Source organism: Alcaligenes sp. YSL9 (genome assembly GCF_030515105.1).
Classification (GTDB): Bacteria; Pseudomonadota; Gammaproteobacteria; order Burkholderiales; family Burkholderiaceae_B; genus Alcaligenes; species Alcaligenes phenolicus.
The window spans coordinates 57,356-113,744 of sequence record NZ_JALXJU010000003.1; the positions used below are offsets into that span (position 1 = coordinate 57,356).

The following is a 56,389-nucleotide window of genomic DNA, read 5'->3' on the forward strand; positions in this document are numbered from 1 at the left end:
CCTGGAAGGGATACAGGAGCGCTTTGAGCAATCACATCAAGTGCGTTTCTGGATTCGCACCTTGTTTGCGCCGCCTGTGCATTTGTACGATGTGGTGATGCAGCCCATGCATGTGTTCATGGACGATCTGGAACGCATCATCCATCAAGCCTTGGCACAGTCCGCTTTGGCCAAATCGGAAACAGGTTTGAGCGTGGAGACCCTGGCCATGACGTACATGGCCTTGATCGACAGTCTGCAAAGCGAGCTTCTGTTTGGTGGTGCGCACAAATACCAGCGGCGTCTGGCATCGGTCTGGAGGGTATTTGAGGCGGCCTTGAGAGCAGGCCGCCCGGCCTGATCAGGTTTTCTCGCCGTTCTGGGCGTCCTGATAGGCTTTGGCTGCATTGTGCACGTGTTGGGTGGCCAGCAGGTTGGCCAGATCACCATTACCGGCCACAACCGCATTGAGGATCTGGGAGTGATCTTCCCAGTTTTGGCGGATGCGCTGCAAATTGCTGGGCGCAAATAACAGGGCGGTGCGGTCACGCAGGGAGCGCATGAGCTCGGTCAGAACAATATTGCCCGACATGGTGGCCAGGGTTTCATGAAACTGGCGGTTCAGGGATTTGAGCAAATCCAGATTGCCGGCATCCATGGCTTCATGGCCCTGGCTCAGAATGGTTTGCAGCTTTTCGATATTGGCTGGGTCCCGGCGTTGGGCGGCCAGTTTTGCATTCAATCCTTCGAGCGTGGCGCGCACTTCAGCCATGTTGTAGGCAATCTCGGTCGACAGGATAGCCACTGAGGCCCCACGTCGTGGTTCGATCGTGACCAGACCTTCGGAGGCCAGCTCGCGCAGGGCTTCCCGTACCGGAATACGCGAGACGCCCAGTTCGCTAGCCAATTTACCTTCTACAAGGCGATCCCCCGGATGAAATTCTCCGCTCAAGATGCGCTCGCGCAATTGGTCACGGATAACCGCAAACAATGACGCATGTTGATCGCCCAAGCGACGGCTTTCCGCGCCGGAAAGGGTGTTGGGAAGGCTGAAACTGGGGATATTCATGGTGCGACCTGTGCAATTGGGCAAAAGGGCCAGCCACGATTATACGGTGTGAGCGCATTTTTCTGAATATGGTATACAGTTTGTGGCCTAAGCATCCTCATCACACGCTGCGGGCGATCAAGACCACGGCGCTTAGCGAACAAATCCCCAATAGCAGTCTACGCATTAGCGGCATGCTGACTTTATGACGCCATCGTCCTGATAAGGCGAAGCCCAGCAGCATGAAGGGGTAGAGCACAATGCTGAGCATTGCCTGTTGCCAGGAGAACAGGCCAGCCACCATAAGCAGGATCAAGGACAGGCTTGCCCCTAAAAACAGAATAAGACCCAATGAGGCGCGTAGCTGTGCAGGAGCCAGATTTTGCATGGCAATTGCCAGAGCGGGAGCGCCTACCGAGGTCAGGGTTCCCATGATGCCCGAGGCAATGCCCGCCAGGATCATGTTTCGTTTGGAAGGCAGGATGCGCAAGCCCCAGGCACTCAGTGCGACTGCGGCCAGAATGGCCAGGGCAAAACCCAGATTCACCGCCTCTATGGGTAGTTGTGTCATGGCCAGTATGGCAATGATCGATCCGGTGGCACGGCCACCCAGTGCACAGACAACCACATCGGGCACGATATGTTGACGCTCTCGCAAGGCCGCCAGCAAAGAGACGCTGCCACCCAAGGCCAGTAGAGGGCCTGGAACCAACTGCGGAAATATCAAGGCGGCAATCGGCGCGACCAGCATTGCAAACCCAACTCCGCCAACGCCTTGCAAAAAGGCGGCCAACACAACCAGCAAGGCCATGAGCAGCCAGGAGAGCGGGTCCACCAGATCAATCAAAGCCGCCATAGTTTCCTCTTCATTTGTATAAGGTATTCAATCTAAGTGTTTCAAACATAAAACTCTTAGAGTTTTCCCCAGTTTTTGATAGTTTTTTCTGATTCGAAATCACAATTGAAGATAGTATACCGTTTCAGATGTGCTCGATATTCAGAAAAAAGAGAAGGAAGGGGGATACATGCAAAGCGACGTGGTGCTCAGTGCGGCGCACTGGGCTTATTTGATCAGCGTTCTGGTCATCATTATTACGATGATTTTCCGGGCCAATGTGGTGGTGCCATCGGTTATTGGCACCTTGGCGGTCGTCACCGCCATGACTGGCAGCCCTATCCAAGGCTTCATCAGTATTTTTTCAGCCAGCTTTGTGGCGGCCCAGGAACTGTTCAATATTTTCCTGGTAATCACGTTCATGACTGCCCTGCTGAACTCGTTAAAGAGGCTGGAGGCCGATGTGAAGATGGTGGCTCCCTTCCGCAAGGTCATGGTCAATAGTGCCTCGTCCTTTCTGATGATTGCGGCGGCTACCTACTTTATTTCCCTGTTCTTCTGGCCCACACCCGCTGTACCTCTGGTGTCGGCCATTTTGCTGCCGGCGGCGATTGCGGCTGGCTTGCCTCCCCTGGTCGGGGCGATGGCTATCGCCATCTGTGGGCAGGGCATGGCGCTGTCGTCCGACTACATCATTGGCGTTGCTCCTGGCATCAGCGCCAAGGCAGCCGGCGTCGGAGCCGATGTTGCCGTGCTGGCGGATCGTGCGCTGGTGCTTTCCTGGATTACCGGTGGCGTTGCGTTGACGTTGACATTTTTGCTGATGCGCCGCTATTTCAAACCGGCAGATAGCCGTTTGCTGGATGCCTGGATGCGCCAGGCGCCGGATAGCACCCTGGATGAAGTGGAATCCCAAGGCACGTATGACAAGGCCGAGATTGCTCGTGGCACGGCGGGTAATGAGCACACGGTGCATCCCGGCCTGAGCCCCAAGGAAGAGCGCTATTCGCGCATTCTGGCCTGGATTACGCCACTGGCGTTTCTGGCGGTGATTGGCATCATGCTGTTGCCCCGCTTTATCCCGTCCTTGCCTGTCCTGCGGGGTGGCGACGCCGCCGGTTTGGTAGGGGGCGTGGCCTTTGTGTTGATGATGATTGCCACCTGTATGGCAGAAGGGCCGCGCCGCATGCTGGACACCTGCCCGGATCATATGACCGATGGTTTTGTATTCGCCTTTCGTGCCATGGGTTCGGTGCTGCCCATTGCCGGTTTCTTCTTCCTGGGCGCCAGTGAAGCAACGTCTGCCATTTTGGGCACCCCACTGGAACAAACACCCAGTCTGCTGTTCGAGCTGATCTCGGCGGGGCAGCATCTGATTCCGGACAATCATTTTCTGGTGGCTTTTGGTGTTCTGTTGGTGGGCATGATCTCGGGCATTGATGGCTCGGGCTTCTCGGGCCTGCCATTGACAGGGACCCTGGCCTCGGCCTTGAGCCCGGTATCCGGGCTGGAGGTTGAAACTCTGGCTGCGGTAGGACAGATCGGTGCTATCTGGACTGGCGGTGGCACTTTGATTGCCTGGTCTTCATTGATTGCCGTGGCGGGCTTTGCCCGAGTGCATGTGCTGGATCTGGTGCGAGCCCTGACGGTTCCTGTGCTGGCGGGGATGGCCCTGTCAACAATTTGCGCTGTGCTGGTGTTCGGATGAGCGATATGAGTACGACAGCCTATTGCGCCGGTGAAAAACAGGGCTTGGGGAAACATTGGGCCGTTGCTGCCGGGCACCCCTTGGCGGTTCGGGCCGCGCAGGCCATGCTGGAACTCAAGGGTAGTGCAGTGGATGCGGCTATTGCTGCCGATGCTGTCATGGGGGTTGTCGAACCTATGGCGACAGGCATTGGTGGCGATCTGTTGGCCATGATTGCATCGCCCGACAGTATGCCAGTGGCTTATAACGGCAGCGGAGCGGCGCCCCTGCTGTTGAAGGCTGAGCATGTTCAGGCTTTGCCTGGGGGACGGATTCCGGAGCGTCATGTGTTGTCCATTACCACGCCTGGCCTGGTGCGAGGGTGGTGGGATATGCACCAGCGCTATGGCCGTCTGGACTGGGCCTGCTTGTTTCAGCCTGCCATTCAGGCAGCGCGGAAAGGGTTTGCGGTAGCGCCGGTGGCGGCGCGTGAATGGCAGATCTTTGATTTTGTACTGCACCGCGATCCCGTGTGTGCCGCCCTTTATAGGGCGGGCAAGCCGCCCAAAGCAGGGGAGCAGTACCGGAATCCTGAGCTGGCGGCTGTCTTGCAGGACATCGCCACGCAAGGCCCCGATGCCTTCTATCTGGGGCGTCCCGCGCAGCAGGCAGAGCAGGCAATGGAGCAGGTACAGGGGCTGTTGAGGGCTGAGGACTTTCGCCGCCATAACGGGTTTTTTTGCGAGCCTGTCAGCGCATCGCTGGGAGAGTTCAGTCTTTATGAATGTCCCCCCAACACGCATGGGGTGGCAGTCCTGGACGCCGTGCAACGCGCCTGGAAACGCCCTGTTGACCAGGATGCGGCGGAGCTGGAACTGGTCAAGGCGACCGAAGCGGCGATGGTTCAGGCTTCACGGGTCGTGTGTGATCCGGCAGGCAATACGGTCTGCACGGTTGTGGTCGATGCAGACGGGTTGGCGGTTACGTTCATGTCCAGCATTTTTAAACGATTCGGCTCTGCGTATGCCGTACCCGGCTGTGGATTTGTGCTGCAAAACCGGGGTTTCGGTTTCTCCGAGCCTGGGCATGTGAATGGCCCTGGGCCGGGAAAACGCCCTTATCACACGGTTGTTCCGTCTTTGGCCTTGAAGTCGGGTCAGTTCCATATGGGGTTGGGTGTGGTGGGTGGTTTGATGCAACCCCAAGGCCAGATACAGATATGGACTCGTGTTCTGCGTGATGGCTGGCCTTTGGAGAAAGCCTTGTTTGCACCGCGTTGGCGTTTGGAGGGGGCGGGGCGGTTGGCCCTGGAAGACGGCTTTGATGCAAGTCGGGCGGCCTTCCTGCGTGAATACGGGTATGTGTCACCCGATAAAGGCGTAGGCGAACTGGCTGGCCGCAGCGACTTTGGCGGGGCTCAGGCGGTTGAGCGCTTGGCAGACGGCCGTTTGCAGGCTGTTTCTGACCCTCGTAAGGATGGTTGCGTGGCGCTGGCCTGATAATCGGGCAGGGTTATTCCCTACTTTCTAAAATAGTAGACGGTATACAATATACTTAAATAGTCCAAACCTCATCTTTCGTCGGCTGCTGTCAGGGCGACGTCTTTCAACAAGGAAACAGTCATGGAAAAACTGCTGAATCGCGATGAATTTCGCACCGCATTGGAAACCGCCATTAAAGGGAAAAGTGCCAATACTTCCCCTTTCAGCATTGCCTGGGCCAGCGGCAAATTAAGCCGTGAGCATCTGGCTCGCTGGGCTGAAAACCACTACCACTATGTCGGCCCTTTTGCTGATTACCTGGGCTATCTGTATGCCCGCACCCCCGCCGAATACGTAGAAGCCAAAGACTTCTTGCTGGCCAATATGTATGAAGAGGAAATTGGGGGCGACCGTCACACAGACCTGCTGATCCGCTTTGGCGAAGCGTGTGGCACGACACGGGCTCGGATCGAAGATCCTGACAATATGAATGCCACCACCCGCGCCTTGCAGGCCTGGTGTTACGCCATTGCCATGCGTGAAGACCCCGTTGTTGCCGTTGCAGGGCTAGTCGTGGGTCTGGAGTCTCAGGTGCCCTCCATTTACCGCAAGCAGACACCGACCCTGCGTGAAAAATACGGCTTCACCGATGAAGAAGTGGAGTTTTTCGATCTGCATATCGTGTCCGACGAGATTCATGGCGAGCGCGGCTACCAGATCGTTCTTGAGCACGCCAATACCGTAGAGCTGCAACAGCGTTGCCTGCGCATCTGCGAAATTGGTGCCGAGATGCGCCTACTGTATACCACCGCCCTGTACAACGATTACGTCAAAGACGAAATCAGCCTGCAAGAACTGCAGCTGGAAGCAGCCTGAGCCAGACAGCCGAGCGGGCAGATGGGCTGCCCGCCGACCTAGAAACAAGGAAGTACAGCGGTGGACAATCTCAAGGACGTCGTTTTCGACAATTACATTGATGGGCAGTGGCTGCCCAGCCAGAGCGGGCGTACGCAGCCCAATCTGAATCCGGCCGATCGTGACGATGTAGTGGGGGCTTTCCCACTGTCCACGGCTGAGGACGCAAAGGCAGCCGTTGCTGCTGCTCAGGCTGCCTTTGCAGGATGGCGAGCCACGCCCATCTCCGCTCGAGCTCGTGTGCTGAATGCGGCGGCAGCCTGGCTTGATGCCAATGTGGACCGTATCGCTCAGGGCCTGACGCGGGAAGAGGGCAAAACGCTGGCGCAAAGCAAGATGGAAGTCGGGCGCTCGGCCCAGACCTTGCGTTTTTATGCGGTTGAAGGCCAGACCTATACCGGCGAGACCTTCCCCCAGGATGATGCGCAGCAACTGGTGTACACCCAGCGTGAACCATTGGGCGTGGTGTCCGTGATTGCGCCCTGGAATTTCCCTATCTCCATCCCGGCACGCAAAATTGCCCCCGCCTTGATCACCGGTAATACCGTCGTGTTCAAGCCTTCATCCGACACACCTTTGACGGGCTATTACCTGTGCGAAGCCTTTGCGCAAGCCGGGATTCCGGCGGGTGTGCTGAATCTGGTGCATGGCAGGGCCAGTGAAGTGGGGCCCACGCTGGTGCAATCTCCTCAGGTACGCGCTATTTCGTTTACTGGCTCGACCCAGGCGGGTGAAGACATTTGTCGTCAGGCCCGCATGAGTACCCGGACCCAGATGGAACTGGGTGGCAAAAATCCCTTGATTGTCATGGAAGACGCCGACCTGGATCTGGCCGTCAAACTGGTGGTTCAAGGCGGATTCTCCTTGAGCGGCCAGGCCTGCACGGGAACCAGCCGTGTGCTGGTGCATCGTCAGGTCAAAGAAGAATTCACGCGGCGCCTGGTAGAGAAAGTCAGCGCTTTGAGCGTGGGTAATGGTTTGAATGGCAACCCCGATCTGGGCCCGATTGCCACCGAAAGTCAGTTGGAAAGCATTCTGGAATATGTGGCCATCGGCAAGCAGGAAGCCACCCATTTACTGGGCGGCGAACGCTTGACTGACGGTGACTACGCACGGGGCCTGTTCATGCGCCCGGCTTTGTTTACGGACGTGACCCAGCAGATGCGTATTGCCCGCGAAGAGATTTTTGGTCCGGTGATTGCCTTGCTGGAAATCAATTCCTACGAGCAGGCACTGGCCATGGCCAATGACACCGAATACGGCTTGTCTGCCGCCATTGTGACGCGCAGTGCTGAATATGCGCATCGCTTCGCCAATGACATTGAGGCCGGGACGGTCAAGATCAATCGCACCACAACCGGCAACTTGATCAATGCTCCCTTTGGTGGACTGAAACAGTCCAGCACCTCCACCTTCCGCGAGTCGGGCCGGGCGGGCCTGGAGTTCTATACCCAGATCAAGACCGTGTATCGCGGTATCTGAATTTTATTAACCCGAAATACTGAGAAGACATATGAAAAAGATCCTACGTCTCGAACAGCGCGAAGCGCGCTTGATGGTGGACGCGGCGATTGCCAAATCCAAGGAGATTGGCGTGCTGGAGACCGTTTGCGTGGTTGACGAAGGGGGCTACCCCATCGTGATGGAGCGCATGGATGGGGCACGTATTACCGGCGCCCAGATTGCCTGGAACAAGGCGTTTACCGCTGCAGGCCACAAGCGCTCCACCCATTTGTTCACCACGCCGCCTAATGGCCCCGCCTTGCCGGGTAACGAAGCCTTCGGGATTCAGTTGAGCTTTGAAGGTCGCTTTGCTGCTTTTGTAGGCGGCTACCCCATCGTGGTCAACGGCGAAGTCATTGGTGGCATAGGCCTGAGCGGTGGTAACGGCGAGCAGGACACGGCAGCCGGTGTTGCTGGCTTGCAGGCCTTGGCCGAGGCTTTGAAGGCAGAGGGTCTGGACGTGCTGGTTCAGGCGGACATCAAGAAATAGTGGCATCAGGAGGACGGGTCATGGCCCATCGTGTCGATATCAAGGAAACCGGCGAGCAGTTTTGGGTAGAACCGCAAGAGACCATCTTGCAGGCCGCCCAGCGCCAAGGCGTGCGCATTTATAGCGACTGCGAGTTTGGTGGCTGCGGGACCTGCCGCATTCAGGTCACCCGTGGGAAGGTTTGTTATGAGGATGACTGCCTGCCCATGAGCATTGCTGATGAAGAACACGAGCAGGGCCATGCCGCCGCCTGCCAGGCACGGCTCGATGCCGATATTGAAATCAGTCTGGCTGCGCATCGAGATGACTTGCCTGAAACCCGGCAAGTCCGGGCGCAGGTTCACAGCGTGGAAAGGGCATGTCAGGGGATCTGGCGTCTGATTTTACAGTTGCCGCAGGACGTGCAAGTGCCGTTCCGTCCAGGTCAGTATCTGAACATCTTGTTTGAGGACGGGCGTGCACGCAGTTTTTCTATGGCCAATGCCGATGCCGCACAGGGGCGCATTGAATTGCATGTGCGGGAAGTGGAGGGTGGGCGTTTCACCCAGGTATGTTTGCCGACCCTGAAAGTGGGCGACGAGCTGCTGCTGGAACTGCCCTTGGGCGTGTTCTATTGGCGTGAGCGCGACTGGCGACCCATGGTCATGGTGGCAACCGGAACTGGCATTGCCCCCATCAAGGCGATTCTGGAGTCCTTGCTGGACAAGGATGATTGCCCGCCTGTCAGCCTGTATTGGGGAATGAATCGGCCCGAAGACCTGTATCTGGCCCAGGAGATTGAATCTTGGGCTGAGCGCTTGTGCGAGTTCCGTTTTGTCCCTGTGCTCTCCCATGCTGACGAGAGTTGGCAAGGCGCGCGCGGCTATGTGCAGCAACAGGTGTGCCGGGATGAACCTGACCTGTCAGAGCATGCCATTTACTTGTGTGGCTCGCCCGTGATGATTGAGCAGGCCCGTGGTTTGTTCAAGGAGCATGGCGCCAATGAGCAGTTCATGTATGCCGACGCCTTCAACTTTCAGTCTGATCCCAGCTCGGCAGAGCCTTCTCTTGTCTAGGCTCGGTGGGGGAGTTGGTCCTGACCGGCTTCGGGGACGCGCTTCTTGCGGCCGCCAAACAGTTCAGTTAATGAGGGCAGGTTGATGAGCGGGATACGACGGCGCAGATGCTTGCGCTTTGCCAAGTGTGGCAGCAACTGCTCGCCGACGGGACGCTGCAGATAGCGAAGTTCGACGGGGGTTTTCATGATGATCTCGCTGATGGGTTTGAATTGAATTAAGTATACCGCAATAGGGGTTTCTACTCAAATTGACGGATATTTGTGTCTAAAAACAAGAAAAACTGTTGCTTGATGGTTGCGGTTTTTATCTTGGTATACCGTTCTTGGTTTTTTCAGGCGGTCAGGGCTCGCAATCCGGTCGCATTATTGGCAGCCAGCAGGAGGTTTCATGCCAACCATTACTTTTCATAAAAACGGCCAGACGCATGTGGGTGAGGTGCAGGAGAACACCAATCTGGTGGTCCGGGCGGGTATCAAGCAATTTCCCTTTCCGCATCTGACCTACGGTTGTGGCATGGGCAAGTGCGCTAAGTGTGCCTGCCGTGTTCTGGAGGGGGGCGAGCATTTGCCAGCGGCCAACTGGAAAGAGAAAAAACAATTGGGCGAGCGACTCGATCAGGGCTGGCGGCTGGCCTGTCAGCTATGGATTAATCAGGACATCGTTCTGGAGCAAGCTGAAACACAGGAGGTGCAGTGATGTATGTGGTGCTGACCAGCAAGCCAGGGGAATACCGCACGGAACCGGGCGTGGGCGTGGAGATGGTGGCGGCCTATGAATACCATTTTCAGGGTCGTTTCAAGGCGGTGTTTGCCATTGCGCGTATTCAGGAAGGCTCGCGCGTTCGCATTGTGGAAGAGACGCCAAATGGCACGGTCAATGACATCCCTACCCGGCAAATGGAAAAGTTTGCAACAGTCGAACAGGCTTATGAAGAACTGGCCGGATTGACGCACTTTGGCAGCATACAAGCCGAATTGCGTCAGTGTGAGCTTGACGGTCACCAGGCAGGGGCACAGACCCCGGCACAGCAGCAATCCTGAGGTAGCAGAATATGGTTCAGATTACATTTGCGTCGAATAATGATTTGGTGGTGTCTGCCGCCGAGAACAGTAACTTGCTGCGGGTTTCCATCCGCGAGCGCGGTGGCATCCCGTTCAAATGCGGGGGCGGGATCTGCGGCACCTGCAAGTGCCGAATTACGGAAGGGCTGAGCAATACGGATGAGGTCAAGGCCAAGGAACACAAGCATTTGTCCGAGCAGGATCTGGCAGAGGGTTTTCGTATGGCGTGCCAGACCTTTGTTCGTGGTGACGTTACGGTGAGCTGGTAAAAGGAGCGGCCATGCTGCATTTGACCGATCAGCAATTACACGAGCTGCTTGATGCGCCTGCGGTACAAGAGGTGCTGGAGCAGGCTTTCATCGAGTTTGGACAGGGTCAGGCAGCCCAGCAGCGTCGTGTGCGCACGCAGGTGGGCGATACCCGCTTGTCGACCTTGGGTGCGGTCATTCCAGGCCAGCAAGTGGCGGGTGCCAAGATTTATACGACCGTGCATGGCGCATTCAATTTTGTCATTGTGCTGTTTGATGCACTGAGCGGACAGGCTTTGGCCACCTTGGATGCTGGCGCGATCACGCAATGGCGTACTGCAGCCTGCTCGGTACTGGCAGCACAGCGTGGCGCCAATCCCCATTCGCAAACCTTGGGAGTGCTGGGTCTGGGTGCCCAGGGGATGGCGCATGCCCTGCAGTTTTGCCAGACCTTTGATTTGCAGCGTGTGCTGGTGTGGAGCCCGAATGTCGATGAGAAGCGCTGCCACCAGCTGGAGCTGGAGTGTGGTGTGCCTGTGCGAGCCGCCCGAGCGGAAGAGATCGCCGCACAGGCGGATATTCTGGTCACGGCCAGCCGCAGTCGCGATCCCCTGTTCGATGGACGCAGCCTGAAGCCCGGCTGCTTTGTCGCGGCCGTTGGCTCCAGTTTGCCAACAGCGCGGGAATTGGATGATGCCTGCCTGCAGCGGGCAGGCAAGATTGTGGTGGAGTGGGGTGAGCAGACTCTCGCGGAGGCGGGGGACCTGATTCTGGCCGCGTCCGATTGCGGCGTTTCGGACAAGTTGTGCGAGTTAAGCGATTGGTTGCAATTAGACCGGGGACAAGGCTACGACGCACAGGGAATTTGCGTGTATAAATCAGTGGGTGTGGCGATTGAAGATATTGCCGTCGCTGGATTGGCGTATCGCCGTCATCAGCTTGGCAAGGCAGCGCAGGAGGCGCTTGCCGCACACTGAAAAACGACAATAATTCAAGCATGTTGGGGGTAGGCAATGGGGATGGCAGGCTTTTCTTCTTTAGGCGAATTCAAGCAGGCACTGACCCGGGACTACAACCGCATCAACAGCAGTATTTTTGCATCAGGTGTCGTGACGCTGAAGATTGATGTGCTGGAGGATCGGATCAGCATGTTGGCGGTTCATAAACGCCAGCCTGCCTTGCAGACGTTGAGCCGTGAAAATGCACATATTGCTGATCTGGCGGATCTGTATCTGATCAAGGCCTTCAAAAAGGAGATGAAGCAGGTTTTGGTGGACGAATATGGGCTGGATGTGGTGGCCATATTCAAGGACTACGACGCCGCGGCGCAATTGTCTTCCACCATGGTGTTGTTGCAAAAAGGAGTGTGAATGCAGTGGCATTGGTGAGAACCGTTGCCCTGAATTCCGAACCGATAAAAAGAAGCTGACTGGTAGACAGTCTTGTTGTCCTTCCGTCCGCAGTGGATTGCCTGATGTGCAATTTGCTCTGGAGCCAAGCCCAGGCCCTGACAGGTCCGCTTGGGGAAGTTGCCGACAGGAAGTGCTCGCATACCGCCGGCCTCGGACTCTGGGATACCCCAGGGTTCGAGGCCGGCTTTTTATTTGGAGACAAAATCATGGCCTATGTAGCCGATTTGCTGGATGCATTGAACGTAATCACGGGGGGACGCATGGTGTCCTGTATGGATGAGGTCAAATGCGGCCACCATCCCTTCGTGATCTGGAAGTCCTCTGGAATTTACGGCAAGGAAGTACTGGAAATCCCAGGCTTGATTCATGGGGACCCTAACAAGGAAGTGCGCAAGGTGGCGGTGTGCATGACCATGTCCGAATTGAGCATTGAGCTGGCGGGCGCAACCGGGGTGGACGCCATTGTTGCGCATCATCCGATCGCCGATGCCGCCAGTTGCGGGGGCGTGACCCTGAAGGATTACCTGGACCTGTATGGGGTGGCTGCCCTGGAGTGTCATGAGGCGTTTCATGGTTTGCATCCGGGCATCGCGTATCTGCATGGCCACAAAGTCGCTAAAAGCGATATTGCCTATGGAGGCATTCATGGCAATGTGATGTTCGTGGGCGAACCATTGGATGGGGTGAGCACCTTGGGCGACATGCTGGATCGGCTTGACAGCTTCATGGGGCTGGATCTGGAGGATCAGGTCTTGCAGGCCGAACGCCGCATCAAGGGCAATGAAAACATTCTGGAGACCAGCACCTTGACGCGTGGTGCGATTCGGCTAGGGGAGCGCAACAGTCGCGTCGGGCGTATTTTGCACATTTTTCCGCATACGGGATTCAGCCCCGACCATCTGCGTCAGGCGGTGGCCGAGAACCCGGGCGTTGACACGGTGCTGGCCTCTATCAGCCGGGTCTACGACGGTCATGCGCTTATCGAATGTGCTCGTGAATTGGGTCTGAATTTCCTGGTGGGCAATAGCCACGTGCTGGAGATCCTGGAGAATGGCCTGCCCTTGGCCTATGCCTTGAGTGCCTTGCTCGATGGCGTCGAGGTGGTCATGTTCCGTGATCGGGTGACGTCTACGCCTGTGCACCAGGTGGGGGGTGCCCGCCTGCGTGAATACGCCCAGCATTTTTCGACCGCCCACCTGATGGGCAAGAACGTGTTGAGCTTCCAGTAGGTCCAGCTTCCTGAACGGAGAGAGACATGGATAACAAAACAATAGAAATAGACAAAGTAGTGCATGTAGCGCCTGCGGGCCGTCGGCCCATGGAGCGTATCGAGGCGGTGGGCCTGGGCTTGCTGCTGCTCGCCATGCTGACGCTGTTTTTCTTTCCCGCTACCTTGTCGGGCGCGTTTGATACGGTGCTCAACAAGGTCAAGCCCGTGGTGGTGGATGTATTTTTGACCGGGCAGGTTGGGGTGGCTGTCATTATCAGCGTCATCATTGGACGCTTGCTGGAGCGTTTGGGTTTTACCGATGCCATGATGCGAGTGTTCATGCCGGCGATGCGGGCCATTGGAATCAATCCGGCCGTCATTATTCCCAGCGTGTACAACATTTTTGGCGATATCAACGCCGCTGGTCGTATTTCGGGGCCTTTGTTGCGGCAGGCTGGTGCAACAAAGGACGAGCAAAAGATTGCGGTAGCCACGATGGTGCAGTCTCAGCAGTCGTTCTCCACGTTCATGCTGGGCATGATGGCTTTGACCTTTGCCGGGGTGAATGTCTTTGCCGTGGTGCTGATTGCGATCTTCGGCCCCTTGTTGCTCTCCCCCTTATTGCTGTCGCGGCTGGTCTACCGCAATGTTCGTTCGGTGGATTTGCTGGCAGCCCCCCGTTTCACGCCGAATATCGATTTTGCGCCCATGCTGTTCAAGGCTGCCCGCGAAGGGGTGGAATTGTTGCTGCTGATCCTGATCCCGGCTGTGGCCCTGGTGTTCTGTGTCATTGGTTTGCTTGAACATATCGGCATTTGGGCACCTATCAGTGATGTGCTTGAGCGCGGTTTGCTTGCGCTGAATATTCACCCTGAAACGGGCGTGCTGGCGATGCTGGTCAGCCCCACTTTGGCAATGGGCAAGTTGCAGGCGATGGCTTCCACACTGGATCCATCTTTGGTAGTGGGTTCATTTGTACTGGCGTCGTCCGGTTTGCCCTTATCGGCTGTCTTTGGACAGATTCCGGTGGTCTGGGCTGAATGCTCGGATCTGAATGAAAAAGAAGTCATGCTGGCCGCCGTTCTGGGCATTGTGATGCGCTTGTTGACGGCAGTGGTACTGGCTGTGTTTCTCACGCCTTTGATTGTCTGAGTTCCTGTTTGTAGTTCCCCCCACTTTAGGAGCGCTGAAGTTGGCGCTCTTTTTTTATTTTGTCTGTTTTCTCCAGGCGTGGTGACTGCCATCGAACTGCCATAAAACTGTAACAGGGCTGAAAGAACACTTGTTTAACCTGAGCCTGTCGTAGTCTTTTTAAGGCAGGGCACCTCGGTGACTCTGGTTCTTTAAGTTGATGCCTTTTTCTGTCCGGCAGCGTGCGCTGCGGCCCATTGCGCTTATTGATGCTTTGCTTTTGTGCCCGGTGTTACGCCGTGCTGCAAAGCAGGATGCCGGGTGTGGCTTGGCGATGTATTGGCCTGAATGCCTTGTAGGGGACGGAGCATGAACCAGACCCTGGTGACGGTGTTAAGCGGCTATGGAGGCAAAGCGCCAGCCGCCATTTTAGTGCAGGCATGTGGCTTGCGATTGCTGCTGGATGCCGGCGGGCCTTTGTATCCTGGGCAGGTGTGCGACTGGTATCAAGGGCTGGAGGTGGATGCCATTTTGGTGACGCATGATCACCAGGATCATATTGGCTCCTTGTCCAAGTTGCCTGAACACATACCTGTTTATGCCACGGCCTCTACGGCGCGCAGCCTGCCTGCTGGGCGGATCTGGCGTGAGCTGCCAACCCGTGGCACGACCTATATCGGCGATATTGCCGTGCGTACCGGCTTGTCCGGCCATGCTTTGGGGGGTGTCTGGCTGCATCTGGATGTGGGCGGTGGGCTGTTCTATAGCGGGGACTTTTCCTGCGAATCCTTGCTGTTCCCCTTCGATTTGCCGCCGCCCGCGTATCTGGCTTTGCTGGACGCATCTTACGGTTTGTACGACCAGTCTCATCACGTGGCCTGGAGCATTCTGGAGTCCTTGCTGGAGTCGCATTCCGCCTTGTTGCCCGTACCGCCGTCAGGCCGGGCGATAGAGATTGCCTTGTGGCGCCAGCAGCAAGGTTTTGAGGACTGGAGCATGGACGCGTCCTGCTACGAAAACCTGACCCGCATGATCAGCCAAAGCAGTGACTTGTTGTTGCCGGGTGTGCAGCAATCCTTGCGTGAGTTGATGCCGCGTGCGGCTACGTTTGATCCGCAAGCGCACCTGCTGCTGGCCGGTGAGCCGGACGGCTGTCAGGGCAAGGCAGGGGAGCTGATTCGGGAGCGTCAGGCACGGGCTGCGGACCCCAATGCCGAGTCTGGTGAACGCTTGTTGATTCACACCGGCTATGTGGCCCCACATGCACCACGTGGCACGCATACCCTTTGCTGGAATGTGCACCCGCGTTTGACGGATTTACGCTGGCTGGTGGATATGGTGCAACCACGCTATTGCATGCCTTTGTTTACGCAAATGCATGATTTGCCGACCTGGCGCAATGTGATGGGACCGGCCCTGAGCCTGGAAGGTCACTGGGAACTGCCAGCGACCTCCGTAGGCGTGGTTTAAGCGGTGTAGCGCTCCAGCAAGGCCTCGCGTCGGGCGGGGCTGAGCTTCAAGGCGTTCTGAAAGAAGTTCTCCAGATTGCCGTACGTTTCATCAATCGTCTTGAAGGCGGTTTCCAGAAACTCGGGCTTGACGCCCCATAGAATATCCAGCACTTCGTCACTGATGCCACGGTTGTCGGGCAGATCGGGGCGGCGGAAGAATTGATTGGTCAGCAGATAGTCGTGCATGACATCGTCAGGGTGCACCCCGGCAGCGCGGTGCAGCAGGGCGACGGCAAAGCCGGTGCGGTCTTTCCCTGCCGTGCAATGCATGACTACTGGCGTATCAGCTTGCAGCAGTTGATCAAAGACTTGGCCAAAGGTGGCGGCGTGTCCGGTCACAAATTCGGTGTAGGTCTTGTTCATGGTGCCGTGTGCCGCATCCACATCCACCTGACCTTTGGCCAGCATGTCCATAAAGTCCGGCAAGACGGTGGGCTCGACGGTCAGTGCGTGGCTGGTCAGAAAGCTGTACTGGTAAGGCGAGCGTTTGCGCTCGTGTGCTCCGCGAAAGTCCAGGGAACGGGCAATGCCCAGCTCTTGCAGGGTGTCCAGGTCCTGGCTGCTCAGATCCGCCAAATGGTCTGAACGATAGACGCGACCCTTACGAAAGGAGCCGGAGTCTGTGGCATAGCCGCCTATATCACGGAAGTTGCTGGCCCCTTCTAAAGGGCAGGATAGGGAACTGGGCAGCGGCGATACGGACACGGCGGACTCCTGTTGAAACGGTGAAAGTCCCATGTTAACGGTCTTGGACGGGATCTGCATATGACAATGCGGTGACAGATGGGGAGTGCGGGAGGACCGAAAGCACAATGAATGCAAGTGCACGGTTCTGTATCCTCAGAAAGCCATGTATATTCTTTGCTGGCAAGGCCCAGGCAGACAGGCTGGCACACCGCGTTCACGTTCTTGAGGCTTCGGTTTGCTGAAAATGTGAACAGACTTCAAGGTGACGCTGGCGTTTGACAGCCTGCACCGACTAGACAAGAACAGGTGCCGTGCCGAGCCAAGGGGGGACAAGTCTGATGACGCATTCACGCATCGCTCGCGTGCTCATGTGCTGCAAAAAGAGCCCCAGGATATTGGCTAAAGTAGGCCCAAGGTATAAGGTCAATGGTTATTTGAATAGACCGGCGATCAGCCCGGGCGGCCCACAACCGTAATTTTTCAAGGAACAAGCATGTTTGAGCATTTGCAGGCCTATGGTGGCGATCCGATTTTCCGTTTGAACGAGGCATTTCACGCCGATCCGCGCGATCGCAAGGTCAACCTGACCATTGGTTTGTATTACGACGACCAAGGCCGTCTGCCTTTGCTGGATGTGGCTCGCCGGGCTGAAGAACAATGGGCGGCCAAGGGCCAGCCCCGTGGCTATCTGCCTATTGAAGGTTTGGCTTCCTACCGCAGCGCCGTGCAAAAACTGGTTTTTGGTGCCGACAGCAAAGTGCTGCAAGAAGGTCGTGTTGCGACCATTCAGACACTGGGCGGTTCGGGTGCCTTGAAAGTGGGTGGCGACTTCCTGCACGAAGCCTACCCCAATAGCGAAATGTGGATCAGCGATCCAGCCTGGGATAATCACCACTCCATCTTCCGTGGATCGGGCATTCCTACCCACACTTACCGTTACTACGATCCAGCCACTCGCGGTCTGGATTTCACCGGCCTGATGGAAGACATTTCCGTCCTGCCCGAGCACAGCATTGTCTTGCTGCACCCCTGCTGTCATAACCCCACCGGGGCTGATCTGAGCGACGAGCAGTGGCTGCAACTGATCCCTGTGCTGCAACAGCGCAAGCTGATTCCTTTCCTGGACATGGCTTACCAGGGCTTTGGCCGTAGCCTGGATGAAGATGCTTTCGCCGTGCGCGCCATGGTCGATGCTGGTCTGACGTTCTTGCTGGCCAACTCCTTCTCCAAAAACTTCTCCTACTACTCCGAGCGTTGCGGCGGCTTGTCGGTGGTGTGCCAGAGCGCGGATGAAGCCGATCGTGTTCTGGGTCAGCTCAAGGCCGTGGTGCGTCGCATCTACTCCAACCCGCCCTCGCACGGTGGTCAGGCTATTGCCACCATCTTGTCCGACGAGTCCTTGCTGGCCGAGTGGACGGCAGATGTGGAAACCATGCGTCAGCGTATCGCTGCCATGCGTCAGCGTGTGCACGATCGTCTGAAAGAGCTGGCTCCCCAATACGACAGCAGCTACTTCGTCAAACAGCAAGGCATGTTCTGCTACACCGGCCTGACCAAAGAGCAGATCCAGAAACTGCGTGACGATTTTGGCGTGTATGTTCTGGAGTCGGGCCGCATCAGCGTGCCAGGCCTGAATCAGTCCAATGTGGATTACTTTGCGGAGTCGCTGGCTGCTGTCGTGGCCTAAGACACTGACGTCTTTCCAGCATAAAGAGCGTGTTTATGGCCCCTTCTGGGGCGGTAAACACGCTTTTTTTAATGCTGAAAATGCATCCGCAGCTGCGTTGGTCGTATGGTGGAAGCCGCTTATACGTACCTGTCTGATTGATGCGTCCGACTTGCTTTGGCCACTTGGCTGGGGCTTGAACTTGAACTGAAAAGCGGAACAGTGTCGAGCTAAACCATTGAATAGCCCTGCGCTTACATAGCCGAAGCACTCAACGGTTCATTAGTGCTTAGCCATGGTCAGGCAAGCAGGTCAACCGGCAAGCTGACCGTATTTCGTCGTATTGCGACATTGCTCAGGCTAATGCTTGCAGGAGCAGTTCCTGATTGATCTGCTCCTGCTGCCGCGCCCGGTTCAATAAATAGCGATGAAAATCCTGGCTATGAGGTGACTCAAATGCACCCGCTCGTCGAGTCAGCACATAGGGCCAGGGCAGAGGGAGGGAATGGGAGAAGGGCAGGATCAGCTGCCCGCTGCGTACTTCCTTTTCTATCATCGAGCATTGCGCCAATACAAAACCCTGACCGGCCACCGCAGACTCCAGCGCCATGTGCGACAGAGAAAAAACCCGGAAGCGGTCCAGTGGCGTATCGCCTATATCTATCTCCAAGGACTCAAACCAGTCGCGCCAGGAGGGGGGCGAGGTAAAGCGTGGCTGCCAGTCCGAGGACAGCAAGGGATAGCTCAATAAGTCACGGGGATGCCGCAAAGCGGCTTGCCCTTGGAGCAGGGTCGGGCTGCAGGCGGGAATGACACGGTCTGTATACAGCTCGGTAAAGCTGCGGGGGCGGGCGGCGGCCTGACCGTAGGTAATCCGAAAGTCGATTTGCTCGGCTTCCAGATCGGGCTCGGCATGGCTGCCTTTCAGATGCAGTGTCAGCTCCGGGTCGTACTGTTCCTGCCATTGAAATGCCAGCGGTGCCATCCAGGTTTTAAGCATGGACGGCAAAGCGCTGATCGAAAGCAGGCTGGTGTTGCGCGACCGCTCCATTTCTTGCTGGCCGTCGCGCAATAGCTCAAATGCCTGTGTACAGATTTCATGAAAGCGCACCCCCGCCGCTGTCAGTCGCAAGCGTTTGCCTTCTTTGTAAGTCAGGCTGCAGCCCAGCGAGTCTTCCAGCAAACGTAATTGCTGGCTGATGGCACCGGGAGTAATTTTCAGACGACGGGCGGCTTCTTGCAGGCTTTGGCTATGGCCCAGCGTCTCAAAGACTTGCAACGCACGTAAGGGAGGCAAGGTATCCATGATGGTCAGACCCCGTCCAGAAAAGTAGTTTAACTTTAGAAATTCTAAACGATATGGATAGTAGGCTGAATTTGATTGCGACTATCATGACAAACAAGAGAGCATGAATGGGCTCGTTCAGCCATCATGCACCGTATTCAGAGTTGGGGGTAAATCATGTTTGTACGCAATGCCTGGTATGTAGGCGCATTGGCTACACAGCTCGGGCGCAGCTTGCAGCCTGTGCGTATGCTTAGCGAAAACCTGGTGCTGTATCGCCGCGAAGACGGCCAGCCCGTGGCCTTGGAAGATTCCTGTCCGCACCGTCGCCTGCCTTTGTCCAAAGGCCGCTTGATTGGCGACCAGGTGGAATGTGGCTACCACGGCCTGACATTTGATTGCAGCGGCTCCTGTACCAAGGCGCCCGGTGTGGCGCAAATCCCTAAAAGCGCGGTGGTACGCAGCTACCCCTGTACGGAGCGTTTTGGCCTGGTCTGGGTCTGGATGGGTGATCCTGAGTTGGCTGATTCGTCCAAACTGATCGATATCCCCGAGTGGGACAATCCCGAATGGGGTGTGAACCGTGGCGACGCCATGGAGCTGGACTGTAATTACCTGTACGTCACCGACAATTTGCTGGACCCCTCGCACGTGTCCTGGGTACACCAAAGCTCGTTCGGCAGCCCCGACATTATTGGTCTGCCCTTGAGCGTCAAGGTTGAGGACAATGGCGTAACGGTCTCGCGCTGGTCCAAAAATGTGGAAGTTGCGCCGTTTTACAAGCAGTTTGTGAAATTTGAAGGCAATTGCGACCGCAAACAGCAATACGAAGTGCGCTTCCCGTCGCTGGCCGTGATCAAGGCAATCTTCCTGCCCGCCGGTGCGGCGACTGAGGAACCCAGCGAGTACCACCAGGACGTTTTCCTGATGGATTCCTATAACTTCCTGACGCCTATCGACGAAGAACACACCCGCTACTTCTGGTTCCAGCTGCGCAACTTCAGCCCGGATGACGAGGCCATCTCCAAGATTTTCAACGAAGATGTACGCCACGCGTTCCTGGAAGACAAAGTCGTTCTGGAAGAAGTGCACAAAGCCCTGAAAGAGCGTCCTGCCGCGTTGGATTTGCCCTTGGATTCAGGCCCCTTGCGCTTCCGTCGCAAGATCAGCCAGATGATCCAGGCCGAGCAAGCCGTCGCCAGCGAGACGGCAACGGCTTGAGCGTGATGAATACGACTGCATCATCTGCGTCTACGGAGGCTACGGCCAACCGCCGTTTCCGGGATTATCGTGTCCTGGAAAAGCAGCGCGAAAGCGACGTGATTACTTCGTTTGTGCTGGAGCCAGTGGACGGTGTTGTGCCACCTTATCAGCCAGGCCAGTATCTGGTGTTCCGTCTGGAGATTGACGGGCAAACTGTGCTGCGTAATTACAGCGTGTCGGGGGACCCAGACTGCACGGATCGTCTGCGTATCTCCGTCAAACACGAGGAGGCTCCGGCAGGCTTGAACGTGGCCGATGGTGTGGCTTCCACCTGGCTGCATCAACACGTGCAGCCAGGTGATGTGTTGAATGCGGCCGGCCCTATGGGCGAGTTCGTGCTGGACGAGAGCAGCCAGCGGCCTGTGGTGTTGCTAAGCGGTGGCGTGGGCCAGACCCCTTTGCTGGCCATGCTGCATCGTCTACTTAAACGCAGCCAGCGTAAGGTGTATGTGATTCATGCATGCGATAACAGCGCGGTGCATGCCTTTGCCGATGAGATGCGTGAGCTGGTGGCACAACGCGAAGGCGTGCAGCTTTACTTCTGCTATCGCAACCCGACTGAACATGATGAGCAAGCCGGTTTGCACCATGTGGCGGGACTGATTACACGTGAGCAGTTGCAGCGTTGGCTGCCACTGGATGATTACGAGTTTTACCTGTGTGGGCCCAGTGCCTTCATGCAGAGCAATTATGGTGTGCTGCGTAGTCTGGGTGTGGCACGTGAGCGCATTCACTACGAGTTTTTTGGCCCGGCGACGGTGCTGGAAAACACCTTGGCGGATGATGGTGTAGCCAGTGCGGTTCAGGATCAGGTCCAGCCTGCCCCCTCCAGTCGTGTCGACGCGAATGTGTTGGATCTGGATTCGCCTGTAGAAGCAGTAAGGGGAGCCGCGACAGCAGCGGAAGATGCGGCGCAGACGGTGACATTCCTGCCCGATGGCCGCCAGGCCCAATGGCATGAGGACTGCCCCTCCTTGCTGGATCTGGCGGAAGAAACAGGCTTGAGTCCGGACTTCAATTGTCGCGCAGGCCTGTGCAATACCTGCATGTGCACTCTGGTATCGGGCGAGGTCGACTATTTTGAAGAGCCGCTGGACCCTGTGCCAGAGGGCAAAGTCTTGTTGTGCTGTTCCCGTCCCCGTGGTCCGGTGGCCGTGGAATTACCTTAAGAGTTTTTCAATTGCTTGTTGAGGTTTGCCCCGTCCTTTCGGGACGGGGTTTTTTTTCAAAAAAATCATATGCTTCCTTGTTGGAAGTCAGGCGGATTGTCGATGTCTGGAGCAGGGGGTGTGGACATGAGGACTGTTGAAGTGGTGGTCCTACATAGGCTGGCTACCTTGCTATAGCTGGGCTTGCTCGCTTATCCAATCACTAAAGGCACGGACCTCTGCTTTTTGTGTCGCATCGGGCAAGGTCACCAGATAGTAGGCAAAGCGGGCTGGCCAGGGCTTGTCCAGGACTTGCACCAAGCGGCCGGCGGCCATTTCATCCTGCGCATATTCTTGCGGTATCAAAGCCAGTCCCAGGCCCGCAATCGCGCCGCGTATCAGCAGATAATCGTCCTCAAAAGCCGTGCCTCTATCGGCGCGCGCATCGTCCTCCACCCCGTGGGCAGACAGCCAAAGCGCCCAGTCGGCCCGGTCGGCATCTTGTAGCAGTGGCCACTCCAGACAATCTGCTGGTTCCTGAATGGTTGGCTTGTCTTGCAGCAACGCAGGGCTGGCTACAGGCAGCAAGACAGGGGCCATCAAGGGCTCGGCCTGCAAGCCGGGATACACGCCCAGGCCGTGGCGAATGGCGATATCCACTTTGTCGCGACGCAGGTCCACCAGCGTGGGGGACGCCTCCACACGGATTTCGATATCGGGATGGTGTTGCTTGAAGTCGGCCAGCCGGGGAATCAGCCAGGATGCGGCAAAGGAAGGCACGGTGCTGATCGTCAGTGTCTTCCTTTGCTTGGTGGCTTCCAGCGTGTGCATGGCTTGTTCGATCTGGTCAAACGCCGTCAGCAAGATAGGGTAGACCTGATCACCGGCTTCGCTCAGGCTCATTTTGTGGTGGCTGCGCACAAACAGTGTCACGCCCAAGCGATCTTCCAGCAGCCGGATTTGCTGGCTGACTGCGCCCGAGGTTACGCCCAGCGCCTGGGCGGCCAGCTTGATGCTGCCGTGGCGTCCGACTTCGGTAAAGGCGCGCAGAGCTTGTAAAGGAAAGACAGGATTCATGGTTTAGTTTATCTAAATCTATAAAGTAGATTTAATCGTTTTTATTTGGCCATCTAGCTGGGGAAAATAGGCTTCTGAATCGTTTTTAAAGTTTAGCTTATCTATATAACAAGGAAGAGCGAACTTTCAGTTTTGGAGCCACACCATGATTGATCTGTATACCGATAGTTCGCCTAACGGCTTTAAGGCGACCATCGCCTTGGAGGAGATGGCGTTACCGTACCGCTTGCATCACGTGCGTATCGACGCGAACGAGCATAGGCAGCCAGAGTTCCTGGCCTTGAATCCGCATGGGCGTATCCCGGTGATGAAGGATGATGAAACAGGTGTTGTCCTGTTCGAGTCCGCCGCGATCTTGCTGTATCTGGCGGAGAAAACCGGTCAATTGCTTTCAAAAGAACCTGTTCAGCGCTGGGAAACAATCAAATGGCTGCAATTTCACTCCTCCAGCGTGGGGCCGATTCTGGGTCAGCGCGTGCATTTTGAGTTGTTCGCCCAGGAGAAAATCCCGGCCGCCATCGAACGCTACCGCCGTCTGGTGAATGATCTGTTCACCGTGCTGGATACACGCTTGGCAGACCATCCTTATCTGGCAGGACAGGACTATTCCATCGCCGATATTGCGCATTTTGGCTGGACGCATATTGCGCGAATTATCGATTTTGATTTCAGCCACTACTCGCACATGAGTGCCTGGCATGAGCGCGTGGCCCAGCGCCCTGCAGTCCGTAAAGGCATTACCTTGCCTGAGCCCGCTACCGGCGCTTGAGGGGAAAACATCATGACGATTGAAACAAGCCTGATTCAAGGCGCATCTTTCCCTACCTTTGCCACTCACCCTGGCTATAGCCGCATGTTTGCACCCGGCCGTCTGACCATGGGTATCTTTCTGCCTCTGCGTTTTTATCAAGGCGATATGAGTGTGCTGGCCGGGCAGGCCGCGTTGGTAGAGGAGATAGACCGCCAGGATTTTGCGGCGGTGTGGGTGCGAGACGTACCGTTGTATGACCCCAGCTTTGGTGATGCGGGGCAGGTGTTCGATCCCTTTACCTATCTGGCTTTTCTGGCTGCTCGCACCAGGCGGGTGGCCTTGGCTACGGGCAGCACGATTTTCTCCTTGCGTCACCCGATCGATCTGGCCAAATCCGCCTTCACCATTGATCAGTTGTCCGGTGGACGCTTGGTGCTGGGCATCGCTTCCGGGGATAGGCCTATAGAATTTCCCGCCTATGGTGTGGAGCGAGCCGAACGGGCAGAGCGTTTTGCACACGCTGTCAGCTATTTCCGTCAGTTGATGCAAGCGGGGCAATTGCATATCGACTCTCCGCTAGGCCGCTTCAATACGGCAGAGTTGCTGCCCAAGCCCGTGCACGGTTCGATCCCCTTGATTGTCACCGGCTCCTCGGGGCAGTCGCCCGAATGGATCGCAGAACATGCCGATGGTTGGCTGACCTATCCGGAAGCCACACATACACCGCTGGGTCCGCAAAAGCTGGCTGCCAAAATTCAGGCCTGGCGTGCCCGGATTCCAGATGGCGGTTTTCGCCCACACATGACCAACGAGTGGCTGGACTTGGTGGATGATCCTGATTATCCACGCACACCCTTGCAAGGTGGTTTTACACTGCGTACCGGGCGCAAGGGGCTGATCACCTTGTTGGAGGAATGGCAGGCAGCGGGTGTGAATCACGCCGCTTTGGGTATTCAGTTTGCGCAGCGACCAGCGGCGGAAATTATCCAGGAGCTGGCTGAATATGTACTGCCGCATTTTGCCTCTCATCAGGAGCAGCCTGCTCTTGCAACAGCATGGTAGCAACAGGGGAATACAAGCATGAATAGCAGTGCAGAACAGCTAGTAGTCGATGGCATGCAGATCCGGGATCTGCAGCCACAAGACCGGGCCGCCTGGGAGTCTCTGTACAGACAATACGCCGAGTTTTACAAAGAGCCCATGAATGAAGAGATCCTGGCTCGTACCTGGGGCTGGCTGCTGGATGCGCAGCATCCTTTGCAGGGCAAGGTGGTAGCGACGGCGAAGGGTGCGCTGCTGGGTTTGGCGCATTACCGTCCTTTCCCGGAGCCCTTGCTAGGCAAGGATGCTGGTTTTCTGGATGACTTGTTTGTGTTGCCGGAACAGCGAGGCGGCGGGCTGGGCCGCCGTTTGATTGAGGCAGTCGCCCAGGCAGGTAAGGAGCAGGGCTGGCCGTTCCTGCGCTGGATTACGGCGCAGGACAATGCGCAGGCGCGAAGGCTATACGATGGTCTGGCTCAGGCAACAGCGTGGGTGACGTATGACTTGAATCTGTAGAAGGGGGCTAGGGGCGTGTAGAAGGTGATACGTTTTTCAGGGTGCCAGTATGCAACTAACAGGAATGATGGTTTAGTTCCCGAAGGCTCGCAATTCCTTCGTTAAGGAGGAGGAGGCCAAGCGCTCTAGTGGTCTGAATGCACCCTCCAGATAGCTCATGTCTTGGGCGGATGCATCGAACTGCTCAAAATAAGGCTTCCAGGCTCTGACGACTATCCATACTTCATGCAAGGCGCGAATGGCTTCTTGGCGGCTAGAGAAGTAGGCTGCCCAACGTGTCATTAAGTTGTCCAGGGTGGCCAGCCTTCCTTGCTCTCCTAGTTCGAGGTGCAAATAACGTTCGCTTGCCACCGTGTTCATGGGCAGAACGTCATAGAGCGGACTTAACCTCCATCCTTTGCCGACCACGTCATAGATGAAGGCGTGGTTTCTCAAGTGATCGTCATTGTTGTTGGCAAAGATGTTCAGGGCTTGGCGCTTGAATAGTTCACGTAAATCACGATCGATGAAAGTGGGCAAACAACGCTCTCGTAGTTTGAGGGCCAGTGCCTGATAGGAACTGCTTCTTGCTTCGTACTCATCAATGCCCATCAGGGTCATAGCGGAGCAAAAGCCGATACGCCCCTCAACGGTAGAAGCATTGTGTTCTGGGGTGGCGGGCGACCAACTGTCCTGGCCGGGAGCGGGTGCTTCTCCCGGAGCTGCCCAGTAACGGTCAAATCTACGAATGAAGAGCACGCGCGCCGTGCCAACAGATTGGATATGCACGGGTGGAACGCATAGATCTGCAGCACGTGCCAATTCCAAGGTGCCAGCTTCAAGTACAGCATTGCAGGCGCGATCAGACTTGGAAGGGAATTTCGCCAGCCACAGCACATCGGATTCATCGCGAATAGATGCTTTGGGCCGGGCTCCGCCAGCCGAACCTAGGCCTTCAAAGCAGTCAGCCAGGTCCTCACCGATGTCTTCGTCATTTTCAATACGATCAGCGGCTTCAAGTAGGCGTTCAAGGCTGACCTCCCCAGCTGCCGATTTCTTGGCGGGGGAATCGAGCGTAAGTCGAATATCCAGTGCGCCTACGCGATCCACTCCTGCCTCCAGTAAATAGGCGACTTCAGGTAAAACGCCCGAGCCTACTTTGAGTTTGTTTTCGATGACACGTCGACCCCATGCGTCAGGGGCCGCGTCGCGCAGTCCACCAAACTCGTGCAGCCCAGGTAAGGTAAAACGTTGTATGCCTCCGTTTTCTGCCCTTAGTGGCAGTGCTGCAGGATCGATTTCAATCGCGTGTTGCCGTTGTACATAGCGCTTACCGTAGGTGAAGCTTGGCGCATCGGAATTCGCGTTCTCCAGTAGTCCTGCTGGTACAAAAGCATTGCCCTGATCGCTTTGGGCAATATGAGCAAACACAGCAACCTTACTGGGTGGTCGGCTGTATGGATTGCGCGGTTTAGAAGTCATATTTGTCCTTGGCTGGAGCGCTGTTGGCTGTATTCGATGCATTTTTCCTGGAGACACGCTGTACCTTGTTGGCATTGTTGAAGCTCCGCACAGCGCCGGACTGCTCTGTGAGCAGATCCAGCAAGGTAAGTTCGGGCTCAATGGCATGGAGGTAGCGCAGGATCTGAGACATCGTTCGGCTTTCATTACCTTGCTCAAGCAGGGCGGCCGTGGACCGTGAAATACCAGCACGAGCAGCCACATCGCTTTGAGTCATTCCATGGGCGATGCGCAGTTGCTGGAGCTTCTGACCAATGGCGCTGGCTTCCTGCAAGCGTTTAGGGGGGGTGCGTTGTGCCTCATCGTATTTCATAGTTGGCCCTTTCTGCCATGTTCGTCATGGACAATTTTGTGAAACATGTAGAGTCAAGACTTCTGATTTATTGACCGTAATAACAGTCCTTGAATTGGTTAAGGACTGTTATTACGGACATTTTAATTGAATTTGATTGTTTGCTGAACAGACGCGTAGTCTAATGTCCGTAATATCAGTCTTAATAGCTATTAAGGACTGTTATTACGGACATTTTGGTTAGGCTTTCCTTCTCTCCAGCAACATCAAAGCAAGCAAAACCACACTGCTCATTCCCAGCCCAAAGACCACCAGTGGCCATGTCGTATCCCCACCCAGCAAGGTCACAGCTAAGGTACCGAACACGCTAACAATCAGGCTTTCCACGCAAAAGTAGATCGCCACGGCGGAGCCGGCCACATCATTGAACTGGGCCAAGGCGCCATTGGCGGTGACGGATACCGTCATCACAATGCCCATGGCGGCTAGCCACATGGGCAGGATAAAGCTGCTAAAGGAGGGTTCCAGCAGGAGTTGTCCTGCTGCCAGCAACAGGGCGGCTAGGGCGATCAAACCCATACCGCGTCTCAGGCTCCCGGCCGTTCCCCAGCGAGCCACAAAGGTTTTGGACAGGCGGGTGGTGGCAATCATCACCAGGGCAACGCTGGCAAAGGCCAGGCTGAAGCTTATTTCTGCATAGCCAGCTTGTCCGATCAAGACTCGGGGCGCGGTCGAGAAATAGACAAAAAATGTCCCCATCCCGGTGGAGAAGCCCAGGGTATAGACCCAGAACGCCGGGCTTTTGAAGACGGCCAGTGCGGATTGTTGTGACTGCAGTGGTTTGGCAGGCCGGGTTTCCTGCCAACGCAACAGCGCATGGATCCAGGCCAGCAGTCCCAACCCGGCCAAGCTCAGGAAGATGGCCTGCCACCCGCCCGCACGGGCAATCAGAGCACCTGCAATAGGCCCCAAGGCAGGTACGAAAGCCAGGATGGAGCTGAACAGGCTGTAGATCACCACGCCCTCAGGGCGATCGGCATACACATCGCGCACCGTGGCAAACAAGGCCACGAGGGTGGCCGAGGCCCCCAGGGCTTGCAGCACCCGAAAACCCACAAAAGCCCAGGCGGAACTGGACAAGGCAGCGGCGGTTGAGGCCAACACGAACAGGACGGCCCCTGTCAGCAAAACAGGTCGTCGGCCTATGCGATCCGACAGGGGGCCAAAGATCAGTTGCCCGGCGCCCAATAGCAGCATGTACAGGCTAAGGGTCAGCTGGATGACGGCTGGGGTCGTGCCCAGAAGCTCCGGCATGGCCGGGACGACGGGCAGGTAAATATCCATCCCCAGGGAAGCGAGGATGTCGAAGGGCGCCATCAGCAGCAGGGCGGCTGGCAGCGTATAAGCCCAGGAAGAGCGTGAGGAAGGCATAACAAAATTACCACTCGAAAAAGAGATCGGGCGGCGTCTGTTTGTTATCAATCAGCGGGATTGGAAGTACAGAACGCCGCAACAAGACAAGAGCTTGTTGCGGCTTACTCAGTTGCTGACTTAGTGCTCGTCATGCAGACGGCTCCTCACATAAATAACTTGAAAGTGTGTCGCGGGGAAAACGTTATGGCTGCGTCTGGCCCAGTCCAAAGGGATGGGGCGCGACAACTGTTTATTATAGGGGGAGGTTTTTACGGCCTTGAAGCCTCAGTCCGTGATGGCTGTTGGTTTTTTGCCCTGCAAAGTTTTGGCAAGACGTGACACCGCCTCGCTGGAGTTGCCTGTCTTGTTCTTCTTCACCCGGATGGCGGCAGCTTTCAGCAAGCGCTGGAATGTCGGGCACTGCGTATGGTTGGCGGCGGGGCAGTGCGCGGCGTGGCGCAAACCTTCGCTCATGGCTTTCAGGCGCTTGATGGTGGCATCCAGTTGATCGGCCTTGGATAGCAGCAATTGCCTGTCCACCTGCGCAGAACCATCGGGAGGCAGCATGGCCCGTATTTCTTCCAGCGACAAACCGCCCGCTTGCCCCAAGGCAATCAAGGCCAGTTGATCCAGCACTTGGGGCGTAAAACGACGCCGTTCTCCGGGGGCGCTGACTGCACGGATCAGGCCTTCTTTCTCGTAGTAACGCACGGTGGAGGAGGGTAAGCCGGTTTGCTTGGCAACTTCTGAAATATCCATCTTGTACCTGTTGACTTGAAGTTGACTTCAATTTCTATGATTACTCAAAAACAAGGTGCTTATCAACGGGAAGGATTGCCAATGTTGTCGATCAATGAATGGGTGCATGTGATTCTGATCGGAGTCGGAGCCACTATTTTCATGGATATCTGGGGCCTGATTCAAAGGGCGATGGGCGTTGCCACGCTGAACTACGCCATGGTGGGGCGCTGGGCCGGGCATTTGCTGCGTGGCCAGATCGCACACAGCAGTATCGGCAAGGCTGAGCCGATTGCGGGAGAGTCTGCCTGGGGCTGGTTCATTCACTATGCTGTGGGCATTGTTTTCGGCTTTTTGCTGCTTGCGGTTTACGGCACTGAGTGGTTGCAAGATCCCCGCTGGTTGCCCGCCGTCATTGTGGGCATGGCTACGGTCGTGATGCCCTTTTTTGTCATGCAGCCCGCCATGGGAGCCGGAGTGGCGGCCTCGCGTACCCCCACGCCTTGGACCAACCGGTTGCGCAGCGTGCTGACACACGCGGTTTTTGGTTTGGGCATGTACCTTGCGGCCTTGCTGATCAAGCAGGTGGCTTAAGGAGATGTCATTTGTTGGGGCCTCTGTCATGGGTGGCCTGCTCTTTTTGTGCGTCAGCCAGTCCCAGGATGCCGCTTCCGAGCTGACCGGGGACTGAGCAGGAGGCACTAGCAGTATGTGTTTGGCTAGGCCTGGAAAACCGCCTCGCTCATGCAATCAATAAAGGCGCGCAGCTTGGGCGACAGGTTGCGGCTGGCAGGCCAGACAATCCACAGTGGCACGGTGTTATGGGTGCATTCATCCAGAATGGTTTGCAGCCGTCCGCTGCTTAAATGTTCCCCCACAGTGAAATCTGGCAGGCAAGCGATGCCTTGCCCTTGCAAGCTCAGATGCACCCGCATTTCCACGCTATTGCAGACCAGTGTGCGGGGCAGCTCGGGTACGTCCTGAGTTTCGGAAATTGGCCATTGTTCCAGCCGCCCGGTATTGGGGAAGCGGTAGTGCAGGCAGGCATGGTGTTGCAGATCTTTGGCGTGCAAGGGGCGACCATGCTCTTGTAGATATTCGGGGGAGGCAGCCAGGACGCGACGGAACGTGCACAGACGGCGGCGCATCAGGCCTGAATCACTCAAGGCGCTGGCACGGATGGCAGCATCAAAACCTTCGCCAATCACATCGACCAGACGGTCAGAAAAGTCCAGATCCAGTTCTACAGCCGGATAACGCTGCATGAAGTGGCTGATGGCCTGCTGAAACAGGCCGCTGTAGCGCGGCAAGCTGATTCGCAAGGTGCCACGCGGCATTTCACTGGCTTGGGACATTTCCAGTTCTGCCGCTTCGATTTCACTCAAGATGCGTCTGCAGCGCTCCAGAAAAACTTTGCCGTCGGCAGTCAGGGCCAGAGTGCGGGTGCTGCGGTGAAACAGGCGCACTTTCAGCCGCTCTTCCAGGCGGGCGATGGACTTGCCTACTGTGGAGGGCGACAGGCCGGACTCGCGGGCCACGGCCGAAAAGCTCAGGCGTTCCGCCACGCGTACGAACAGGCCGATATTGCTCAGGTTTTCCATCATGGTGCCAACTCTATTTAAGAATTTATTTCCTAAGTATTAATAACTGTAGTGTATTTTTCTTTGATGGGGTGACGCTTAAGCTCCTGAAATCGACCCCGATCATGCGGGTATTTCACGCCGTGTCCATTTCTGTTGGGCACGCACGCTTTAGCAGTCAATGAGAACCATGCTTTCCTCTTCTTCCTCGCCGGCCATGCGTCGGCTGCAATTATTGTCAGCCTGTTTAACGGCTTTATTGATCCCCTTGTGCTTCACCGGTCCAGCAGTGGTGCTGTCGGCCATCAGTGCAGAGTTAGGTGGTAGTGCCGCCCAGCTGAGCTGGATCATGAATGCGTACATCCTGAGTTACGGCGGTGCCATGATGGTGTCAGGCAGCCTGACGGACATTTACGGCCAGCGCCGCATCTGGCTGATTGGCATGCTGTGGTTTTGCGCCTTTACCATTGCCATTCCTTTCATGCCCTCCGTGTTCTGGATTGATATTTTGCGCATGATGCAGGGCCTGGGCGGTGCCGCCGCTTTTGCCGCTGCCATGTCCTCCCTGGCTCCCTTGTTTGAAGGACGTGCACGGGCGCGGGCGTTCAGCTTGTTAGGCACGTCTTTCGGGCTGGGGCTGTCTTTTGGTCCCTGGTTTTTCGGCTGGATTGTGGAGGCGCTGCAATGGCAAGGCGTGTTCTACGCGACCGGGGCTATTGGCGTGGTCGGTTTGTTGCTGGTTCTGATCAGTACCAAGCCCAGTCAGGGCGGCTCGCAGGGTGCATTGGACTGGCCGGGTGCCATCAGCTTTACGCTGGCTTTGGGCCTGTTTACTTATGGCATGTTGCTGATCCCGGAACGGGGCTGGTCCGATAGCTGGGTGCTGTCCACCCTGCTGGCCTCTGTTGTCGCCTTTGTGGGCTTTGTCTGCATAGAGCGCCGCGTTGCGCAGCCCATGATTGATTTGAGTTTCTTTCGTGACCCCGGCTTTGTGGGTGTGCAGGCTTTGGCTGCAGCCCCTGCATTCCTGTTCATCGTGCTGATTGTGTTGTTGCCCGGTCGCTTTATGGGTATTGATGGTTACGGTGCATTGCAGGCCGGGCAGATGATGGTTTGGCTGGCTGCGCCTTTGTTGATCGTGCCTTTTGTGGCGGCCTTGCTGACTCGCTGGCTATCGGCAGGCACCTTGTCCAGCCTGGGTTTGCTTCTGGTGGCCGTGGGTTTGTGGACTCTGGCTGAAGGCTTTGAGGCAGGCGGTGGTCCAGCCCTGCATCTGCCTTTATTGCTGATCGGCATGGGTATCGGTTTGCCCTGGGGCTTGATGGACGGGATGGCGGTCAGTGTGGTCAGCCCGGATCGGGTCGGAATGGCGACGGGTATCTTCAATACGGTGCGAATCTTTGCGGATGGTGTGGCCATTGCCGTGGTCAGCGTGCTGTTGGCTACCTTGATTCAGCAGCACCTGAGTGTGGGCGGCACAGCGTTTACACAAGCCGCAGTTCTGGAAGCGGCCAGTCGGGCGGCTTTGGGTGAATTGCAGTTGGCCGCGCAACAGCTGCCTGGTTTGGAAGCGCAATTGACTGCCAGTTATGCCGCTTCATTTTTGACGGTGCTGCATGCGCTGGCAGGCCTGGCGGCCTTGATTGCCGGTCTGCTCTTTGTCTTGTTGCGACAGCCCAAGCACGCTTTGCAAACGGCCTAGAAGACACCGCGTGCGCTGCACGCGATGCCCAAGGTGAACGGGCCCCAAACGCCTGGGTCAGGTATCCAGGTTTTGGGGGCCGTTCTACACCCAGAGCGGCGGCGTGGGTGTGGGTTACGACAGGTGTTCAGGCCTGTTTTTTGGGCAAGGCCAGCCATTCTTCAGCAGTAATGCGGCTGATATGTTCAGTTCGGTAGTCCTGCAGGAACGGGTTGTACTTGTTTTCCTCGGTGTGATGATGGCGAAAGCCACACTTGCTTTGCGCAATCTGCGATTGGGCATTGTTGGCAAAGTAGCCGCACCACAGTGCTTTCAGCTTCAGCGTTTCAAAAGCGTGTCGCATCACCTCGCGCATGGCCTCGGGGATCAAGCCCTGGCCCCAGTAGGGCACGCCAATCCAATAGGCAATTTCGCCTTCTTCTTCGCCGATCTCGAAGTTGCTGTTCTTGCCGATCAGGATGCCGATGCAACCGACAGCTCGGCCATTAACTTTGTGCTCGACGGCATACACTTCGGGCATATTGAAAACTGTGCGGATAATTTCGGCACTTTCCTCAACGCTGGTATGCACCGGCCAACCTGCAATCGGGCCAACTCGCTCGTCTTTGGCGTATTCGTACAAGTCCTTGGCATCAGTATCCTGCCAGGGGCGTAAAATAAGTCTTTCTGTTTGAAGTGTCATTTTCTTTACTCACCATTCAGCAGAAAACAGAATAGAAGCTGGCTGGTTTGGCGAACAGAGCAGGACCTTGGTAGTTTCGGTACTTTTAGCAAGTCCTGTCGGTTGCCGGGTCATGAAGGGCAGAGGAACACCATGCATCAGATTCCACAACTATTCAGTGCCAGAGATAGCTGGCTGACAGGCCAGACCACGCTGGCTGAAGGCGTGGGAATGCCTTTGTCTTTCGGTCATGCCTATATGGCCTTGATGATCTGCCTGTCGGGTCGTGCTTTGGTCAGCTTGAACTTCAAGGATCAGGTCGTACGGGCCCATGATGTGCTGGTGCTGGCCGAAGATACGATTACCTTGCTGAGACGGCGCTCACGCGGTTTCAAGGTGTTTTTTCTGTTGATGCCCAAGAACCTGGCGTCAGAAGTGGCCTATCAGCTGCCTAATTCCTTGTTCGTGTTCCTGCATGACAATCCGTTGTGTGTGCCTCCGCAGAGAGATCGAGCTTTACTGGCGGCCTGGTTGCTGCAACTGCACGAGATTGTGCAGACCAGCACGCTGCATCAGCACATCATGCTGCGTAATCAGCTGCAGAATTTCTTTCTACATATTGCCGAGCAGATTCCGTCCGAGTATCAGGGCGGCCAGCCGTTCAGCCGTCAGGAAATGATCAGCTGGCGGTTTTGGGAACTGGTTGGCCAGCAATGCCGGCAGCACAGAGAGGTGAAGTTTTATGCCGATGCGCTCAACATCACCCCGTTTTATCTGTCCCAGCTGAGCAAACAGTTTTTTAACGACAGTCCCAAGGCCTTGATCGACAGGCAAGTGGTTCTGGAGATCAAGGCGCTGCTTTCCTACAGCCAGCTGGCGATCGGGCAGATTGCCGATCAGCTGAATTTTGAGGATCCCTCTTATTTGTGCCGGTACTTCAAGCGCCATACAGGCTTGTCGTTGACCCGCTATCGCCAGCATGAGCAGGCTCGTTCCGGTGTGGTTGGCAAGTGATCAGCTCAAGGGTTAGTCGTGCCAGGTCAATGCGACAAGAAAATGGCGATGGTGTATGACTCAGGAGGCAAGAAGCCTGTGCGCCTGATCGATGCGTTTGGGAGTCAAACTCTAGGCAGATCAGATTTACGGCTCACATCTTGCCAGTGAATTTGTAGCGATCCCCTGGATGCCACAGTCTGGCGTGCGTTGTGAACTGCTCGCTGGAAAAAGTGCGGCGGTCCATCACCAGACAGGGTTGATGCTCTTTCATGTGCAGGGCCTGCGCGATTCCGGCGGGCGGCACCAGCACTTCAATGCTGTAAAAGCCGGTTGGCAAGGGGGCAACGCGCACCAGGTACTCATTAGGCGTGATCTGGCTCCAGTCCTGCTCCATGTAATCCGGCGCCATTTGCGCGTCCACCAGACGATCTTCGTACTGGATAGGCAAGCCGTTTTCGGCATGAACAATAATGGAATGAAACAGCGCTGCGCCCGGTGCAATGCCATATAGCCGCGCTTGAGCCGGGCTGGCCTGCAGCCGCTCCATGCTCAGCACCTGACAGCTGTGTTGGTGGCCGCGCTCCCGTATGTCTTGCGCGATGCTGCGTATCTCGATCAGGGTGGACTGGAATTTGGGCTGCGCGACGTAGGTGCCCGAGCCTTTGATGCGGATCAGCAGCTCATCATTCGTCAACTCCCGCAGCGCGCGGTTGACCGTCATGCGCGACACGCCAAATTGTTCGCATAAAGCCAGTTCAGTGGGGATCAGATCACCTTCACGCCATTGGCCGGACTGGATTTTCTCCAGCACAAAATTCTTGATTTGCAGGTAGGCGGGCATGCTTGGTTCAGTTGACGAATGGCTCGTCTGGGGGACATCCATTTTTATGCTTTCCTGTAGGACGTGTTCACACTCAAAAGAGTCTCGCGCAGGCCAGATCTGAGGTCGTGTACCAGGCCGCGAGTGATGCCTTCCCATGCTCGCATTCACGGGCTTATGCAAGGCTCTTTTTTATATGTATAGACAACTTGGAAAAATGACTATACATTGGCATGAGCTTACAAGAAAACCGTTGTTTTGTCGGCGCCAGAACCTGCCCTTCGGGTGTGGAAACAGCCTGCCAGATAGAACCAGCGCGTATCCAGAGACACCTCAGATGGAGGACATCACCATGCCTGATCATCACACTTTGGCGGCCAGCCACGATCCTCGCTTCGATCCTGCGCGGCAGATTCATGCCCCTACGGGTACCCAGCTCAGCTGCAAGAACTGGGTGGCGGAAGCTGCGTACCGCATGATTCAGAACAACCTGGACCCGGCCGTGGCCGAGAACCCCCAGCATCTGGTGGTGTACGGCGGCATCGGGCGTGCAGCCCGGAACTGGGAATGCTATGACCAGATTCTGGCCAGCCTGCGCCAGTTGGAGGATGACCAGACCTTGCTGATTCAGTCCGGCAAGCCGGTGGGTGTATTCCGTACTCATAGCGATGCGCCGCGTGTGCTGCTGGCCAACTCGAATCTGGTGCCCAAATGGGCTACCTGGGAGAAGTTTCACGAGCTGGATCAGGCCGGTTTGTTCATGTATGGGCAGATGACGGCGGGTAGCTGGATCTACATTGGTAGCCAGGGCATTGTGCAAGGCACGTACGAGACTTTTGCTGAAGCAGGTCGTCAGCATTTTGGTGGTTCGCTGGCCGGGCGCTGGATTCTGACTGCTGGTCTGGGCGGCATGGGCGGCGCACAGCCTTTGGCGGCGACTTTTGCCGGGGCGGTATCGCTGACGATTGAATGCAAGCAAAGCAGTATCGACTTCCGTTTGCAGACCCGTTATCTGGATAAACAGGCGCGGGATCTGGATCATGCGCTGGAGTTGATTGCCCAACACACGGCCGCCAAGGAAGCGGTGTCGATTGGCTTGCTGGGTAATGCTGCCGATGTACTGCCTGAACTGGTGCGACGTGCCCAAGCGGGTGGTTTGAAACCTGATCTGGTGACGGACCAGACCTCTGCCCACGATCTGCTCAATGGCTATTTGCCGTCAGGCTGGACGGTGGAACAGTGGCAGGCGGCGCAGAAAGACCCGGCCCAACACGTCCGCATTCAACAAGCGGCTGCCAAGTCTTGCGCAGTTCATGTACAAGCCATGCTGGATTTCCAGAAAATGGGTATTCCGGTTGTGGACTACGGCAATAACATTCGCCAAGTTGCGTTTGATGAAGGCGTGGTTAATGCCTTCGATTTCCCTGGCTTTGTGCCTGCCTACATTCGCCCCTTGTTTTGCGAGGGCAAAGGCCCGTTCCGTTGGGTGGCCTTGTCGGGCGACCCGGAGGACATCTACAAAACCGATCAAAAAATCAAAGAGCTGTTCCCCGACAATCAGCACGTGCATCGCTGGCTGGACATGGCGCAGGCGCGCATTGCTTTCCAGGGCTTGCCGGCACGCATTTGCTGGTTGGGTCTGGGCGAGCGTCATCGTGCCGGTTTGGCCTTTAACGAGATGGTGCGCAAGGGCGAGCTGAAAGCGCCCATTGTGATTGGCCGCGACCACTTGGATACAGGCTCGGTGGCCAGCCCCAACCGCGAAACTGAAAGCATGCGTGATGGCACGGATGCCGTGTCGGACTGGCCTTTGTTGAATGCCTTGTTGAATACCGCCGGCGGGGCCAGCTGGGTTTCGCTGCACCACGGGGGCGGGGTGGGCATGGGCTACAGCCAGCATGCTGGCATGGTGATTGTGGCCGACGGTAGTGAGCAGGCTGCGGCCCGTCTGGAGCGGGTCTTGATTAACGATTGCGCCAGTGGTGTGATGCGTCATGCGGATGCAGGCTACGAGCTGGCGATTCAAACGGCCAAGAATTTCGGGCTGACATTGCCCATGATCAAGTAAGAAAAACAGGACAGATAAATGAGCAAGAGTATCGAGCTTTCTCCCGGCGCACTGACTTTGGCACAGCTGCGCCAAATCTGGCAGGAACCGACTGTTCTGACTCTGCCACCAGAGGCGATCGGGGCCATGGATGCGTCCTCGGCCATTGTGGCCAAGATCATCCGGGAAGGTAATCCGGCTTATGGCATCAATACCGGCTTTGGCAAGCTGGCTCAGCAACGCATTCCCGACCACGATCTGGAGCAACTGCAAAAGAACCTGATTCTGTCGCACTCCGTGGGGGTGGGCGAGCCGGTGTCCGATGCAGTGGCCCGCTTGATCATGGCCATGAAAATTGCCAGCTTGGCACGGGGCTTTTCGGGCATACGTTCGCATGTGGTTACAACCTTGCTGGATATTCTGAATGCGGGCGTGGTGCCTTTCATCCCGTCCAAGGGTTCGGTGGGGGCATCGGGTGATCTGGCGCCCTTGTCGCACATGACCTTGACGCTGATCGGGGAAGGACAGGCCAAGTGGCAGGGCGAATGGATGCCAGCCCAGCAGGCTTTGGCCAAGGCGGGTATCACTCCCATTGTGCTGGCTGCCAAGGAGGGGCTGGCGCTGATCAATGGTACGCAAGTATCTACGGCCCTGGCCCTGAACGGCCTGTTCCGCACCCAGACCTTGTTCCGTAATGCGATTCTGGCCGGTGCCTTGAGCGTGGACGCCGCCAAAGGCAGTGATGCGCCTTTTGATGCGCGCATCCATGAGGTGCGTGGACAGCCGGGGCAAATATATGCGGCTCGCCTGTACCGGGAGCTGCTGGCTGGCAGCCAGATTCGTCAGTCGCATCGCGACAATGACAACAAGGTGCAGGATCCTTATAGCTTGCGCTGTCAGCCCCAGGTCATGGGTGCGATTCAGGATCTGATCACGCAGAACGAACGAAGCCTGCTGACGGAAGCCAATGCTGTTACGGATAACCCGCTGGTGTTTCCCGGCAAGAATGGCGAACCGGATCAGGTGATTTCCGGAGGCAATTTCCACGCCGAGCCGGTGGCGTTCGCTGCCGATGGCTTGGCTCTGGCGATTGCTGAAATTGGTGCCTTGGCAGAGCGTCGAGTCGCGTTGTTGATTGATGCCAGCATCTCTGGCTTGCCACCGTTCCTGGTGCCTTCTGCGGGTTTGAATTCGGGCTTCATGATTGCCCATGTGACCGCGGCGGCTCTGGCTTCGGAAAACAAGTCGCTGGCACATCCTGCCAGTGTGGATAGTCTGCCTACTTCGGCTAATCAGGAAGACCACGTCAGCATGGCAACCTTTGCAGCGCGCCGTCTGGAAGACATGGCACAGAACACGGCTGCGATTGTGGCAATTGAATTGCTGTGCGCGGCACAAGGCATTGATTTTCATGCGCCCTTGCTGACTTCCGAGCGTTTGAAAAAGGTGCAAGACGCGATTCGCCAGGCCGTGCCTTTTTACGATCAGGACCGTTACTTGGCTCCCGATATCGAGGCCCTGAAAGCCTTGGTGCTGGATGAGAGCCTGGCGGCGACGGCGGCTGATCTTTTTTAGTTTTCATGAAGTACTGCTGATTGTTTTTGTCTCCACGAACTTGTCCCTGGCATGGGTCCCCACGCCAGGGATTTTTTTGCTTCACGGCGACCCAGCATTGCATTTCTCTGGACTACGCCCTGCTGACATAAGTCCACGGTGAACACGACGGCTGCTGCGTCCCCTACGTAGGCAGGCACGGTATCTGCTATCGAGCGACGGCCTGTATTGCCAACTGAGGCGTGCCAATCAAGATGGATATAAAGCTCACAAGTCACATGGCTGTGGCGATGTGCATGCGCTATGTTCACAAGGAGGATAAGCCCGCGTGGGATGGGCGAGCGGATGGCGAATTGGCTACTCCACGACGAGAGATTGATAAGTGTGCCCGATACGGGTATAGTTTGGAGGTCGATATGACGCGCGTTCTCAAGCGCAAAGACTTTGCGCGATGGCAGGCGGCCGAGAAGCTGCCTGATATTGCCTTGTGCAAGGCAGTTCAGGAGATGGAAAGCGGTCTGATCGATGTGGACTTGGGGGGCGCCTTATACAAGAAGCGGGTAGCTCGCCCTGGTGGTGGCAAAAGCGGCGGCTATCGCAGCTTGCTTTCGGCCAGAATAGGTAGCCGTTATGTGTTCCTGCATGGGTTCTCCAAGAGCGACAAGGGGAACATCACGCCGGATGAGAAGAAAGCGCTGCAATTTGTAGGGAAGGTGTTCCTGGGCTTGTCGCCTGAAGCCTTGTTGAATGCATTGCAGGCTGACGTGTTATTGGAGGTGAATTGTGAGCAAGATCATCGAATCGCTACGCGGCGACCTGGCGGCGCTTCAGGAGGCAGGAGCGATCGGCAAGGTGACGATGCGCGAGTTTGACGCAATTTGTCCACCGCCAGTTCGGGAGTTCGATGCGGCCGACATCAAACGGCTGCGAGAAGGCTTGAAGTTCAGCCAGCCGGTATTTGCGCTTTATTTGCATACTACGGCATCGACCATACGCAAGTGGGAGCAAGGTGAAACCCATCCCACTGGCCCGGCACTCAAGCTGCTGAATATCATTGCCGACAAGGGCTTACAGGCCATCATTTGATTTTTTTGTACCTAAGCCTTGTTCAGTAGACTGCTCAATGTTTTTTTATAAGCCGCAAATGCCGCCTCTTCCTGATGATGATGGCCGTCTGTCACACAGGCCTTACCACTGACGAATACATCACGAATCGGGTTGGCGTGGGCGCGTTCGGAAAAGACCAGAGCCGACAGCCAATGCTGCTTATCCAGCCCCGCCAGACTGGGGTGCTCCAGGTCAATCACCATTAAATCTGCCTGATGACCGGGGCTTAGTTGCCCGCTGGCTCGACCGGACGCCTGTGCGCCACCACGTGCGCAGGTGTCAAACAAGTAGTCCGCGACGAAAGGTTGTTGGGACGAAGTCAGCACATTGCGTTGCTGGCTGGTCAATCGTTGACCATATTCCAGCAAGCGCAGTTCGGCGCGCCAGTCTACGCAGATATGGCTGTCTGAACCTAGGCCCATACGTCCTTGCTCCGCCAGAAAGGCGGCAGCAGGGAACAGGCCATCACCCAGATTCGCCTCGGTGCTTGGGCACAAGCCTGCTACGGCACCGCTGCGGGCAATTTGCTTGCGCTCCTGCTCGTCAATATGAGTGGCGTGGACCAGGCACCAGCGTTCGTCCACATTGAAGTTGTCATAGAGATAGGCCACCGGACTGCTGCCTTTGATGTCCCGGCAGGCCAGCACTTCGGCTATCTGCTCGGCAATGTGGATGTGAATCGGGTGGCGTGACGGCAGGCTGTGCAGGCCGTCGATCAAGGTACTGATGGAGCCGACGTTGGCGGCGCGCAGGGAGTGGGGTGCAACTCCGTAACGCCGGTCAGCACTCAAGGGGTGGCTGTTGTGCAGAGACTCCAGCAGGTACAGCAACTGTGTAGGGCTATTCAGAAAGCGCTGTTGATCCTGACGCGGCGCCTTGCTACCGAAATCGCTGTACTGGTACAGCACAGGCAGCATGGTAATGGCCAGACCGCTGGCGCTGGCCGCTTCCATGACGCCTTGGGCCAGCAGGCCTATGGGCGTGTAATTCTGACCGTCGCGCTGGTGATGCAGATAATGGAACTCGCACACGCTGGTGTAGCCTGCTTTCAGCATCTGTATATAGAGCCATTGAGCAATGGCCTGCATGTGCTCGGGCTCCAGGCGGGCAGCGAAGCGGTACATCAGGTCGCGCCAGCTCCAGAAGCTGTCCTGGCCTTGCCCCCGGAATTCAGTCAGCCCGGCCATGGCACTTTGAAAAGCATGTGAATGCAGATTGGGCATGCCCGGCAGTACGGCACCTTGCGCTGTGTGGACGGAACCCGCCGCGTCTATGGCCTGCTGACTGGCTTCGGGCAGAACGTCTGTCAGTGTGCCGTCCTGGTCCCAGCGCAGCAGTACATTCGCTTGCCACTGGCCGTCCAGATAGGCCCAAGGGGCCCAGAGCGCTTCATGTTTTCGTAGGATGCTCATGATCATTCCTTGCGCAGGTCACGGCTGATTGTGCCTTGGTATACGACCAGGGCGCAGCGTGGCAGGCCCAGCCAGTAGACCAGCTCGGGCAGGGAGTCTATGTCCCAGGCGACAAAGTCGGCACGGGCCCCGATGCTGAGTTCACCGTTGATGTCGGGGGCACCCAAGGCCTGAGCAGCATGGCGGGTGACACCTGCCAGGGCTTCGGGGACAGTCAGTCTGAAAAGCGTGCTGCCCATGTTCAGTATCAGTAATAGGGATGCACAGGGGGAGGTGCCAGGGTTGCTGTCAGTGGACAGGGCCATCGGTACGCCGTGTTTGCGCAGCAGTTCAATCGGGGGTAACTGGGTTTCGCGTAGAAAGTAGTAGGCTCCGGGCAGCAGCACGGCCACGGTTCCGGCTTTTTTCATGGCAATGACGCCTGCTTCATCCAGATATTCCAGATGGTCGGTGGACAGGGCCTGGTAGCGGGTCGCCATTTCCGTGCCGCCCAGATTGGAGAGCTGCTCGGCGTGCATTTTGACGGGCAAGCCCAGCGCTTGGGCCGCTTTCAGAACGCGTTCGGACTGCTTCAGGTCGAAGGCAATACGCTCGCAAAAGACGTCAACCGCGTCGATCAGTCCTTCTTGTGCCAGAGTGGGCAGCATTTGATCACAGACCAGATCCAGGTAGGCATCGGTTTGCCCGGCAAATTCAGGGGGCAGGGCATGGGCACCTAAAAAGGTGGTGCGCACCGTGACCGGGCGCAGCTCGCCCAGACGGCGGGCGACACGCAGCATTTTGCGCTCGCTCTCCAGATTCAGACCGTAGCCGGATTTGATTTCAATCGCGGTGACGCCTTCGTCCAGCAAGGCATCCAGTCGGCGCAGGGCTTGGGCCAGCAGTTGGTCCTCGCTCAGGGAGCGCGTCGCTTTGACGGAGGACACAATGCCGCCACCCTGACGGGCGATTTCTTCATAGGAGGCCCCTGCCAGCCGCAAGGCAAATTCCTGGGCGCGGTTGTCGCCGTAGACCAGATGAGTGTGGCAGTCGATCAGCCCGGGGGTGACCCAGCGGTTTCCCAGCTTGTGTTCTTGAGTGGCGTCTTGCCACTGCGTAGGCAGGTCATGACGTGGGCCCATCCAGGCGATACGGTCCGCCTGTACAACCAGGCAGGCATCTTCGATGACGTACTCGGGGTCGGCGGTGGGGGCCAGGCGTAAATCGGTCCAAAGTGTGTAGCTCATCATTTCATTCCGTGGGAGCGATATAGGCGTAGACCAGCGGGGCATCAGCATGATCGGCCTGCAGTTGCAGGGACAAGGGGGCGGGTGTGCTGCCTGTCAGGGCTTGCCCGGCGCCCAGGGTCCAGCTGTGTGTGTCGGCCTGGAGTTGATAGCCGCCTTGCGGTGCGAACAGAAAATGCGTACCAGCGGCCAATTTCATGGAGTCGCTTCGTCCTTGCCATGCGTGCAAGCTGCCTTGGGCCCGGCCCCGACGCAGCATCAGGTTCAAGTCCTGTGTCGGACCGAGTGGTAACAAACAGGCCATCTTGTCCTCGCCAGCGAAGGCGTATGGCTGGAATGGATGCAGCACATGGACGTGTTGGTCGTGAATCAGCTGCATGTTGTCGCCCTCGATCAACATGATGTGTCGGTCTATGCCGGGGAAACGGGAAAAATCGCCGGAGGTCTGGACCTGGGCCAGGCTGATGCGCCAGTCAAAGTGTTCATAGTCGGCATGTTCGGGATGGCACAGCACCTCGCGCGTGGTGCCGCCACCGTTTTTCCAGGGCTGCGCGGGCAGGCTGCTGATGTTTAGCAGGCGAAGCAAAGTGGCAGGGTGGGGCTGGCTCATGGTGGCATGGCTCCGGGCGGATTTTCAATTGTATATACAATAGCTGAGTATAGACAAAGCGCGACGATCGTCTTGAAGGGCAGGCTGTTTTTTCAGGGTAAATCCCGAGCACAAACCCTTGAGCTACTTGCGCTGCAAGCCGCTTGGTGGCAAGGTATACGCTAATAAACCCGAGTCATAATTCATTCAAAGGTGCAGGATGCCTGGTTTTTTCGGCATCCTGCGTTATTTATTGCAAGCTAGAAAGTTTGCATATGAAGTATTTAATCGTTCTTCTTCAGGACTTCCCCGAATCATGGATACCCTCTCGCAGTCTTTTACCTTTTCCCAACGTGCCCAGAAACTGAGTGGCTCCGCAATTCGTGAAATTCTCAAGGTCACTGCGCGTCCCGAGATTATTTCCTTTGCGGGCGGTCTGCCCACTCCAGTCGGCTTTCCTGTCGAGGAAATGCAAAGCGCGTTCAACAAGGTACTGAGCGAGCAGGGCCGTGTGGCGCTGCAATACACCACGACGGAAGGCTATCTGCCCCTGCGCAAATGGTTGGCAGAGCAAATGAGCGCCGAAGGTGCTCCTGTAGACGCCGACGAAATCCTGCTGGTGAACGGTTCGCAGCAAGCCCTGGACATGCTGGGCAAGCTGTTCATTGATGAAGGCAGCAAGGTGCTGGTGGAGTCGCCTACTTATCTGGGCGCTTTGCAGGCTCTGTCTGTGTACGATCCTTCGTTCGTGGCTATTCCTACCGATGGCCAGGGCATGATCCCCGAGTACGTGTCGGCTCCTGAAGCCATGGGTGCCCGTCTGTTGTACGCGTTGCCCAACTTCCAGAACCCCACCGGCCTGCGCCTGCCTCTGGAACGCCGTCAGGACCTGGTAGAGCGATGTGCGGCTGCGCATATCCCGATCGTCGAGGACGATCCCTACGGCGAACTGCGTTACGCCGGCGAGCGTCTGCCCAGCCTGCTGTCCTTGGGCCGCAAAGCCGGTGCCACCGTGATACGCCTGGGGACCTTCTCCAAAGTGCTGGCTCCTGGCCTGCGTCTGGGCTACATCGTGGCTCCCGCCAAGATCATCGACAAACTGGTGCAGATCAAGCAGGCCACGGACTTGCACACCTCCACACTGACGCAGATGGCTGTTTACGAAGCTGTCCATAACGGTTTCCTGGAAAAGCACCTGCCCAAAGTGCGCGATATTTACCAGAAACAGTGCGCCATCATGCTGGACGCCATGGACAAGAACTTCCCGACGACGGCTCAATGGACCCGTCCTGAAGGCGGCATGTTCATTTGGGTGACCTTGCCCGAGCATGTGGATGCGACGGTCCTGCTGCAAAAAGCCATTGAGAACCTGGTGGCCTTTGTTCCGGGCGAACCTTTCTACGCCGGCAAGGACGTCAAGCGCAACACCCTGCGCCTGAGCTTTGCCACCGTGCCCGAGGAAAAAATTCGCGAAGGCATCGCCATCTTGGGTAAACTCATCAAGGAAGCCTGATCGCCGTTTGGCAGGCAAGGGACGCAGACTGATGGGTCTGCGTCTTTTCATGCGCTGGCCCGGCCAGCGCTGTGGTTTTCAGCGCCAGCCATTGCGTTTTGCCTGCTCCCAGAGCATGAACAGGTTCCTGGAATCCACCGCATACCCTCTGCCAGAGGGTATGCCTGTTTTCAGTCTATGGCTTGAGGCCTGGATTTAGGTTTTACCTCTATGACATCTCCATCCGCTTCGGAATCTTCCCCGCGTCCTGATCTGTCCGATATGCGCCCCAGCAATGACTGGGTGGCCCGCTATTTGCCAGCGTCCTGGGGGCCGTATGCCCGTTTGTGTCGGCTGGATCGGCCTGTAGGCACCTGGCTGACCCTTTTGCCCGCTCTGGCCGCTCTGGTGCAGGCAGCGGACGGTATTCCTACCCTGTGGCGTTTGGTGATCTTTTCTCTGGGCGCCTTGTTGATGCGCGGTATTGGCTGCTGCTTTAACGATATGGCGGACCGTAATTTCGACCATCAGGTTGAACGTACCCGTTTCCGGCCCTTGACCAGCGGCCAGATCACCATGCGTCAGGCGGTGATCTTCGTGCTGGCGCAAATGGCCGTGTGTGCCTTGCTGCTGCTGGCTATCAATGAGTACAGCCGTTGGCTGGCACTGGCCCTGTTCCCGATCGTGATGATTTATCCCCTGTGCAAGCGTTTTACCTACTGGCCGCAAGTGGTTCTGGGTATCTGCTTTAACTGGGGCATGTTGATGGCCTGGTCCGATACGCAGAACATGGTGCCTTTTGGCGCCATCCTGATGTGGGTGGGCGCAATTTTGTGGCAGGTGGGCTACGACTCCATCTATGCCTATATCGACATGGCTGACGATACCAAGCTGGGCCTGCACTCCACGGCTCTGCGTTTCCGCGATGCAGGCAAAACCTGGATTAGCGGTTTTTACATCGCCGCCATGGCCTGCTGGCTGGTGGGCGGTTTTCTGCTGAACGAGCGGATTTTGTATTACGTGGTGATGGCCGTCATCGGCATTCATCTGCTGTGGCAGATGCGGCAGTTTGACGTGCGCTATCCCGAACGAGGCCTGCGCCTTTTCCGTGCCAACATCTGGGTTGGTGTGTTGCTGGTGGTGGCCGCTTTGGCTGGCACGATCAGCCTGGCTTGATCTGCATTCAAGCAATTTACGTAAAGCTTTAAAGGTTTGAAGAATGGCCTCTCCTCTTGAGTATGTCGCAACGGCGCTATTTGCCATTGCCATCGTCCACACCTTCTCGGTTCCGGTATTTGCCCGCCTGGCCAATAAAGGCGGCAGCCACGCGGGGCTGTGGCACATGTTGTCCGAGGTCGAGGCCGTGTTTGGCGTCTGGGCCTGTGTGCTGGTGGCCTATATGGCCGTTTTTGTGGATTTGCAGTCCGCTATCGAGTATCTGGAAACCCGCAACTTCACCGAACCCATGTTCGTGTTCGCGATCATGGTGGTTGCTGCCAGCCGTCCGATTCTGGAACTGGTGAACAAGACGGTGTCGGTGCTGGCGCGTGCCGTGCCCGTGTCTGACAAGATTTCCACCTACTTCATCACTATTTCGGTAGTGCCTCTGGCCGGTTCCCTGATTACCGAGCCTGCTGCCATGACGTTGGCGGCGCTGCTGTTGCACAAAGCCTATTTCCGTCACCAAGGCCATGCCGGTTTCAAGTATTTGACCGTGGGCGTGCTGTTTGTGAACGTCTCTATTGGTGGCGTGCTGACTGCCTATGCAGCCCCTCCGGTCTTGATGGTGGCCAGCACCTTTGGCTGGGACACCGCCTTTATGGCGACGCATTTTGGTTGGCGTGCTGTGATGGCCGTCTTGATCAATGCCACCCTGGTCACCCTGGTTTGCCGTAAAGCCTTGATGGAAATGGGGCAGGGCATGCCTGAAACACAACAGGCACAGCGTACAGTGCCCATTACCGTCATGGCCATTCACGTGGCTTTCCTGGTGGCGATTGTGCTGGGCGCGCATCACCCCATTGTGTTCATGGCCCTGTTGATGCTGTTTATTGGCTACGCTCACTCCTACAAGCATTACCAGAACCCCTTGCTGGTGCGTGAAGGCCTGATGGTTGGCTTCTTCCTGGCCGGTCTGGTGGTCCTGGGCGGTCTGCAAAAGTGGTGGCTGCAGGATCTGCTGGGCGGCTTGTCGCCCACCGTGCTGTTCTGGGGGGCGACGGCCTTGACGGCAGTAACGGATAACGCGGCGCTGACCTATCTGGGCTCTCTGGTGGAAGGCACCTCGGATATCTGGCGCTATATGCTGGTGGCCGGTGCGGTTACGGGCGGTGGTCTGACCGTGATTGCCAACGCGCCCAACCCCGCCGGCTTCTCCATTCTGAAAGGCAGCTTCCCGGATGGTGCGATCTCGCCTCTGCGTTTGCTGCTCAGTGCCATGGTGCCAACCCTGGTCGCAGCCTGCATGTTTTTGATCTGAACCGGATGGCCGCCAGGGGCGGCCTGTCTGGCCGGGGCGAAGTTCAGTGCGATTGAACGCCAAAAGGGCTAAAATCACGGCAGAAGCGCCCCTGGGAACCCTTTGCGGTTGCTGATTGAGCGGGTCTCCGGCTTGAAATTGGCTGGTTTCGACCCTACTTATTTGTATCTCGAAGTTTGTTTCGGCTTTTTGTTAGGATGAGTCGTGCCTATCTATGCGTATAAATGCAGCTCGTGCCAATACGAAAAAGATGTGCTGCAAAAAATGTCGGACCCCGTTTTGGAGGTTTGTCCAGAATGTAACCAGCCTACCTTTACCAAACAGGTTACGGCGGCTGGCTTTCAGCTCAAGGGTACGGGCTGGTATGTAACGGATTTTCGTAACCAGGGTGGCAGCAAGCCCGCGGACAGTGGCGCTACGTCCACACCCGCGCCTGCGGCGACATCTGGTTCCTCATCGTCCAGCTAACACCACTTCTTATGCGCCCCTTCAAGCGTTATTTCGTCACTGGCCTGCTCATCTGGGTGCCCTTGGTCATCACCGTTTGGGTGATGACTTTGCTGATCGAAACGCTGGAGAGCGTAGTGCCGGAGTTTCTGTCTTCGCAGGCCCTGTTCGGCCTGCGGATTCCCGGCTTTAGAATTGTGCTGGTGCTGGCCGTCTTGTTTGGCACGGGTTTGCTGGCGGCCAATTATCTGGGCCGTGCAGTCGTGGATCGTTGGGAATTGCTACTTGGGCGTATTCCTTTGGTGCGTTCCATTTATAATTCCGTCAAACAAGTCAGTGATACGGTGTTGGCACCCGATGGTCAGGCGTTTCGCGAGGCCGTTCTGGTGCAGTATCCCAGGGCCGGTTCCTGGACCATTGCCTTTTTGACCGGCACGCCGGGCGGACAAGTGGCGCAGATACTGGGAGAGGACTTTGTCAGCGTCTACGTGCCCACCACGCCCAACCCGACTTCCGGTTTTTTCCTGATGATGCCTCGGGCGGATGTACACAAGCTCGACATGACAGTGGATGCGGCGCTTAAATACATCGTATCCATGGGAGTGGTCAGCCCTACCGAGCCGATCGCTTTGCCCCCTGTTTCTGACCAGCCGGAGGGTCCCGAAGGGACACCCCCCTTGGCTGGAACCTGAATTTTCCAATTTGCAGTTTTTACTATTTCGGAGTCATCCTAGATGCGTACGTGTTATACCGGCGAGGTTTCCAAAGAATACCTGGGCCAGACGGTCAATTTGTTTGGCTGGGTACATCGTCGCCGCGACCACGGGGGTGTGATTTTCATTGATCTGCGCGACCGTGAGGGTCTGGCGCAGGTTGTCGTCAACCCTGACAACGTGCAGGCCTTTGAAGTGGCCGAACGTATCCGTAATGAGTACTGCCTGCGCATTACTGGCCGCGTTCAGGCTCGTCCTGAAGGCACCGTCAACCCGGATCTGCGCTCGGGCGAGATCGAAATCGTTTGCGACGAAATCGAGATCCTGAACGCTTCGGTCACGCCTGCCTTCCAGCTGGATGATGACAATCTGTCCGAAACCACGCGTCTGACGCACCGTGTGCTGGATTTGCGCCGTCCGCAGATGCAGAACAACCTGATGCTGCGCTACAAAGTGGCCATGCAGTCCCGTCGCTATCTGGACGACCTGGGTTTCATCGATATTGAAACCCCCATGTTGACCAAGAGCACCCCTGAAGGCGCTCGCGACTACCTGGTTCCTTCACGTGTGAACGCAGGCGAATTCTTTGCACTGCCCCAGTCGCCCCAGCTGTTCAAGCAGATGCTGATGGTGTCGGGCTTTGACCGTTACTACCAGATCACCAAGTGCTTCCGCGACGAAGACTTGCGTGCTGACCGCCAGCCTGAATTTACCCAGATCGACTGCGAAACCTCTTTCCTGAACGAAGAGCAGATTCGCGATATTTTTGAAGGCATGGTCACGCACATTTTCCGCACTGTGCAAAACGTGGAACTGCCCAAGTTCCCCACCATGAGCTGGACTGAGGCCATGCAGCGCTACGGTTCGGACAAGCCTGACCTGCGCGTCAAGCTGGAGTTCGTGGACGTGGCTGACCTGATGCGTGAAGTGGACTTCAAGGTCTTCTCCGCACCGGCCAACGACCCCTCCTGCCGCGTGGTTGCTCTGCGCATTCCTGGTGGTGGCGCCATGCCACGTAGCGAAATCGACGCATACACCAAGTTCGTCGGCATCTACGGTGCCAAGGGTCTGGCTTACATCAAGGTCAACGATGTGACCTCGATCCCTGAGGGTCTGCAGTCGCCTATCGTCAAGAACATCAATGTTGAGGTTCTGAAACAGGTGATGGAGCGCACGGGCGCCCAGAACGGCGACCTGATCTTCTTTGGTGCTGACAAGGCCAAGATCGTGAACGATGCGATTGGTGCCCTGCGTATCAAGATCGGTCACAGCGAATTCGGTAAGGCGAACGGTCTGGTTGAAGAAGGTTGGAAACCCCTGTGGGTGGTGGACTTCCCCATGTTCGAATACGACGAGGGCGAAAACCGCTACTTTGCAGCTCACCACCCCTTCACCAGCCCCAAAGACGGCCACGAGGACCTGCTGGAAACAGATCCCGGCAAGGCCTTTGCCAAGGCTTACGACATGGTGCTGAACGGTTGGGAAGTGGGTGGCGGCTCGGTCCGTATCCACCGTGCTGACGTTCAAAGTAAAGTGTTCAATGCCTTGAAGATCGGCCCTGAAGAAGCACAACTGAAGTTCGGCTTCCTGCTGGATGCGCTGCAATACGGCGCGCCTCCACACGGTGGTCTGGCTATGGGTCTGGATCGTCTGGTCACCCTGATGGCCGGTGCCGATTCGATCCGTGACGTGATTGCTTTCCCCAAGACACAGCGTGCTCAGTGTCTGCTCACCCAGGCCCCATCGGCTGTGGACGAGCAGCAACTGCGCGAGTTGCACATTCGTCTGCGGGCTGTTGAAAACAAGTAAGTCAGAACGGGGGACGGCGTGTCAGTGATTCGGGTAGTTAGCTACAACATTCACAAAGGCCGCTCGGCTTCGGGCAAACGGGAGTCTTTGGCGGATCTGCGCCTGGGACTTTACGGACTGTCTCCCGACTTGTTGTTTTTGCAGGAAGTGCAGGGGCGTAACCAGCTGCAAGGCAGTCTGGACGCCCAGCACGAATCCCTGGCCGCTGCCTTGCGCATGAATACGGCTTACGGGTGTAACGTGGTTCGCCCTCATACGGACCACGGCAACGCCTTGCTGTCGCGCTTTCCCATTCTGCAGTACGAGAACCAGGACATTTCTGACCATCGTATGGAGCAGCGCGGTTTGCTTCATGCCGTCATTGATGTCGATGGCCGTCCGGTGCATTGCATTGTGGTGCACCTGGGATTGTTCAACAGCGGCCGAGTTCGTCAGGTTCAGGCCTTGCTCGATCGCATCAAGCGCATTGTCCCTGCGGACGAGCCCTTGCTGATTGCAGGCGACTTCAACGACTGGAATAACCGCCTGGCACCTATCTTTGTGCAGCAGTTGAATCTGTACGAGGTATTTTCGTTCTCGCCTCGTGGTCAGGCCGATAACCGTTTCCGACTGCGTCAGCCCATCAAATGGCTGCGTACCATGCGCAAAAGCGGGCTGGTCGTGCCGGATCAAGGCATTCAGTTGGGCGTGAACGGTGCTGCACGCATGACGCCACCGCCTCGTACCTTCCCCGCGGCATTTCCCTGGCTACGTCTGGATCGCGTCTACCAGCGTGGTTTTGCAGTGCGTAATGCCCGTGTACTGGTGGGAGACCCCTGGAAACAGTTGTCCGACCATGCCCCCATCCTGACCGAGCTGGAGCTGCCGTAAAGGGGCGTTCAGTGGTTTCTTAACGCATAGGCCTAGCAAGCATGCCGAGTCTGAAGCGCGATCCACTATGGCACGAAGGTAATCAAATCACCTTGCTGCAAAACGGCCAGGAGTTCTTTCCGGCCATTTGCGAAGCTATCGATCAGGCGAAAAAGCGTCTGCATCTGGAAACCTATATCTTCAACCTGGATGACAGCGGTCACAGCGTTCTGGACGCCTTGCGACGAGCCTGTGAGCGGGGTGTACGCGTACGTGTGGTGATTGATGGCTTTGGCAGTGATGTGCATGCCTTGCAGATTGCTGAGCAGTTGAAGGCCATGCGTGCCCGTTACCGGATTTATCGCCCCAAACCCCAAGGGTGGCGCGAACCGCGCTTGTCCTTGCGACGTTTGCGCAGACTGCACCGGAAAATGCTGGTGGTCGATGAGCGCATTGGCTTTGTGGGTGGCATCAATATTCTGGACGACTTTGATGAAGTGCCCCTGATCAATGGACAGGGCAGGCCGCGCTTTGATTTTGCTGTACGCTGCGAAGGGCCCATTGTCGACGATATGGTGCGTGCTCAGCAGGCTCTATGGCTGCGCATGGCCTGGCGCAGACGCAAGGATTGGGACAGCTTCACCCAGCGCTTTACCCTGTGGCGTGAATGGCGCAAGCGGCGTCAGGCGCGCAAGAAGGCGGAGCAGGCCGGGCAGGTTTTTGAAGGAGTACGGGCCTGCTTGCTGCTGCGGGACAATGTGCGCCATCGGCAGCAGATTGAGCAGGCGTATCTGCACTTGCTCGGCAAAGCGCAGGAGCAGGTAGTGCTGGCCAATGCCTATTTCTTTCCGGGCCGTACCTTGCGTCGCCGTATCGAACAGACGGCGGAACGAGGCGTGCGGGTGCGTTTGTTGCTGCAAGGCCATGCCGAATACTTCCTGCAATATCGGGCCTGTAGATTCATGTACGGGAAGTTGCTGGATCATGGCATCGAGCTGTACGAGTACAAGGCCAGCTATTTACACGCTAAAGTCGCCGTTATCGACGACTATTCCATGGTGGGCTCGTCCAATCTGGACCCGTTCAGTCTGTTGCTGGCGCGCGAGGCTAATGTGCTGATTCAGGATGTGCCTTTCACCCAGGACCTGCAGGCCAAGCTGGAGTACGAGATCGAGCACAATGCCGCGCGCGTCTACCCGGAGCAGTATCAGCGTCTGGGTTTGTTCAGTCGACTGGGCGATTATCTGGCTTATGGCATGTTGCGCCTGGGCGTGCTGCTGACGGGTAAATCGTCCTTGTATTGATGCCTGCCAGGTGATTTGTACGGGTCTTTACCCATACAAGGTGCCGCCAGCCGGGCAGCGCCTTATAAAATACTCTCTATACTTTAAGAGTTTGGTCCCGAAGGACCGAGTTTGCCGTAACCATAATTACTTTTACCCGGAGGGTGGACCACATGAAAACACGTGCAGCTGTTGCCTGGAAAGCGGGCGCTCCGCTAACGATTGAAGAGGTCGATCTGGCAGGTCCCAAAGAGGGCGAGGTGCTGGTCGAAATCAAGGCGACGGGCATTTGCCATACCGATTACTACACCTTGTCGGGTGCTGATCCAGAAGGTTTGTTCCCAGCGATTCTGGGCCATGAAGGTGCAGGCGTGGTGCTGGATGTAGGTGCTGGCGTGACTAGCCTGCGTCCCGGCGATCATGTGATCCCTCTGTACACGCCCGAGTGCCGCCAGTGCAAATCCTGCCTGTCGCGCAAGACCAACCTGTGTACCGCGATCCGTTCGACTCAGGGCAAGGGCCTGATGCCCGATGGCACCTCGCGTTTCTCCATTGGCGGCAAGCCAGTGCACCACTACATGGGCACATCGACCTTCGCCAACCATATCGTGGTGCCGGAAATTGCCTTGGCCAAGATTCGTAGCGACGCGCCTTTCGACAAGGTGTGCTACATCGGCTGTGGCGTGACCACAGGCTTGGGCGCTGTGCTGTTCACCGCCAAGGTGGAAGCGGGCGCCAACGTGGTGGTGTTCGGTTTGGGCGGTATTGGCCTGAACGTGATCCAGGGCGCCAAGATGGTTGGTGCTGGCAAGATCATCGGTGTGGACATCAAACCCGAGCGCGAAGCCATGGCTCGCCAGTTTGGCATGACCGATTTCGTGAACCCTAACGAGGTTGAAAACGTGGTCGACCACATTATTCAACTGACTGACGGCGGCGCGGATTACTCCTTCGAATGTATCGGCAACACCAAGGTGATGCGTCAGGCACTGGAGTGCTGCCACCGCGGTTGGGGCCAGTCCATCATTATTGGTGTGGCCGAAGCCGGTGCCGAAATCTCCACCCGTCCGTTCCAGCTGGTCACAGGCCGCGAATGGAAGGGCTCTGCCTTTGGTGGCGCTCGTGGCCGTACCGACGTACCTACGATTGTGGACTGGTACATGGATGGCAAGATCAATATCGATGATCTGATCACCCACACCTTGCCGCTGGAGCGCATCAACGAAGGCTTTGACCTGATGAATGCCGGTAAATCCATCCGTTCGGTGGTGATGTACTGATAGACGTCGCTTGAAAAGGGCGCAGGCAGTCGCCTGCCCCCTTTATCCCGGTTTCAGAGCTCGTATGCTGCCCTTGGGCGTGCCACGGGCTTTGGACCGGATCTGCAATTGAGAACACGAGGGGGCTATGACTCAGACACTGGAACTGCTCAACGAACACCGCTGTTTTAATGGTTGGCAGCGCTACTACCAACACGCTTCGCAGACAATTGGCCTGCCCATGCGGTTTTCTGTGTACATGCCGCCACAACTACAGGCCAGCGCTCAGAAAGGGGCTGCCAGCCTGGCAGAGGCTATCGGGCAAGGCCGTGTGCCTGTGCTGTTTTTTCTGGCAGGGCTGACCTGCACGGAAGAAACCTTCATGATCAAGGCCGGTGCCCAGCGCTACGCTGCCGAGCACGGCATCATGCTGGTCACTCCCGATACCAGCCCGCGTGGCGCTGGTGTGGACGGGGAGGACGATGGCTGGGATCTGGGAACCGGTGCCGGTTTTTATCTGGATGCCACTGAGCCCGGCTGGAGCAAGAATTACCGCATGGAAAGCTATGTGACCCAGGAGCTGTTTGATCTGGTCACGACTATCCTGCCCGGCGACGCCCGCCGTGTCGGTATCTTTGGTCACTCCATGGGCGGGCACGGTGCCTTGACGCTGGCTTTGCGCCACCCTGGCAAGTACCGCTCCGTGTCGGCCTTTGCGCCTATTGCTGCGCCGACCCGCTGCCCTTGGGGCGAAAAGGCCTTTGGTGCCTATTTGGGTCAGGATCGCCAGGCTTGGGAACAACACGACGCCAGTGCCCTGATGGCCAAGACCAGTACGCCGTATCCCGCCGGTATCCTGGTGGACCAAGGCTTGAGCGATGGCTTTCTGGCCGAACAACTGTATCCGGAAGTATTCGAGCAGGCATGCGAGCAGGCCAAACAGCCTTTGACCCTGCGCCGTCACGACGGCTATGACCACGGCTACTACTTCATCTCGACCTTCATTCAGGACCATCTGAATTTCCACGCCGAGCGACTGTGATCGCTGGATAAACAAGGTCGCACTTTGTTATTTTCAGGTGGGCATGAAGGCGTTACTCTCAGGCAGCCACGGTTTTTTGCCTGTTTGTGGCGTCCTGCCCACCGATTTGCCGCAGTTTTCCCTCCAGTAGTGAACTTTTTCTTGCTGCGACGCTCTTATTCCTGTACTCGAAATTTTTAGCACTCCAGACCATCGAGTGCTAAACTCAATGATTGTTGAAATACGTTTTCTGCGGTTTGAGAGCCTTGTTTAGTGCTCTCGCCGGCTGACTTTTGAAGGATTTTCCATGACACAACAAGCGAACGCTTTGGCCCTGACGTCTGGTAATGAACTCGTCGCCGCCGTGTCTAATCCAGGCGCACTGGGGACGATCGAAGCGTATATTTCTGCTGTTAACCGCCTGCCCATGCTCAGCGCCGAACGCGAAACCGAGCTGGGTCAGCGCCTGCGCGACCAGGATGACCTGGATGCTGCGCGTGAACTGATTTTGTCGCACCTGCGTCTGGTGGTCTCCATTGCCCGCCAGTACCTGGGTTACGGCTTGCCGCATGCCGACCTGATTCAGGAAGGTAACGTGGGCCTGATGAAGGCCGTCAAGCGCTTTGACCCCGATCGCGGTGTACGTCTGGTGTCCTTTGCCGTGCACTGGATCAAGGCCGAGATCCACGAATATGTCGTGCGCAACTGGCGCATGGTGAAAGTGGCCACTACCAAGGCCCAACGCAAACTGTTTTTCAATCTGCGCCGCATGCGTCCGGACGGACAAACGCTGGATACGGCCCAGGTAGACGCGATTGCACGTGAACTCGATGTGCGTCCTCAGGACGTCAGCGAGATGGAAGTGCGTCTGTCCGGTCACGATATGGCCCTGGAAGCCCCGGCCAACGACGACGATGACAATTTCGCGCCTATCTCCTACCTGTCCGATGAAGGACACGAGGAACCCACACGCGTGCTGGAGCGTCGTGCCCAGGACATGCTGGAAGGCAGCGGCCTGGAAGAAGCGATCGACACGCTGGACGAGCGTTCGCAGCGCATTGTGCGCGCCCGCTGGTTGCAGGACGATGGCGGTGCCACCTTGCACGATCTGGCCGCCGAATTCGGCGTGTCGGCAGAGCGTATCCGTCAGATCGAAGTGGCGGCGTTCAAGAAGCTGCGCGTCGCCTTGGCGCCTGCGGCTTAAGTCGTTTTAAAGAGTTACAACTTTTCGGGGAATCCGAAGAACTTAAGCTGATCTTCGCGGACTAAACAATACATTTGCTGATTTTTGCCACCTATGCAATTCGGCATTTGCGCATCCGCTTCGGCTTCTCCTCTTCCCCTCCCTTTTGAAGCGGATGTTTACGGGACACCAGCTAGGTGTCCCTTTTTTTTTGCCCTGATTTTTCAGCTATTTTGCTGGCCGAGCCAGACCGACCCGGCAGGCAAAAACGGTTAGAAGGTCAGAGCGGCACGCAGCCAGACGGTGCGGCCAGGGTCATTAAAGCGGCTTGCTGCGCCAAAACCAAAACCACTGTTCCCGGCCAGATTCAGGTGCTCGCCGTAAGTTTTGTCGAACACATTATCCACACCGGCTGTCAGGGACAGATTGCGGTTGATCTTGTAGCCGCCATACAGCGACAAGGTACTGAAACCACCCGTAGGCCCGAAGTCGTAACCCACCACATTCCCTTGTCCCTGCGAGTAGCGATTTTGCTTGGCCACAATGCGCCAGACACCGCCGGCAGACCAGGGGCCTTGCACATAATCCGCTGTCAAACGCAGATCCAGCGGGGGCATTTGCGGCAGTGCTCGGCCATCCGTACTGTTACGGCCCCAGGCATAGGCCAGGCTGCCGCCCAAGGTCCAGTTGGGCGTCGCTTTCCAGTCCGTACCCAATTCGCCGCCCATGATGCGGGCCTTGACGTTTCTGGCCTGGGTTTTCATGCCCATCATGCCACCGGGCAGGTAGTCGAACAGGATGTAATCCTGGATCTGGCCAATATAGGCGGAAGCCCAGGCCGAGACCGTTTCATCCTTGTACTGAGCACCAAAATCCAGCTGTGTGGTCTTTTCAGGCTGAATGCCCAGGAAGGCACTGGCGCTACCTTGCGGGCCGCTGGCCGGGGAAATCAGTTCCCAGTAGTCCGGCATGCGTTGGACATGGCCAATACCGGCGTACAGGCTCAAGGGCAGGGAATCCAGATCATGCTCGATACGCAGGAAGGCACTGGGCAGGGTTTCTCTACGGCGCTCGTTCGCACCGGGGTTGGGCTTGCTCATCATGCCACTGCCCAGGCTGGGTCGCAGGTCGCGGGCACTGGCCCAATCCAGACGTGCGCCACCAATCAAACGGCTGACGTTGTTCAGATCCCAACGGGCTTCGGTGAACAGGCC

The 56,389-nt window shown here is 56.9% G+C and carries 55 protein-coding genes and 1 pseudogene (2 of these 56 cut by a window edge); 39 read left to right on the forward strand and 17 right to left on the reverse strand.

The features are described 5' to 3' along the window. Positions 1–340: the 3' portion of a TetR/AcrR family transcriptional regulator gene (locus tag M2Q46_RS12945; protein WP_009461950.1), read on the forward strand. It extends 251 nt beyond the left edge of the window; only the last 340 of its 591 coding nucleotides appear in the window; the start codon falls outside the window, past its left edge; it ends in the stop codon at positions 338–340. Here M2Q46_RS12945 and M2Q46_RS12950 read toward each other — a convergent pair whose 3' ends face one another. After that, complete coding sequence (locus M2Q46_RS12950; RefSeq protein ID WP_009461948.1) at positions 341–1,048, reverse strand: GntR family transcriptional regulator; 708 nt, start codon at positions 1,046–1,048, stop codon at positions 341–343. It lies immediately after the preceding gene. 100 nt (positions 1,049–1,148) lie between these two features. Further along, positions 1,149–1,883, reverse strand: coding sequence for a sulfite exporter TauE/SafE family protein (locus M2Q46_RS12955; protein ID WP_035269638.1), 735 nt, complete (start codon positions 1,881–1,883; stop codon positions 1,149–1,151). 169 nt (positions 1,884–2,052) lie between these two features. On the opposite strand from M2Q46_RS12955, the gene M2Q46_RS12960 reads away from it, so the two are divergent. From M2Q46_RS12960 to M2Q46_RS12985, 6 genes are all read left to right on the forward strand, one after another. Next, a complete protein-coding gene (locus M2Q46_RS12960) occupies positions 2,053–3,570 on the forward strand; it encodes a hypothetical protein (RefSeq protein WP_009461936.1) in 1,518 nt (505 codons plus the stop codon). A 5-nt stretch (positions 3,571–3,575) separates the two neighbouring features. Further along, complete coding sequence (locus tag M2Q46_RS12965; RefSeq protein ID WP_302357393.1) at positions 3,576–5,048, forward strand: gamma-glutamyltransferase family protein; 1,473 nt, start codon at positions 3,576–3,578, stop codon at positions 5,046–5,048. A 123-nt stretch (positions 5,049–5,171) separates the two neighbouring features. Next, positions 5,172–5,906: a TenA family transcriptional regulator gene (locus tag M2Q46_RS12970; protein WP_026483533.1), complete on the forward strand. Its 735-nt coding sequence runs from the start codon at positions 5,172–5,174 to the stop codon at positions 5,904–5,906. Positions 5,907–5,966: 60 nt separating this feature from the next. Continuing rightward, positions 5,967–7,427: an aldehyde dehydrogenase family protein gene (locus tag M2Q46_RS12975; RefSeq protein WP_302357394.1), complete on the forward strand. Its 1,461-nt coding sequence runs from the start codon at positions 5,967–5,969 to the stop codon at positions 7,425–7,427. A 31-nt stretch (positions 7,428–7,458) separates the two neighbouring features. Next, complete coding sequence (locus M2Q46_RS12980) at positions 7,459–7,938, forward strand: heme-binding protein (protein WP_022983673.1); 480 nt, start codon at positions 7,459–7,461, stop codon at positions 7,936–7,938. 20 nt (positions 7,939–7,958) lie between these two features. Continuing rightward, positions 7,959–8,993, forward strand: coding sequence for a 2Fe-2S iron-sulfur cluster-binding protein (locus M2Q46_RS12985; protein ID WP_302357395.1), 1,035 nt, complete (start codon positions 7,959–7,961; stop codon positions 8,991–8,993). Here M2Q46_RS12985 and M2Q46_RS12990 read toward each other — a convergent pair. After that, positions 8,990–9,181 carry a hypothetical protein gene (locus tag M2Q46_RS12990; protein WP_302357397.1) on the reverse strand — a complete coding sequence of 64 codons (192 nt, stop codon included), beginning with the start codon at positions 9,179–9,181 and terminating at the stop codon, positions 8,990–8,992. The two genes, M2Q46_RS12985 and M2Q46_RS12990, sit on opposite strands and share 4 nt — an antisense overlap. 202 nt (positions 9,182–9,383) lie before the next feature. Here M2Q46_RS12990 and M2Q46_RS12995 point away from each other — a divergent pair, with 202 nt between their 5' ends. The 8 genes from M2Q46_RS12995 (at position 9,384) to M2Q46_RS13030 (ending at position 15,528) form a co-directional block, all read left to right on the forward strand. Continuing rightward, positions 9,384–9,692 (forward strand): 2Fe-2S iron-sulfur cluster-binding protein, encoded by a 309-nt coding sequence (locus M2Q46_RS12995; RefSeq protein ID WP_009457376.1) that lies wholly within the window; start codon positions 9,384–9,386, stop codon positions 9,690–9,692. After that, entirely contained in the window at positions 9,692–10,036 is a 345-nt protein-coding gene (locus M2Q46_RS13000) for a hypothetical protein (protein ID WP_035269651.1), read from the forward strand. Before M2Q46_RS12995 ends, M2Q46_RS13000 begins: the two co-directional genes overlap by 1 nt. Positions 10,037–10,047: 11 nt before the next feature. Beyond that, the gene (locus M2Q46_RS13005; protein ID WP_009457378.1) at positions 10,048–10,326 is read left to right on the forward strand and encodes a 2Fe-2S iron-sulfur cluster-binding protein; all 279 of its coding nucleotides are present in this window, start codon (positions 10,048–10,050) and stop codon (positions 10,324–10,326) included. Between the two features lie 11 nt (positions 10,327–10,337). Beyond that, positions 10,338–11,282 carry an ornithine cyclodeaminase family protein gene (locus tag M2Q46_RS13010; protein WP_302357398.1) on the forward strand — a complete coding sequence of 315 codons (945 nt, stop codon included), beginning with the start codon at positions 10,338–10,340 and terminating at the stop codon, positions 11,280–11,282. Between the two features lie 42 nt (positions 11,283–11,324). Further along, positions 11,325–11,675, forward strand: a complete 351-nt coding sequence (locus tag M2Q46_RS13015) for a hypothetical protein (protein WP_035269656.1) — start codon at positions 11,325–11,327, stop codon at positions 11,673–11,675. 248 nt (positions 11,676–11,923) lie between these two features. Beyond that, on the forward strand, positions 11,924–12,946 hold the full coding sequence (locus M2Q46_RS13020) for a Nif3-like dinuclear metal center hexameric protein (RefSeq protein WP_302357399.1): 1,023 nt from the start codon (positions 11,924–11,926) through the stop codon (positions 12,944–12,946). A 26-nt stretch (positions 12,947–12,972) separates the two neighbouring features. Then, complete coding sequence (locus tag M2Q46_RS13025; RefSeq protein WP_035274771.1) at positions 12,973–14,079, forward strand: hypothetical protein; 1,107 nt, start codon at positions 12,973–12,975, stop codon at positions 14,077–14,079. A 348-nt stretch (positions 14,080–14,427) separates the two neighbouring features. Further along, the gene (locus M2Q46_RS13030) at positions 14,428–15,528 is read left to right on the forward strand and encodes an MBL fold metallo-hydrolase (RefSeq protein ID WP_302357400.1); all 1,101 of its coding nucleotides are present in this window, start codon (positions 14,428–14,430) and stop codon (positions 15,526–15,528) included. On the opposite strand, the gene M2Q46_RS13035 is transcribed toward M2Q46_RS13030, so the two are convergent. Next, entirely contained in the window at positions 15,525–16,274 is a 750-nt protein-coding gene (locus tag M2Q46_RS13035) for a tyrosine-protein phosphatase (protein ID WP_035269673.1), read from the reverse strand. The two genes, M2Q46_RS13030 and M2Q46_RS13035, sit on opposite strands and share 4 nt — an antisense overlap. 475 nt (positions 16,275–16,749) lie before the next feature. Between M2Q46_RS13035 and M2Q46_RS13040 the strand changes: the two genes are divergently transcribed. Then, positions 16,750–17,943, forward strand: coding sequence for an amino acid aminotransferase (locus tag M2Q46_RS13040; protein ID WP_042485435.1), 1,194 nt, complete (start codon positions 16,750–16,752; stop codon positions 17,941–17,943). 334 nt (positions 17,944–18,277) lie between these two features. Here the strand turns inward: M2Q46_RS13040 and M2Q46_RS13045 are convergent, their stop codons facing one another. Then, complete coding sequence (locus M2Q46_RS13045; RefSeq protein ID WP_302357401.1) at positions 18,278–19,228, reverse strand: LysR substrate-binding domain-containing protein; 951 nt, start codon at positions 19,226–19,228, stop codon at positions 18,278–18,280. Between the two features lie 156 nt (positions 19,229–19,384). Between M2Q46_RS13045 and M2Q46_RS13050 the strand changes: the two genes are divergently transcribed. After that, the gene (locus M2Q46_RS13050) at positions 19,385–20,428 is read left to right on the forward strand and encodes an aromatic ring-hydroxylating dioxygenase subunit alpha (protein ID WP_302357402.1); all 1,044 of its coding nucleotides are present in this window, start codon (positions 19,385–19,387) and stop codon (positions 20,426–20,428) included. A 5-nt stretch (positions 20,429–20,433) separates the two neighbouring features. Beyond that, on the forward strand, positions 20,434–21,639 hold the full coding sequence (locus M2Q46_RS13055) for a 2Fe-2S iron-sulfur cluster-binding protein (protein WP_302357403.1): 1,206 nt from the start codon (positions 20,434–20,436) through the stop codon (positions 21,637–21,639). Positions 21,640–21,810: 171 nt separating this feature from the next. On the opposite strand, the gene gcvA is transcribed toward M2Q46_RS13055, so the two are convergent. Beyond that, complete coding sequence (gene gcvA / locus M2Q46_RS13060) at positions 21,811–22,695, reverse strand: transcriptional regulator GcvA (protein WP_302357404.1); 885 nt, start codon at positions 22,693–22,695, stop codon at positions 21,811–21,813. Positions 22,696–22,840: 145 nt separating this feature from the next. Here gcvA and M2Q46_RS13065 point away from each other — a divergent pair, with 145 nt between their 5' ends. Genes M2Q46_RS13065 through M2Q46_RS13075 form a run of 3 tightly spaced genes read left to right on the forward strand, consistent with a single transcriptional unit; the run spans position 22,841 to position 25,003 of the window. Continuing rightward, on the forward strand, positions 22,841–23,464 hold the full coding sequence (locus tag M2Q46_RS13065) for a glutathione S-transferase family protein (protein WP_035269680.1): 624 nt from the start codon (positions 22,841–22,843) through the stop codon (positions 23,462–23,464). A gap of 12 nt (positions 23,465–23,476) precedes the next feature. After that, a complete protein-coding gene (locus tag M2Q46_RS13070) occupies positions 23,477–24,508 on the forward strand; it encodes an LLM class oxidoreductase (RefSeq protein WP_137430505.1) in 1,032 nt (343 codons plus the stop codon). 18 nt (positions 24,509–24,526) lie between these two features. Continuing rightward, on the forward strand, positions 24,527–25,003 hold the full coding sequence (locus M2Q46_RS13075) for a GNAT family N-acetyltransferase (RefSeq protein ID WP_088451764.1): 477 nt from the start codon (positions 24,527–24,529) through the stop codon (positions 25,001–25,003). A gap of 72 nt (positions 25,004–25,075) precedes the next feature. Here M2Q46_RS13075 and M2Q46_RS13080 read toward each other — a convergent pair whose 3' ends face one another. The 4 genes from M2Q46_RS13080 to M2Q46_RS13095 all read right to left on the reverse strand — a co-directional run bounded on the left by M2Q46_RS13080 (position 25,076) and on the right by M2Q46_RS13095 (position 28,967). Continuing rightward, complete coding sequence (locus tag M2Q46_RS13080) at positions 25,076–26,464, reverse strand: type II toxin-antitoxin system HipA family toxin (protein ID WP_302357405.1); 1,389 nt, start codon at positions 26,462–26,464, stop codon at positions 25,076–25,078. Further along, positions 26,454–26,816, reverse strand: a complete 363-nt coding sequence (locus M2Q46_RS13085) for a helix-turn-helix domain-containing protein (protein ID WP_052159270.1) — start codon at positions 26,814–26,816, stop codon at positions 26,454–26,456. Before M2Q46_RS13085 ends, M2Q46_RS13080 begins: the two co-directional genes overlap by 11 nt. 219 nt (positions 26,817–27,035) lie before the next feature. Then, the gene (gene cml, locus M2Q46_RS13090; protein WP_302357407.1) at positions 27,036–28,226 is read right to left on the reverse strand and encodes a CmlA/FloR family chloramphenicol efflux MFS transporter; all 1,191 of its coding nucleotides are present in this window, start codon (positions 28,224–28,226) and stop codon (positions 27,036–27,038) included. Between the two features lie 267 nt (positions 28,227–28,493). Further along, the gene (locus tag M2Q46_RS13095; RefSeq protein WP_035269687.1) at positions 28,494–28,967 is read right to left on the reverse strand and encodes a helix-turn-helix domain-containing protein; all 474 of its coding nucleotides are present in this window, start codon (positions 28,965–28,967) and stop codon (positions 28,494–28,496) included. 81 nt (positions 28,968–29,048) lie between these two features. On the opposite strand from M2Q46_RS13095, the gene M2Q46_RS13100 reads away from it, so the two are divergent. After that, positions 29,049–29,540: a DUF2938 domain-containing protein gene (locus tag M2Q46_RS13100; protein ID WP_115634597.1), complete on the forward strand. Its 492-nt coding sequence runs from the start codon at positions 29,049–29,051 to the stop codon at positions 29,538–29,540. A 125-nt stretch (positions 29,541–29,665) separates the two neighbouring features. Here M2Q46_RS13100 and M2Q46_RS13105 read toward each other — a convergent pair whose 3' ends face one another. Further along, entirely contained in the window at positions 29,666–30,547 is an 882-nt protein-coding gene (locus M2Q46_RS13105) for a LysR family transcriptional regulator (RefSeq protein ID WP_031233084.1), read from the reverse strand. Positions 30,548–30,716: 169 nt separating this feature from the next. Here M2Q46_RS13105 and M2Q46_RS13110 point away from each other — a divergent pair, with 169 nt between their 5' ends. Next, a complete protein-coding gene (locus tag M2Q46_RS13110; protein ID WP_205717086.1) occupies positions 30,717–32,228 on the forward strand; it encodes an MFS transporter in 1,512 nt (503 codons plus the stop codon). Between the two features lie 127 nt (positions 32,229–32,355). Here the strand turns inward: M2Q46_RS13110 and M2Q46_RS13115 are convergent, their stop codons facing one another. After that, positions 32,356–32,910, reverse strand: a complete 555-nt coding sequence (locus tag M2Q46_RS13115) for a GNAT family N-acetyltransferase (protein ID WP_302357410.1) — start codon at positions 32,908–32,910, stop codon at positions 32,356–32,358. 132 nt (positions 32,911–33,042) lie between these two features. Between M2Q46_RS13115 and M2Q46_RS13120 the strand changes: the two genes are divergently transcribed. After that, positions 33,043–33,903: a helix-turn-helix domain-containing protein gene (locus tag M2Q46_RS13120; RefSeq protein WP_302357411.1), complete on the forward strand. Its 861-nt coding sequence runs from the start codon at positions 33,043–33,045 to the stop codon at positions 33,901–33,903. Positions 33,904–34,036: 133 nt separating this feature from the next. On the opposite strand, the gene hutC is transcribed toward M2Q46_RS13120, so the two are convergent. Beyond that, positions 34,037–34,726: a histidine utilization repressor gene (hutC, locus tag M2Q46_RS13125; RefSeq protein WP_302357412.1), complete on the reverse strand. Its 690-nt coding sequence runs from the start codon at positions 34,724–34,726 to the stop codon at positions 34,037–34,039. A 316-nt stretch (positions 34,727–35,042) separates the two neighbouring features. Between hutC and hutU the strand changes: the two genes are divergently transcribed. The 4 genes and pseudogenes from hutU (at position 35,043) to M2Q46_RS13145 (ending at position 39,392) form a co-directional block, all read left to right on the forward strand. Further along, a complete protein-coding gene (hutU, locus tag M2Q46_RS13130) occupies positions 35,043–36,773 on the forward strand; it encodes a urocanate hydratase (protein WP_302357413.1) in 1,731 nt (576 codons plus the stop codon). A gap of 18 nt (positions 36,774–36,791) precedes the next feature. Next, positions 36,792–38,327 (forward strand): histidine ammonia-lyase, encoded by a 1,536-nt coding sequence (gene hutH / locus M2Q46_RS13135; protein WP_060185493.1) that lies wholly within the window; start codon positions 36,792–36,794, stop codon positions 38,325–38,327. A 395-nt stretch (positions 38,328–38,722) separates the two neighbouring features. Further along, a pseudogene (locus M2Q46_RS13140) lies at positions 38,723–39,103 on the forward strand (type II toxin-antitoxin system RelE/ParE family toxin); the annotation flags it as partial. Beyond that, positions 39,090–39,392 (forward strand): DNA-binding transcriptional regulator, encoded by a 303-nt coding sequence (locus M2Q46_RS13145; protein WP_035269706.1) that lies wholly within the window; start codon positions 39,090–39,092, stop codon positions 39,390–39,392. The pseudogene M2Q46_RS13140 and the gene M2Q46_RS13145, both read left to right, overlap by 14 nt. An 11-nt stretch (positions 39,393–39,403) precedes the next feature. On the opposite strand, the gene M2Q46_RS13150 is transcribed toward M2Q46_RS13145, so the two are convergent. Genes M2Q46_RS13150 through M2Q46_RS13160 form a run of 3 tightly spaced genes read right to left on the reverse strand, consistent with a single transcriptional unit; the run spans position 39,404 to position 42,661 of the window. Further along, positions 39,404–40,825, reverse strand: a complete 1,422-nt coding sequence (locus tag M2Q46_RS13150) for a formimidoylglutamate deiminase (protein ID WP_302357414.1) — start codon at positions 40,823–40,825, stop codon at positions 39,404–39,406. Between the two features lie 2 nt (positions 40,826–40,827). Beyond that, the gene (gene hutI / locus M2Q46_RS13155; protein ID WP_302357415.1) at positions 40,828–42,051 is read right to left on the reverse strand and encodes an imidazolonepropionase; all 1,224 of its coding nucleotides are present in this window, start codon (positions 42,049–42,051) and stop codon (positions 40,828–40,830) included. A gap of 4 nt (positions 42,052–42,055) precedes the next feature. Next, entirely contained in the window at positions 42,056–42,661 is a 606-nt protein-coding gene (locus M2Q46_RS13160; protein WP_302357416.1) for a HutD family protein, read from the reverse strand. 295 nt (positions 42,662–42,956) lie between these two features. On the opposite strand from M2Q46_RS13160, the gene M2Q46_RS13165 reads away from it, so the two are divergent. From M2Q46_RS13165 to rpoH, 11 genes are all read left to right on the forward strand, one after another. After that, positions 42,957–44,153 carry a PLP-dependent aminotransferase family protein gene (locus M2Q46_RS13165; protein WP_115634570.1) on the forward strand — a complete coding sequence of 399 codons (1,197 nt, stop codon included), beginning with the start codon at positions 42,957–42,959 and terminating at the stop codon, positions 44,151–44,153. A 210-nt stretch (positions 44,154–44,363) separates the two neighbouring features. Next, the gene (gene ubiA / locus M2Q46_RS13170) at positions 44,364–45,308 is read left to right on the forward strand and encodes a 4-hydroxybenzoate octaprenyltransferase (RefSeq protein WP_302357418.1); all 945 of its coding nucleotides are present in this window, start codon (positions 44,364–44,366) and stop codon (positions 45,306–45,308) included. Between the two features lie 43 nt (positions 45,309–45,351). Continuing rightward, on the forward strand, positions 45,352–46,611 hold the full coding sequence (locus M2Q46_RS13175) for a putative Na+/H+ antiporter (protein ID WP_302357419.1): 1,260 nt from the start codon (positions 45,352–45,354) through the stop codon (positions 46,609–46,611). 204 nt (positions 46,612–46,815) lie between these two features. Further along, the gene (locus M2Q46_RS13180) at positions 46,816–47,079 is read left to right on the forward strand and encodes an FmdB family zinc ribbon protein (protein WP_083054982.1); all 264 of its coding nucleotides are present in this window, start codon (positions 46,816–46,818) and stop codon (positions 47,077–47,079) included. Positions 47,080–47,090: 11 nt separating this feature from the next. Continuing rightward, positions 47,091–47,750 carry a DUF502 domain-containing protein gene (locus tag M2Q46_RS13185; RefSeq protein WP_083054980.1) on the forward strand — a complete coding sequence of 220 codons (660 nt, stop codon included), beginning with the start codon at positions 47,091–47,093 and terminating at the stop codon, positions 47,748–47,750. Between the two features lie 42 nt (positions 47,751–47,792). Then, a complete protein-coding gene (aspS, locus tag M2Q46_RS13190) occupies positions 47,793–49,580 on the forward strand; it encodes an aspartate--tRNA ligase (RefSeq protein ID WP_009457464.1) in 1,788 nt (595 codons plus the stop codon). An 18-nt stretch (positions 49,581–49,598) separates the two neighbouring features. Next, positions 49,599–50,450, forward strand: a complete 852-nt coding sequence (locus M2Q46_RS13195) for an endonuclease/exonuclease/phosphatase family protein (protein ID WP_009457467.1) — start codon at positions 49,599–49,601, stop codon at positions 50,448–50,450. A 41-nt stretch (positions 50,451–50,491) separates the two neighbouring features. Continuing rightward, a complete protein-coding gene (clsB, locus tag M2Q46_RS13200) occupies positions 50,492–51,733 on the forward strand; it encodes a cardiolipin synthase ClsB (protein WP_035269720.1) in 1,242 nt (413 codons plus the stop codon). 152 nt (positions 51,734–51,885) lie between these two features. Continuing rightward, positions 51,886–52,992 carry an S-(hydroxymethyl)glutathione dehydrogenase/class III alcohol dehydrogenase gene (locus tag M2Q46_RS13205; protein ID WP_302357421.1) on the forward strand — a complete coding sequence of 369 codons (1,107 nt, stop codon included), beginning with the start codon at positions 51,886–51,888 and terminating at the stop codon, positions 52,990–52,992. A 127-nt stretch (positions 52,993–53,119) separates the two neighbouring features. Further along, positions 53,120–54,013: an S-formylglutathione hydrolase gene (gene fghA / locus M2Q46_RS13210; protein WP_035269721.1), complete on the forward strand. Its 894-nt coding sequence runs from the start codon at positions 53,120–53,122 to the stop codon at positions 54,011–54,013. 286 nt (positions 54,014–54,299) lie between these two features. Then, entirely contained in the window at positions 54,300–55,196 is an 897-nt protein-coding gene (gene rpoH / locus M2Q46_RS13215) for an RNA polymerase sigma factor RpoH (RefSeq protein ID WP_009457472.1), read from the forward strand. Positions 55,197–55,447: 251 nt separating this feature from the next. Here rpoH and M2Q46_RS13220 read toward each other — a convergent pair whose 3' ends face one another. Then, a protein-coding gene (locus tag M2Q46_RS13220; protein WP_302357422.1) for a TonB-dependent copper receptor crosses the window boundary here: on the reverse strand, positions 55,448–56,389 show its 3' end. Its footprint extends 1,110 nt past the window's final position; only the last 942 of its 2,052 coding nucleotides appear in the window; its start codon lies beyond the right edge, outside the window; its stop codon occupies positions 55,448–55,450.

Coding starts and splice junctions, on each gene's coding strand:
- M2Q46_RS12950 (WP_009461948.1), bottom strand. CDS start 1,048: ATGAATATCCCCAGTTTCAGCCTTCCCAACACCCTTTCCGGCGCGGAA.
- M2Q46_RS12955 (WP_035269638.1), bottom strand. CDS start 1,883: ATGGCGGCTTTGATTGATCTGGTGGACCCGCTCTCCTGGCTGCTCATG.
- M2Q46_RS12960 (WP_009461936.1), top strand. CDS start 2,053: ATGCAAAGCGACGTGGTGCTCAGTGCGGCGCACTGGGCTTATTTGATC.
- M2Q46_RS12965 (WP_302357393.1), top strand. CDS start 3,576: ATGAGTACGACAGCCTATTGCGCCGGTGAAAAACAGGGCTTGGGGAAA.
- M2Q46_RS12970 (WP_026483533.1), top strand. CDS start 5,172: ATGGAAAAACTGCTGAATCGCGATGAATTTCGCACCGCATTGGAAACC.
- M2Q46_RS12980 (WP_022983673.1), top strand. CDS start 7,459: ATGAAAAAGATCCTACGTCTCGAACAGCGCGAAGCGCGCTTGATGGTG.
- M2Q46_RS12985 (WP_302357395.1), top strand. CDS start 7,959: ATGGCCCATCGTGTCGATATCAAGGAAACCGGCGAGCAGTTTTGGGTA.
- M2Q46_RS12990 (WP_302357397.1), bottom strand. CDS start 9,181: ATGAAAACCCCCGTCGAACTTCGCTATCTGCAGCGTCCCGTCGGCGAG.
- M2Q46_RS12995 (WP_009457376.1), top strand. CDS start 9,384: ATGCCAACCATTACTTTTCATAAAAACGGCCAGACGCATGTGGGTGAG.
- M2Q46_RS13000 (WP_035269651.1), top strand. CDS start 9,692: ATGTATGTGGTGCTGACCAGCAAGCCAGGGGAATACCGCACGGAACCG.
- M2Q46_RS13005 (WP_009457378.1), top strand. CDS start 10,048: ATGGTTCAGATTACATTTGCGTCGAATAATGATTTGGTGGTGTCTGCC.
- M2Q46_RS13010 (WP_302357398.1), top strand. CDS start 10,338: ATGCTGCATTTGACCGATCAGCAATTACACGAGCTGCTTGATGCGCCT.
- M2Q46_RS13015 (WP_035269656.1), top strand. CDS start 11,325: ATGGCAGGCTTTTCTTCTTTAGGCGAATTCAAGCAGGCACTGACCCGG.
- M2Q46_RS13020 (WP_302357399.1), top strand. CDS start 11,924: ATGGCCTATGTAGCCGATTTGCTGGATGCATTGAACGTAATCACGGGG.
- M2Q46_RS13025 (WP_035274771.1), top strand. CDS start 12,973: ATGGATAACAAAACAATAGAAATAGACAAAGTAGTGCATGTAGCGCCT.
- M2Q46_RS13030 (WP_302357400.1), top strand. CDS start 14,428: ATGAACCAGACCCTGGTGACGGTGTTAAGCGGCTATGGAGGCAAAGCG.
- M2Q46_RS13040 (WP_042485435.1), top strand. CDS start 16,750: ATGTTTGAGCATTTGCAGGCCTATGGTGGCGATCCGATTTTCCGTTTG.
- M2Q46_RS13045 (WP_302357401.1), bottom strand. CDS start 19,228: ATGGATACCTTGCCTCCCTTACGTGCGTTGCAAGTCTTTGAGACGCTG.
- M2Q46_RS13050 (WP_302357402.1), top strand. CDS start 19,385: ATGTTTGTACGCAATGCCTGGTATGTAGGCGCATTGGCTACACAGCTC.
- M2Q46_RS13055 (WP_302357403.1), top strand. CDS start 20,434: ATGAATACGACTGCATCATCTGCGTCTACGGAGGCTACGGCCAACCGC.
- gcvA (WP_302357404.1), bottom strand. CDS start 22,695: ATGAATCCTGTCTTTCCTTTACAAGCTCTGCGCGCCTTTACCGAAGTC.
- M2Q46_RS13065 (WP_035269680.1), top strand. CDS start 22,841: ATGATTGATCTGTATACCGATAGTTCGCCTAACGGCTTTAAGGCGACC.
- M2Q46_RS13070 (WP_137430505.1), top strand. CDS start 23,477: ATGACGATTGAAACAAGCCTGATTCAAGGCGCATCTTTCCCTACCTTT.
- M2Q46_RS13075 (WP_088451764.1), top strand. CDS start 24,527: ATGAATAGCAGTGCAGAACAGCTAGTAGTCGATGGCATGCAGATCCGG.
- M2Q46_RS13080 (WP_302357405.1), bottom strand. CDS start 26,464: ATGACTTCTAAACCGCGCAATCCATACAGCCGACCACCCAGTAAGGTT.
- M2Q46_RS13085 (WP_052159270.1), bottom strand. CDS start 26,816: ATGAAATACGATGAGGCACAACGCACCCCCCCTAAACGCTTGCAGGAA.
- cml (WP_302357407.1), bottom strand. CDS start 28,226: ATGCCTTCCTCACGCTCTTCCTGGGCTTATACGCTGCCAGCCGCCCTG.
- M2Q46_RS13095 (WP_035269687.1), bottom strand. CDS start 28,967: ATGGATATTTCAGAAGTTGCCAAGCAAACCGGCTTACCCTCCTCCACC.
- M2Q46_RS13100 (WP_115634597.1), top strand. CDS start 29,049: ATGTTGTCGATCAATGAATGGGTGCATGTGATTCTGATCGGAGTCGGA.
- M2Q46_RS13105 (WP_031233084.1), bottom strand. CDS start 30,547: ATGGAAAACCTGAGCAATATCGGCCTGTTCGTACGCGTGGCGGAACGC.
- M2Q46_RS13110 (WP_205717086.1), top strand. CDS start 30,717: ATGCTTTCCTCTTCTTCCTCGCCGGCCATGCGTCGGCTGCAATTATTG.
- M2Q46_RS13115 (WP_302357410.1), bottom strand. CDS start 32,910: ATGACACTTCAAACAGAAAGACTTATTTTACGCCCCTGGCAGGATACT.
- M2Q46_RS13120 (WP_302357411.1), top strand. CDS start 33,043: ATGCATCAGATTCCACAACTATTCAGTGCCAGAGATAGCTGGCTGACA.
- hutC (WP_302357412.1), bottom strand. CDS start 34,726: ATGCCCGCCTACCTGCAAATCAAGAATTTTGTGCTGGAGAAAATCCAG.
- hutU (WP_302357413.1), top strand. CDS start 35,043: ATGGAGGACATCACCATGCCTGATCATCACACTTTGGCGGCCAGCCAC.
- hutH (WP_060185493.1), top strand. CDS start 36,792: ATGAGCAAGAGTATCGAGCTTTCTCCCGGCGCACTGACTTTGGCACAG.
- M2Q46_RS13150 (WP_302357414.1), bottom strand. CDS start 40,825: ATGAGCATCCTACGAAAACATGAAGCGCTCTGGGCCCCTTGGGCCTAT.
- hutI (WP_302357415.1), bottom strand. CDS start 42,051: ATGAGCTACACACTTTGGACCGATTTACGCCTGGCCCCCACCGCCGAC.
- M2Q46_RS13160 (WP_302357416.1), bottom strand. CDS start 42,661: ATGAGCCAGCCCCACCCTGCCACTTTGCTTCGCCTGCTAAACATCAGC.
- M2Q46_RS13165 (WP_115634570.1), top strand. CDS start 42,957: ATGGATACCCTCTCGCAGTCTTTTACCTTTTCCCAACGTGCCCAGAAA.
- ubiA (WP_302357418.1), top strand. CDS start 44,364: ATGACATCTCCATCCGCTTCGGAATCTTCCCCGCGTCCTGATCTGTCC.
- M2Q46_RS13175 (WP_302357419.1), top strand. CDS start 45,352: ATGGCCTCTCCTCTTGAGTATGTCGCAACGGCGCTATTTGCCATTGCC.
- M2Q46_RS13185 (WP_083054980.1), top strand. CDS start 47,091: ATGCGCCCCTTCAAGCGTTATTTCGTCACTGGCCTGCTCATCTGGGTG.
- aspS (WP_009457464.1), top strand. CDS start 47,793: ATGCGTACGTGTTATACCGGCGAGGTTTCCAAAGAATACCTGGGCCAG.
- clsB (WP_035269720.1), top strand. CDS start 50,492: ATGCCGAGTCTGAAGCGCGATCCACTATGGCACGAAGGTAATCAAATC.
- M2Q46_RS13205 (WP_302357421.1), top strand. CDS start 51,886: ATGAAAACACGTGCAGCTGTTGCCTGGAAAGCGGGCGCTCCGCTAACG.
- fghA (WP_035269721.1), top strand. CDS start 53,120: ATGACTCAGACACTGGAACTGCTCAACGAACACCGCTGTTTTAATGGT.
- rpoH (WP_009457472.1), top strand. CDS start 54,300: ATGACACAACAAGCGAACGCTTTGGCCCTGACGTCTGGTAATGAACTC.